This is a genomic window from Streptomyces sp. NPDC039465 (assembly GCF_055639315.1).
The window spans coordinates 53,583-99,939 of sequence record NZ_JBVKAP010000015.1; the positions used below are offsets into that span (position 1 = coordinate 53,583).

Below are 46,357 nucleotides of genomic sequence, written 5' to 3' on the forward strand. Positions count from 1 at the left end.
TCGCCTTCCTGCGGCTGCTGTACGGGACGCCGAGTCTGGTGGCCCGGCTGTACGCCTACCAGCAGCGGTCCGAGGCGGCGCTCGCCGAGGCCCTCGGGGGCGGGCTCGCCGCCCGGCTCGCCGCGGGGCAGATCGTCGCCGTCCGGCGCGTCCTCGCCGAGGAGAACGGCCGCCGGATCGCCGCGGGCGAGAGCGCCGACGCGGTCTTCCCGGACGCGGTGGGCGCCGCCGATCTGGCGTTCCGGCAGCTGGCGGAGGGCCTCGACCTTACCAAGTAAAAAACGTTACTCGGTTACGTCATTCGCTATGCTCGGTGGAATGACGTCACTCGACCATGAACTCACCAGGGAACGGGCCTACCACGACACCTGCCGCACCGCCCTCGACCGCATGGTCGACGGCGCCGCCGAGCAGGTCGTCACCGGCGAGGACGTCGCCGCGTCGGGCGCCGACGCCGAAGCCCTCGGCTACCACCTGCGCAGCCACGCCAAGGAGCTCCGCGAGCAGCGCCCCGGCCCGCTCTTCTTCGGCCGGCTCGATCTCCAGGACGGCCGGCGCCACCACATCGGCCGCCGCCGGATCAGCGAGCGCCCGGCCGATCCGCCGCTCGTCATCGACTGGCGCGCCCCGGTCGCGCGCTCCTTCTACCAGGCGAGCGCCCGCGATCCACAGGGTGTGGACATACGCCGCCGGTTCGGCTGGGCCCCCGCGAGCACCGGCGCCTCCGCCGATCTGACCGGCCTGGAGGACGAACACCTGGCGGCCGGCGACAGCGGGGTGAGCGCGATCGTCGCCGGTGAGATCGAGCGGCCGCGCGTCGGCCCCATGCGCGACATCGCCGCCACCATCCAGCCCGAACAGGACGACCTCGTCCGCGCCGACCTCACCACGACCGTCTGCGTCCAGGGCGCCCCCGGCACCGGCAAGACCGCCGTCGGGCTGCACCGGGCCGCGTACCTCCTCTACACCCACCCCCAGCGGATTCAGCGCGGCGGCCTGCTGATCCTGGGCCCCAACCGCACCTTCCTCTCCTACATCTCCGAAGTGCTGCCCTCGCTCGGCGAGACCGGGATCCGCCAGTCGACGGTCGAGGAGGAGATCGGCCGCGGCCATGAGGTCCGGGCCGTCGACCCGGAGGCCGCGGCGGTCGTCAAGCACGACGCCCGGATGGCGCGTGTGCTGCACCGGGCGCTCTACGCGCGCGTGGCGGCCCCGGTCGACTCCCTCGCGGTGCCGGACGGTTCGTACCGCTGGCGGGTGCCGTGCGACGCGCTGGCGGAGATCGTCGAGGAGGTACGGGCGGAGGCGCCGCCGTACGCGGTCGGCCGGGAGCGGATCCGTACGCGCGCCGTGCACGCCGTCCAGCTCCAGGCCGAGCGGCGGTCGGGCCCGCGCGGCGCCGCCTGGACCCGGAAGATCGCCCGAGCGCGGGCGGTCACCGCGTTCGTGGACGCCTGCTGGCCGAAGATCACCCCCGAGGAGGTCCTCGCCGGCTTCCTCACCGACCCCCGCGACCCGCTGCTCACCCCCGAGGAGCGGGCGGCGATCCGCTGGGTGGCGCCGCCGCGTTCGTACCGCTCCGCGAAGTGGTCGCCGGCCGATCTCGTCCTCCTCGACGAGCTCGCCTGCCTCATCGAACGGCCCGCGGGCTACGGCCATGTCGTCGTCGACGAGGCGCAGGACCTCTCGCCCATGCAGTGCCGGGCGATCGGCCGCCGCGCGGACTTCGGTTCGCTCACGGTCCTGGGCGACCTGGCCCAGGGCACCACCCCCTGGGCGGCCCGCAGTTGGTCCGACCACCTCGCCCACCTCGGCAAGCCGCGGGCCGCGGTGGTGCCCCTGACGACCGGCTTCCGGGTGCCGGCGGCCGTGGTCGAGCTCGCCAACCGGCTGCTGCCGTCGCTCGCGGCCGAGGTGCCCAAGGCCCGTTCCCTGCGGAGTGACGGGGAGCTGACGTTCCGTCGGGTGGACGATGTGGTCGAGGGCGCGGCCGAGGCGGTACGGGCGGCGCTGGGCCACGAGGGCTCGGTCGGAGTGATCGCGGAGGACGGGCTCGTACCGCGTCTGGCCGAGGCGCTCCCGCGGCACGCGCGCGTGACGGTCCTGCCGGCGAGCATAGCCAAGGGCCTGGAGTACGACCACGTGGTGGCGGTGGAACCGGCCGCCATCGTCGAGGCCGAACGCCGCGGACTGCACCGGCTGTACGTGGTGCTGACCCGGGCGGTCTCCCGCCTGGACGTGGTCCACGCGCGCGACCTGCCGGAGGCCCTCACGCGCGCGTGACACTGCCTCAGACGGCGTGGACGGTGGCAGGGGACTTCGCCGGTCCGGCGGCTGTGTCGTCGGCCGGGGCCTTGGGCCTGCGCAGCACGGTGAGGGCGACGGCGAACGCGGCGACGAGGAGGCCGGTGCCGACGGCGAACGCCAGGTGGTAGCCGTCGGTGAGCGCCTCGGCCGGGTCGGCACCGGCCGCGAGGCGGCTCTTGGTGGTGGAGGCCGCGAGGGTGGAGAGGACGGCCACCCCGAGCGCCATACCGATCTGCTGGGTGGTGTTGAAGAGCCCGGAGGCCAGACCCGCGTCCTCCTCCTTCGCGCCGGACATCCCGAGCGTGGTCAGCGCGGGCAGGGCGAGACCGAAGCCCGCGGCGAGCAGCATCACCGGAAGCAGGTCGGTGACGTAACTGGCGTGGACGGGGACGCGGGCGAGCAGCCCGAGGACGCCGACGAGCAGGACGAGGCCGGTGAGCAGGACGTTGCGCTCGCCGAAGCGGGCGTTGAGGCGGGCGGAGACGCCGAGCGAGACGGTGCCGATGACCGCGGCCGCGGGGAGCATCGCGAGCCCGGTCTTGGCGGCGCCGTACCCGAGGACCTTCTGCATGTAGAGCGCGACCAGGATCTGGAAGGAGAAGAGCGCGGCCACCATCAGCATCTGGACGAGGTTGGCGCCCACGACGCTGCGGGAGCGCAGGACGCGCAGTGGCATCAGCGGGCTGCGGGCCGTGGCCTGGCGGACGAAGAAGCCGGCGAGCAGGACGGCGGCCAGGGCGCCGAAGCCGAGGGTGTGCGCCGCGGTCCAGCCGTACTCCTCGACCTTGACGACGGTGTAGATGCCGGTCATCAGGCCCGCGGTGACGAGCAGCGCGCCGACCGCGTCCGCGCCCGCCCTGAGACCGAGCCCGCGGTCGGCGGGCAGGACGGGGACGGCGAGGGCGAGGGCGGCGACGCCGATCGGCAGGTTGATGAAGAAGATCCAGTGCCAGTCGAGGGCGTCGGTGAGGACCCCGCCCAGGACCTGTCCGATGGAGGCTCCGGCGGCGCCGGTGAAGCTGAAGACGGCGATGGCCTTGGCGCGTTCCTTGGGCTCGGAGAAGAGCGTCACGAGGATGCCGAGGCTGACGGCGGCGGCCATGGCGCTGCCGATGCCCTGGAGGAAGCGGGCGGCGATCAGTACGGCCGGGGTGGTGGCGATGCCCGCGAGGAGGGAGGCGACGGTGAAGACCGCCGTGCCCGCGAGGAACATCCGCTTGCGGCCGATGAGGTCGCCGAGCCGTCCGGCGAGCAGGAGCAGGCTGCCGAACGCGATCAGGTAGGCGTTGACGACCCAGCTGAGGCCGGCGGGGGTGAAGCCCAGGTCGCTCTGGATGACCGGCATCGCCACGGTCACGATCGAGCCGTCGAGGACGATCATCAGCAGGCTGGTGGCGATGACACCGAGGGCCAGCCAGCGGGAGCGGGGAGCGAGCCCGGAACCGGGGCCCGAATCGGGGCCGGAATCGGGTGTGGCGGAAGGGGCGGAGGCGGCGGACATGGCGGTCTCTCCTGTTCGCGGGGGCCCACGCCGAAGGGGCCCGACAAGAAAGACCGTAGCAGATAGTTCCGTTGCAGACTATTTGTTTGTGACCCTCTTGCGAGGGGTGGGGCGAGGGGCCAGGGGTACTACTGCTCGCGCTGGCGGGCGCGGCGGGCCGGCCGCGGGCTCTCGACGGGGGTGGCCAGATGCCCCTCGGCCAGCAGTCCGAGCGCCCTGACCAGCGCCGTCCGCTCGGCCTCGGGGAGCGAGGCGAGCGCCTGCTCGTGCACCTCGTCCACGATCTCCTGGCTCCGCCGGGCGACCCGCGCGCCTTCCTCGGTCACCGCGATGATTCGCGCCCGCCGGTCCTGCTCGGAGGGGCGGCGCTCGGCCAGCCCGGCCTTCTCCAGGGCGTCCACGGTCACCACCATCGTGGTCTTGTCCATGTCGCCGATCTCGGCGAGCTGCGCCTGTGTCCGCTCCTCGGCGAGCGCGTGTACGAGCACGCAGTGCATCCGTGCCGTCAGCCCGATCTCGGCGAGCGCCGCCGACATGCGCGTACGCAGGACATGGCTGGTGTGGTCCAGGAGGAACGACAGGTCCGGTTCGGTGCGTGCGGGAGCCATGGCGGTCATGCCGCCAGCGTAACAATTCGATCCGTCACGGATTATCCAGAACCGGACTTTCTTATGACCGGAAAAACGAAAGGGCAAGGAGGTCACTCGCTCCTTGCCACTCTCAACTTATAGCGCACAGGGGGGCTTGCGGCAAGGCCCCGGTCATGGCGCAGAATCACCGATCTCAAGCCAACTACCTGCGGAAATGGGTGCTGTAGTGATCGACGTGATCGTGGCCGGCGGCGGACCGACCGGGCTGATGCTGGCCGCCGAGTTGCGGCTGCACGGCGTGCACGTGGTCGTGCTGGAGAAGCTCACCGAGCCGACCCAGCAGTCCCGCGGGCAGGGCCTGCATGTGCGCAGCGTCGAGCTGACGGACCAGCGCGGCATGCTGGACCGGTTCCTCGCGGTCAGTGAGAAGTTCCAGGTCGGCGGCCTGTTCGGCGGCATCATGAAGCCGTGGCCGGAGCAGTTGGACACCGCTCACCCGTACGGCCTCGCCACCCCGCAGCCGGTGACCGAGCGGCTGCTCGAAGAGCGCGCCCTCGAGCTCGGTGCCGAACTCCGGCGCGGCTGCGAAGTGGTCGGGCTGAGCCAGGACGAGGACGGGGTGACCGTCGAGCTGGCGGACGGCGCGCGGCTGCGCTCGCGCTATCTCGTCGGGTGCGACGGCGGCCGCAGTGTGGTGCGCAAGCTGCTGGGTATCGGCTTCCCGGGTCAGCCCGCCACGGTCGAGACGATGCTGGGCGACATGGAGGTGACCGAGGATCCGGCGACGATCGCCGCCGTCGTGGAGGAAGTCCGCAAGACCCAGCTGCGGTTCGGCGTCACCCCCCTCGCGGACGGAGCGTGCCGCATCGTCGTGCCCGCCGACGGTGTGTCCGAGGACCGTACGACCGGGCCGACCCTTGAGGAGTTCAAGCAGCAGCTGCGGGCCTTCGCGGGGACCGACTTCGGCGTGCACTCGCCGCGCTGGCTGTCCCGGTTCGGCGACGCCACCCGGCAGGCCGAGCGCTACCGCGTCGGCCGGGCGCTGCTGGCCGGCGATGCGGCGCACATCCACCCGCCGACCGGCGGGCAGGGGCTCAACCTCGGCATCCAGGACGCCTTCAACCTCGGCTGGAAGCTGGCTGCCGCGGTGGGCGGCTGGGCGCCGGAGGGGCTCCTCGACACCTACGAAGCCGAACGGCACCCGGTGGGCGCCGCCGTGCTGGAGAACACCCGCGCGCAGATCACCCTGCTCGGAACGGATCCGGGTCCGACCGCGCTGCGGGAGCTGTTCTCGAAGCTGATGGACTTCGAGGAGGTGAACCGGTACATGACCGAGATGATCACCGCGGTCGGGGTCCGCTACGACTTCGGCGAGGGCCATGAGCTGCTGGGTCGGCGGATGCGTGACGTGAAGCTGAAGCGGGGCCGCCTCTACGAGTTGATGCACGGCGGCCGCGGACTGCTGCTCGACCAGACCGGCCGGCTCTCGGTGGCGGGCTGGGAGGACCGGGTCGACCACGTCGTCGACGTCAGCGAGGAGTTGGACGTGCCGGCGGTGCTGCTGCGGCCGGACGGACACGTGGCATGGGTCGGCGAGGACCAGCAGGACCTGCTCGACCGGCTGCCGCGGTGGTTCGGCGCTCCCGTCGACCGAGCGTAGGACTGAGCGCAGGACCGGGCGCAGGAGGCCCGGAAGAGGTCAGGACACCCCGGCGGCGACACTCCAGCTAGCGGGTTGCTTGCAATTGTTAGCGAAGCCGTGCACCATCGGGAGCATGGCATCGCTCAACGTCGGCAATCTCGGTGAGTACCTCCGCGAGCAGCGGCGCACCGCGCAGCTCTCCCTGCGGCAGCTCGCCGAAGCCGCGGGGGTGTCCAATCCGTATCTGAGCCAGATCGAGCGCGGGCTGCGCAAGCCCAGTGCCGAGGTGCTCCAGCAGGTCGCCAAGGCCCTGCGGATCTCGGCCGAGACGCTGTACGTACGCGCCGGGATTCTGGACGAGCGGGAGCGGGAGGAGCTGGAGACGCGCGCCGTCATCCTGGCCGATCCCTCGATCAACGAGCGGCAGAAGCAGGTGCTGCTCCAGATCTACGACTCCTTCCGCAAGGAGAACGGGCTCGACACCGGCGATGCCGCAGCCGCCACACCCCCCTCCGAAGACTGACCTCGCAGCACCCATCCGCATCCGGGAGGAACCCCAGCATGGCCATCATCGAAGAGCTGCGCACGCCCCTCTACTTCGCCGCCGGTACGGCCGACCTCGCCGTCCAGCAGGCCCGCAAGGTGCCCGGCCTGATCGAGCAGCTGGCCGCCGAGGCGCCCGCGCGGATCGAGGCCGTGCGCAGCGCGGACCCGAAGGCCGTCCAGGAGAAGGTCACCGCCCAGGCCAAGGAGGCCGGGGCCACCGTGCAGGCGAAGGTCACCGAGGTGCTCGGCAGCATCGACACCGACCTCAAGAAGTTCGGTGAGACCGCCCAGGACCTGGCGCTCCGCGGGGTCGGTGTGGCCGCCGAGTACGCCGTGAAGGCGCGCGAGAAGTACGAGGAGGTCGCCGCCCACGGTGAGGAGGCCGTGAAGGCCTGGCGCGGCGATGCGGCCGAGGAGATCGTCGAGATCGCCGTCGCCGTCGAACCGAAGGCGGACCAGGCGCAGGGCTCCCAGGCGAAGAGCGACGCCAAGGGATCCGAGCCCAAGGGCGCCGAGACCCAGAGCGCCACGGCGCAGGACGTCCCCGCGCAGGGCGCCTCGGCCAAGAAGACCCCCGCGCGCAAGGCCACGGCCCGCAAGGCTCCCGCGACCGAGAAGTGACCGACAAGGCCATCCGGGAACGCCGTGGGCACCATCGGGGTGCCCACGGCGTTCTACGGGTACCTTGGCCGCGAGGCGCTTTTTCCACTCTCTAGGCGGTGCTCAGCATGTTGCTCACGGGATTCGGCACATTCCTCTCCCTGCTCTACCTCGCCATGCTCGTCCTCGCCGTGGTGGCCTTCGTCTTCGCGGCCGTGGCCCGCGAGGACGCCTACCGCGCGGCCGACAAGAAGACCAAGCCCTTCTGGCTGGTGATCCTCGGCATCGTGGTCGCCGTGAACCTCTTCGTTCCGATGCTGTTCCTGCAGATCGCCGGGCTCATCGCCACCATCGTCTTCATGGTCGACGTCCGGCCCGCGCTCCAGCAGGTCTCCGGGGGCGGCCGTGGCGGCCGGCGTGGTGGATCCAGCAGCGACGGCCCGTACGGTCCCTACAACGGCAACCGCTGACGTAAGCCTGGGCCAGGACCGTCTGGTCTAGGAACGGCCGCCGGGCCGGTCGAGCAGCAGCACCGCCACGTCGTCGGTCAGCTCGCCGCCGTTCAGCTCCCGCACCTGCGCCACCGCCGCCTCCAGCAGGTCCTCGCCGCCGAGGCCCTCGGCCAGCTGCCGGTTGATCATGTCGACCATGCCTTCCTGGCCCAGCCGCGGCGTCCCCGGCCCCGCCGAGCGGCCCTCGATCAGACCGTCGGTGTACATCATCAGGCTCCACGTGCCGCCCAGCTCCACCTGGCGGCGCGGCCAGCGGGCGTTCGGCAGCAGGCCGAGCGCCGGGCCGCTGTCCTCGTACGGCAACAGCTGCGCGGCCCAGCCGTGCCGGGCGATCAGCGGGGACGGGTGGCCGGCCAGGCAGAGACCGGCCCGGCGTCCGTCCGGCGCTATGTCGACCGTGCAGATGGTCGCGAAGATCTCCTCGCTCTCCCGCTCGTGCTCCAGCACCTGCTGGAGCGTGGAGAGCAGCTCGTCGCCGCACAGGCCCGCGAAGGTCAGCGCCCGCCAGGCGATCCGCAGCTCCACGCCGAGCGCGGCCTCGTCCGGGCCGTGCCCGCAGACGTCGCCGATCATCGCGTGGACCGTGCCGTCCGGGGTGCGGACGGTGTCGTAGAAGTCGCCGCCGAGCAGCGCCCGGGACCGGCCCGGACGGTAGCGGGCCGCGAACCTCAGGTCCGAGCCCTCCAGCAACGGGGTGGGCAGCAGGCCCCGCTCCAGGCGGGCGTTCTCCTGCGCCCTGAGCCGGGACTCGGCCAGCTTCACCTGCACCGAGTCGGCGCGCTTGCGCTCCACGGCGTAGCGGATGGCCCGGCTCAGCAGCCGGCCGTCCAGCTCCTCGCGGAAGAGATGGTCCTGCGCTCCGACGCGTACTGCCTCAGCTGCCAGCTCGGCGTCCGCGGACGCGGCGAGCGCGAGCACGGCGTGGCGCGGCGCGAGCCGCAGGACCTGCCGCAGCGGGGCCAGGGCGTCGTCCGGACGGCCGGGCAGGGCGAGGTCGACCAGGACGCAGTGCACGTCGTCGGTGAGCAGCCGCTCGGCCTCGGTGAGGTTGCGCGCGGTGCGGATCTTGACGCGGGTACCGGCCGCGTCGAGCAGTTCGGGGACGGTGAAGGTGCCCGCCGGGTCGTCCTCGATCACCAGCAGGGTGAGATCGCTGCCGCTGACGCCGCCGGGGGTGCACTGGGTGCTCGGCAGGGTCGCCTGGGCGGCGGCCCCATGGGCGGTCTCCGCGACGACGGTCTCCGCGGAGGCGGTGGTCCGCTGTCGCGGTACGGGTACGGGCATCGGTCCGGTTTCCTTCCCTCCCCCCGAGGGCGCGGCAGGACGCCGATCGACATCCCGCCAGACGGGGACCATAGCGGTACGCGGCGGCCCAGCGGAATGGTGATCGACGAAGTGTGGATGGCATATGCCGCGCATGGGGAGGTAGTTGACCGCCGGGCCATGACGAACATCACGCGGGGGCCGCTTCAGTACGTCATGTCGTAGGTCACACCGGGCACATGGCGTGGGTCACACATGAACCCACACATATGGGCCGCACACGGGCCCACATGCAGGGGCCCCGTCGGCCGCTACGACGCCGGGCGGACGACCCCGAGGATCTCCATCGAGCCCGCGCCGGCCATCGTCACGTTCCGGCCGGGCCGTGGCGCGTGCACCATCGCTCCGCCGCCCACGTACATCCCGACGTGGCTGGCGTCCTTGTAGTAGATGATCAGGTCGCCGGGCCGCATGTCCTTGATGTCCACCCGGGGCAGCAGCCGCCACTGCTCCTGCGAGGTGCGCGGAATGCCGCGCCCCGCAGCCGCCCAGGCCGACTGGGTCAGCCCGGAGCAGTCGTACGAGCCCGGGCCCTCGGCGCCCCACACGTACGGCTTCCCGATCTGCTTGGTGGCGAACGCGACCGCCGCCCTGCCCTGTTCGGTCGTGGCGCCCTTGAGCCCCTTCAGCACGCCGGAGTTCAGCCAGGCGGTCTGCTTCTTGTGCTGCTCCTGCTCCTCCAGCTTGAGCAGACGGGCCAGCTCCGCCGCCTCCAGCTGGGATTCCAGCTTCTTCGCGGCGGCGATCTTGTCGTTGATGTCCTTCTTGGCCTTGGCCTGCTTGACGCGGTTGGCCTCCAGCTTGGTCCACTCGGTGCTGGCGTCCTTGGTGTACGTCCGCAACTCGCCCTGGGTCCGCGTCAGTTCGGCGATCAGGTCCTTGGTGGCCTTCTGGCCCTGCCGGAGCCGGCCCGCGCCGTCCAGGAAGAGCTGCGGGTCGTCGGTGAGTACGAGCTGCGCCTCGGGGGGCAGGCCGCCGCCGCGGTACTGGGCGCGGGCGGCCGCGCCCGCGCGGGCCTTCAGGTCGTCGATCCGGGCCTGGCCCGCGACGATCGCCTTGGCGAGCCGCACGATCTCGGCCGACTGCTGCTCGGCCCGCTCCTCGGCGAGGTTGTGCGCGTCGGTGGCGACGGCCGCCTTGCGGTACAGCTCGTCGATCTCCTTGCGGACCTCTTCGAGGCTCTTCTTCGGCGGGGGCGGCAGCGGGGCGGCGTACGCCGTCTGCATGGACGTTCCCAGCACCGTCAGGGCGCAGGCCACGGTGAGCGCGGCGGTGGCGTAACGGCGTCGGTTCACAAGCTTCCCCCTCCGGATGCACACCAGTACACACGAAACCTGATTTACCGTCAGTAACTTTCGACGACATCGGCGATGGTGCCATGTGCCACGCCAAAGCAACAGAGGTACCGGCGGCCCGGCGGGCCACATCCACCCGTCTGAGACGAAAGATCGCCCGAGTGCGTTCCCTCGCCCGGCGGTGTCGTGCGCCTCGTCCGCCAAGAGCCCCGGGGGAGGCGGCTCAGGGCGAGTTGGGCGCCAGGGCGTCCCAGGTGACGGTGATCTCGCCCTGCCGCCAGCGGCCCCGCGGGTCCACCAGCGGCCAGTCGGCGGCCAGATCCCGCGCCGTACGGATCCAGCGCTGCCGGGCGCCCAGGGAGGCGTACGGCGCGGCCGCCGCCCAGGCCCGGTCGAAGTCACGCAGGAAGGCGTGCACCGGCTCGCCCGGCACATTGCGGTGGATCAGCGCCTTCGGCAGCCGCTCGGCCAGGTCGGAGGGGCGCTCCAGCGACCCGAGGCGGGTGGCGAAGGTGACCGTCCGCGGCCCCTCGGGCCCCAGCGCCACCCACACGTGCCGGCGGCCGATCTCGTCGCAGGTCCCCTCCACCAGCAGCCCGCCCGGCGCCAGCCGGCCGCACAGCCGCCGCCACACCTCGGCGACCTCCCCCTCGTCGTACTGGCGGAGCACGTTCGCCGCGCGGATGAGATCGACCTGTCCGGGTACCGGCACCTCGAAGCCGCCGTGGACGAAGGTCAGCCCCTCGCGCTCGTACGGCTTCGCCGCGGCCACCCGGGCCGGTTCGATCTCGATCCCGACGACCCGGGTGCGCGGATCGGCGGTACGCAGGCGGGTCTGGAGCTCCACAGCGGTCCAGGGCGCCGCCCCGTACCCCAGGTCGACGGCGACCGGGGCCTCGGCGCAGCGGCGCAGGGCCGGGCCGTGGACGGCGGCGATCCAGCGGTCCATACGGCGCAGCCGGTTGGGATTGGTGGTCCCGCGGGTCGTCGTGCCGACGGGGCGGGTGGTGCGCGGGGCCATGGAACGAGCGTAAGCGGTCAGGACGCGCCGACCGGCACGGCAATGAATTGGCAAAACGGAAATGAAAGACCTCATTCCGGTGTTGTGGCGCGTGGAGGACGCCGCGCGCCCTCTGGTTGTCATGCCCGACCGCCGGCCCCCGGCGCCGGGCGCGATCTGCCGAGTGACCCAGTGACCTGCCCCAGCGGAAGGACCGTCGCCGTGAGCCAGTACGTGTCCCGGTTCGCCGGCTCCCTGGCCGGGCCGTCCAGGCTCCGGCTCCCCGGCCGGCCCCGGCCCCCTCGCCGGGTCGCCATGCTCAGCGTCCACACCTCCCCGCTGCACCAGCCGGGCACCGGCGACGCGGGCGGCATGAACGTCTACATCGTGGAGCTCGCCAAGCGCCTCGCCGCGATCAACATCGAGGTCGAGATCTTCACGCGCGCGACCACGGGCGGGCTGCGGCCGGTCGTCGAACTCGCCCCCGGTGTGCTCGTACGGCACGTCGACGCGGGTCCGTACGAGGGCCTGCCCAAGGAGGACCTGCCCGCCCAGCTCTGCGCCTTCACCCACGGGGTGATGCAGGCCTGGGCCGGCCACCGGCCGGGCCACTACGACCTGGTCCACTCCCACTACTGGCTCTCCGGCCATGTCGGCTGGCTCGCCGCCGAACGCTGGGGCGTCCCCCTCGTCCACGCCATGCACACGATGGCCAAGGTCAAGAACGCCGCCCTCGCCGAGGGCGACACCCCCGAGCCCGCGGCGCGGGTCATCGGCGAGACCCAGATCGTGGCCGCCGCCGACCGGCTCATCGCCAACACCGCCGAAGAGGCCGATGAGCTGGCGCGCTTCTACCACGCCGACCCGGCGAAGGTCGCCGTCGTCCACCCCGGTGTGAACCTCGACCGCTTCCGCCCGCTGGACGGGCGGGCCGCCGCCCGGGCCCGGCTCGGACTGCCCGCGGACGCGTTCATCCCCGTCTTCGCGGGCCGTATCCAGCCCCTGAAGGCCCCCGACATCCTGCTGCGGGCGGCCGCCCGGCTCCTGGACGAGGATCCGTCGCTGCGGTCCCGGATGGTCGTCCCGGTCGTCGGCGGCCCCAGCGGCAGCGGGCTCGCCAAGCCGGAGGGCCTGCAGAAGCTCGCCGCGCGTCTCGGCATCGCCGATGTCGTCCGCTTCCACCCGCCGGTCGGGCAGGACCGGCTCGCCGACTGGTTCCGGGCGGCGTCCGTGCTGGTCATGCCGTCGCACAGCGAGTCCTTCGGCCTGGTCGCCATCGAGGCTCAGGCGGCGGGGACACCGGTGGTCGCGGCGGCGGTCGGCGGGCTGCCGGTGGCGGTACGGGACGGGGTGACCGGCTTCCTCGTCTCCGGCCACGACCCGGACGACTACGCGCGGGCGCTGCGGCGCTTCACCGCCGACCCCGGCCTCACCCCGCGCATGGGCGCGGCGGCGGCCCGCCACGCGAGCTCCTTCGGCTGGGACACGGCCGCGTCCGGCACGGCGGACGTCTACTTGGCGGCGATGCAGGAACACCGGCGTCGCGTACGCTCGCACCATGGCTGACGTGCGACAGGTCGTCGAAGACACCCTCAAGGACGCGGAACTGGACTGGGAGTCCCCCGAGCCGGGCACGTACGTCGTCAAACTCCCCGGCACGCGCAAGCTGTCCACGACCGTGTCCCTGCGGGTCGGCCGCCACTCCCTCTCCCTGAACGCCTTCGTGATCCGCCACCCGGACGAGAACACCGACGGCGTCCACCGCTGGCTGCTGGAGCGGAACCTGCGGCTGTACGGCGTGAGTTACGCGATCGACCCCCTCGGCGACATCTACCTCACCGGAAAACTCCCCCTCGCGGCGGTCACGCCGGAGGAACTGGACCGCCTCCTGGGCTCGGTCCTGGAGGCGTCGGACGGCGCGTTCAACACCCTGCTGGAGCTGGGCTTCGCAAGCGCGATCCGCAAGGAGTACGCCTGGCGGGTGTCGCGTGGCGAGTCGACGCGGAACCTGGACGCGTTCAAGAACCTGACCCGGGGGTCGGGGGACTGACGGGAGGGCCGCTCCGGGAGCCCCGTTCCGGGGCGCCGCCCCCGCGGCTCACGCGCCGACCTTCGCCGCCCCCGTCTCGTCCTCCGCCGGCTCGTCCGCCGTCACCTTCTCCGTCGACGGTGTCTCCTCGCGCGGCAGACCCCGCATCAGCAGCCAGTACCCGAGCCCGGCGACCATGCCGAGCACCGCGCACGCCCCCCACAGCCACTCCGCGCCGTAGTGGTCGATGACATAGCCGGACATCAGCGGCGCGACGAGCGCCGCCCCCGACCAGGACATCGTGAAGACGCCCTGGTAGCGCCCGCGGCCGTGGACCGGGGACAGCTGGACCACCAGACCGCTCTGCACCGGTGAGTTGACGATTTCGGCGAGGGTCCACACGCACACGGTCAGGGCGTAGACGGCGATCGAGTCGGCGAAGGCGGTGAGCCCGAAGCCGTAGCCCGCGACCACAGCGGAGACGATCAGCAGCTTGCGCGGGTCGCCGTGCTGGATGAAGCGGGTGACGGGGATCTGGAGGGCGACGATCAGCACGCCGTTGACGGCGATGGCGATGCCGTAGTCCGAGCTGGAGAAGCCGTCGGCGCCCATGGCCACCGGCAGCCCCACGTACCCCTGCTGGAAGATCAGCGCGACGAGGAAGCAGAGCCCGACGACTCCCATGAACCGTCCGTCGCGCAGCACGTCCCCGAGGCCGATCTCCTCCTCCGGCTTCCGCGTGGAGAGCGGGCCGGCCGCCCCCGCCGGGCGGGACTCGGGGATCTTGAGGAAGACGACGATCGCGCAGACCAGCGTCAGCGCGGCCTCGCCGAGGAAGCCGGCGAGATAGCTGTACTCGGCGATGAACCCGGCGCCCGCCGACGAGATGGCGAAACCGAGGTTGATGGCCCAGTAGTTGAGGGAGAAGGCGCGGACCCGGTCCTCGGGCGGGACGATGTCGGCCATCATCGCCTGCACGGCGGGCCGGGAGGCGTTGGACGCGGCGCCGACGACGAAGGCCATGGCGGCGATGGCGGCCGGATGGTGCATCAGGCCGAGGACGGCGACGGAGACCGCGGTCGACAGCTGGGCGATCAGCAGCGTGGGGCGCCGGCCGAGGCGGTCGGTCATCACACCCCCGCCGAGGGCGGAGATCACCCCGCCGAGTCCGTGCAGGGCGGCCACCAGACCCGCGTACGAGGCGGAGTGGCCCTGCTCCAGGGTCAGGTAGAGCGCCATGAAGGTGGCGACGAAGCCACCGAGGCGGTTGACCAGGGTGCTCGTCCACAGCCACCAGAACGCCGGGGGCATCCCCGAGACGGTCTCCTTGGCGGCGCGTCTGAGCGTGGCGATGGACATACGACGTTTCCCCCAGAGCGGCAGCAGTCGGCAGGCAGGCCGTGTAAGCGGCTGACCCGGAAGCCGCGACTTACAACCGCAACCTACTGGTCGGGGCCTTACGGCGGCCATTCATTTGACGGGAGGCGTCAACCGTCGGTGCCGTCCGCCACGGTTCCGTCTCCGTCCCGGCCGTCCATTACGCTCGTACGCATGGCCGACGCACCGTACAAGCTGATCCTCCTCCGCCACGGCGAGAGCGACTGGAACGCGAAGAACCTGTTCACCGGCTGGGTGGACGTCAACCTCACCGAGAAGGGCGAGAAGGAGGCGGTCCGCGGCGGTGAGCTGCTCAAGGACGCCGGTCTGCTCCCCGACGTGCTGCACACCTCCCTCCAGAAGCGCGCCATCCGCACGGCGCAGCTCGCCCTGGAGGCCGCCGACCGCCACTGGATCCCGGTCCACCGCTCCTGGCGCCTGAACGAGCGCCACTACGGCGCGCTGCAGGGCAAGGACAAGGCGCAGACGCTCGCGGAGTTCGGCGAGGAGCAGTTCATGCTCTGGCGTCGTTCGTACGACACCCCGCCGCCGGTCCTCGCCGACGACAACGAGTTCTCGCAGGCGAACGACGCCCGCTACGCGACGATCCCCTCGGAGCTGCGGCCGCGCACCGAGTGCCTGAAGGACGTCGTCGAGCGCATGCTGCCGTACTGGTACGACGGCATCGTCCCGGACCTGCTGGCCGGCCGCACGGTCCTGATCGCCGCCCACGGCAACAGCCTGCGCGCCCTGGTCAAGCACCTGGACGGCATCTCCGACGCCGACATCGCGGGCCTCAACATCCCCACCGGCATCCCGCTCGCCTACGAGCTCGACGCCGACTTCAAGCCGCTCAACCCGGGCGGCACGTACCTCGACCCGACCGCGGCGGCCGCGGCGATCGAGGCCGTGAAGAACCAGGGCAAGAAGTAGCCCCCTGGCGCGACGCGACCGAGCCCCCTGCCCGCGGGTCCTCCGCAGGCAGGGGGCTCTGCCGTAGGGGGCCGAAATCCAGGGGTGCGATCATGATCGTTTCGTTTACGGTGCGCGGATGACCCTTCGACTCGAGAAGATCACCCCCGACAACGTCTACGACGCCTTCGAACTCAAGGTCCGCCCTGAGCAGGACAAGAACGTCGCGCCCGTCATGCACTCGCTCGCCGAGGCCTACGCGCACGGCGAGACCGCCTGGCCGCGGCTCATCTTCGACGGGGACCAGCCGGTCGGGTTCCTGATGGCGTTCCTCGGCATCCAGTGGGACGCGAAGAAGGACCCCGACGAACGCCGCAGCGGCCTGTGGCGGCTCAACATCTCCGCCGACGCGCAGGGGAAGGGGTACGGGACCTTCGCCGTGGCGGCCGTGGCCGAGGAGGTGCGGCGGCGCGGGGAGACGCGGATGTACGTGTCCTGGGAGCCGGGGGAGCACGGCCCGGGCGAGTTCTACCGCAAGCTCGGCTTCCTGCCGACCGGCGAGACCACGGGCCGTCAGACGGTCGGCGTCCTCGACCTCGCCGGCGACGGCCCGCTCGCGCCTCTCGCGTCGCCGGGCGCGTGACACCGAAGGGCCCCGCCCTTCCACAGGCGGAGCCCTTCGGCCTCGATGGCCCTCGCTAGCCGCAGCAGCCACCGCACTGGCACGGCGCGCCCGACTGGCAGCCGCAGCCACAGCCCGAACCGCAGCCGCAGGCGCCGAGGACGGGCAGGAACACAACGTCCACCGGAGCATCGTGCTGCTGGGTGTCGGTCGTGGGGGATTCGGCCATGGGGTCCCTCCTCAAAGGGCGTACGTCCAAGGCGTACGTCGCCTCTCCCCATTGCATGCCCACACAACCGGGCGCATCAACGGCGCACAGGGTTAAACGAACGCCTACGCGCCCTCGACCGGCGCCTCGGACTGCTGGAGCTCGTCCGCGTACTCGCCGGTGACCAGGTAGACGACCCGCTTGGCGACCGAGACCGCGTGGTCCGCGAACCGCTCGTAGTAGCGGCCCAGCAGCGTCACGTCGACGGCCGTCTCGATGCCGTGCTTCCAGCGGTCGTCCATCAGGTGCTGGAACAGCGTCCGGTGCAGCAGGTCCATCTCGTCGTCGTCGTGCTCAAGCTGGAGCGCCAGGTCGACGTCCTTCGTGATGATGACCTCCGCCGCCTTCGCCATCAGGCGCTGCGCCAGCTGTCCCATCTGCAGGATCGTGGCGTGCAGGTCCCGCGGCACGGCCGTGTCCGGGAAGCGCAGCCGGGCGAGCTTGGCCACGTGCTGGGCCAGGTCGCCGGAGCGCTCCAGGTCCGCGCTCATCCGCAGCGACGTGACGACGATCCGCAGATCGGTGGCGACCGGCTGCTGGCGCGCGAGCAGCGCTATCGCCCGGGCCTCCAGGTCGTGCTGGAGGTCGTCCACCTTCTGGTCCGCCGCGATGACGCTCTCGGCGAGCTTCAGGTCGGCGTCGAGCATGGCCGTCGTGGCGCGCCCGATCGCCGACCCGACAAGGCGGGCCATCTCGACCAGGCCCTCGCCGATCGAGTCAAGTTCCTCGTGGTACGCGTCACGCATGGATGTCCCTCTCTACACAGTGACCGGGGTCCGGGTGAGGCTTCGGACCCTCACGCTCCCACGGTCGGACCCGTACGCGTCCGGCTTCTCCATGACAAGTGAACCGGCTCTTTCCCCTCGGTGAACTCTGGGCGACGTACCCAGTGATCTCTTTCCGCCCAAATGAACCAGCCCCGTCCCCACGGTGAACTCTGGGCGACGACTGTTCGAGCAGCCACTCCGACGGCTGGGAGAGTGTCTACGGCCACGCATAACCTGGATGCATGGACGTGAACGCGGCGGTCGCCGCATTGGCCGCGATCGCCGGGGTGTGCACCGGCGTGATCGCCATGCTGGCGTTCCGCTGGAGCGAGCGCGACCAGGCGCGCCCCACCCGTACGTCACTGCACACCGACGCCGTGCTCCCGCCCGGTGTCGACACGGTGCTGTCCGTGCTCCGCTCCTCCGCGGTCGTCCTCGACGAGAGCGACTCCGTGGTCAAGGCGAGCTCGGCGGCGTACGCCCTCGGCCTGGTCCGGGGCGGCAAGCTGGCCGTGGAGCCGATGCTCCACATGGCCCGCGACACCCGCCGCGACGGCGAGATACGACAGGTCGAACTCGACCTTCCCCGGCGCGGCACTGGACGCGGCGAGGCCCTCGCCGTCTCCGCCAGAGTGGCCCCCCTCGGCTCCCGCCTGGTCCTCCTGCTCGTCGAGGACCTCACCGAAGCCCGCCGTATAGAAGCGGTACGCCGCGACTTCGTCGCCAATGTGAGCCACGAGCTCAAGACCCCGGTCGGCGCGCTCTCCCTGCTCTCGGAGGCCGTCATGGACGCCTCCGACGACCCGGAGGCGGTCACCCGCTTCGCCGGCCGTATGCAGATCGAGGCGACCCGGCTCACCAACCTCGTCCAGGAGCTCATCGACCTCTCCCGGGTCCAGAACGACGACCCCCTGGAGGACGCCGAGCCCGTACGGGTCGACGAACTGGTCGCCGAGGCCATCGACCGCTCCCGGCACGCCGCCTCCACCAAGCAGATCACCATGGCCGCCGGAGGCACCGCCGAGCTGCGGCTGTGGGGCCACCGCGGCCAGCTCGCCGCCGCCCTCGGCAACCTCGTCGAGAACGCCGTCAACTACTCACCGGCCCGCACCCGCGTCGGCATCGCCGCGCGCCGCGTCGCCGCACCCGGCGGGGACCTCATCGAGATCGCCGTCACCGACCAGGGCCTCGGCATCCCCGACAAGGACAAGGAGCGCATCTTCGAGCGCTTCTACCGCGTCGACCCCGCCCGCTCCCGCGCCACCGGCGGTACGGGCCTGGGCCTGGCCATCGTCAAGCACGTGGCCGCCTCGCACGGCGGGGAGGTCACCGTCTGGAGCACCGAAGGACAGGGCTCCACCTTCACCCTGCGGCTGCCCGAGGCCGGAGCGGGCCGCGCCCGCTCGTCCCGCGCGGACACCGCCGACCCCGACACCGACACCGTGAACACCACCGAACCGCTCCCCGCCCCGGAGGTCCTTCCGTGACCCGAGTGCTTGTCGTCGAGGATGAGGAATCCTTCAGCGACGCCCTGTCCTACATGCTCCGTAAGGAGGGCTTCGAGGTCGCCGTGGCGGCCACCGGGCCCGACGGCCTCGACGAGTTCGAGCGCAACGGTGCCGACCTCGTCCTGCTCGACCTGATGCTGCCCGGGCTGCCCGGTACGGAGGTCTGCCGGCAGCTGCGCGGCCGCTCCAACGTCCCGGTCATCATGGTGACCGCCAAGGACAGCGAGATCGACAAGGTCGTGGGCCTGGAGATAGGAGCCGACGACTACGTCACCAAGCCCTTCTCCTCGCGGGAGCTGGTCGCCCGTATCCGCGCCGTCCTGCGCCGCCGCGGCGAGCCGGAGGAGGTCACCCCGGCCGCCCTGGAGGCGGGCCCGGTCCGGATGGACGTGGACCGCCACGTCGTCACCGTCTCGGGCGGCAAGGTCGACCTCCCGCTGAAGGAGTTCGACCTGCTGGAGATGCTGCTGCGCAACGCGGGCCGCGTACTGACCCGTATGCAGCTCATCGACCGGGTATGGGGCGCGGACTACGTCGGCGACACCAAGACCCTCGACGTCCACGTCAAGCGCCTGCGCGCCAAGATCGAGCCGGACCCGGGCGCCCCGCGCTACCTGGTCACGGTCCGCGGCCTCGGCTACAAGTTCGAGCCGTAAACCCGTAGGCCTTACGGCTCAGCCTCTTCATACGGGTGCGCCCCGCCGGATTCCACCGGCGGGGCGCACCCGTATGTGTCCGTACGTGCGCTCAGTGACCGGCGCCGTGCGAGGCCGACGACGACGCCGAGGCGGCGTCCGAGGGGGCCGTGGAGGCGCCCTGCGCCGGGTCGTCGCCCGGCTTACCCGGCTTGGCCGGCTTGCTCGCGCCGGTGGCCGGCGAGCCCGACGCGCCCGGCTGCGGCGAGGCCGGCGGCTTCGGGACCTCGGTCGGGCCGAACTCCGTGAAGTAACTCTTGGCGGGGACCACGAGCGCCTCCAGCTTGACGTCGCCGGTCTCGCTCAGCTTGAAGACGATCTCCTGCGCGTCGCCGACCCTGCCCGCCTCGCTGCCGTTCTCGACGACCGCGGAGGCGTTGTCCTTGCCGCCGAGGATGACCGAACCGCCGGCCGGGACCGTGACGGCGCCCGCGCCCGTGGCCGGCGTGAGCTTCACGGTGGCCTTGGTGCCGGGCAGGGTGATCGAGTCGAGCGTCTGCTCCTCGCGGCCGTTGTTGAAGATCGTCGCGGACACGACGGCGGGGCCCTCCCCGGCCTTCGGCTGGGTGATCACCAGGGCGTTCTGGATCTTGACATCGTCCACGGAGACGTAGTCGGTGTCCGGCTTGACGCCGAGCGTCTGGGCGTCGTTGCCGGCGCCGCAGGCGGAGAGCGAGGCGATCGAGAAGACGATGGCGGTGGCGGCGAGGGCGCCGCGTCGAAGGCTGCGGCTCACGGCGGCGGCATCTCCTAGGACGTACGGGACGGACTGGGGACAGGCTGTGCTTGTGTCAGCGCGCTCAGGTTACCGAGCCGTCCTTCCCCCGCCGCACCCGACCCGCCCCATGCCGGCACCGGCGGCCGCTCCGTACGCCCCTCCCCGGCGTTTGTGCCGCTGTTCACATAATCGCCTTGATCAATTCAGGAACCGTCCCGCATTCCGTCCGCGTCGTTACCCGAATACCCATCCCTGATCACTCACCGATCGCCAGGTGATCAATTTCCAAGATTCGGCGAGGATGCATCCGTACGGGTGACCGACGTCCGAACGGAGTACGGGAAGATCACCTGTAGGAACCGGCAAACCGGGACGTTCGACCCCCCTGGAGGCCCGCCAAGTGTGTGTAACGTGCGGGTTTCTGCCCCCCTGTGCAGCGGCTCCGACCTGCGAATACCCCCTTCCGCAAGCCCTCCGCAGCACGTTCCGGTTGCTGTTGTCAAGCCCTGAGATATGCCCTGACCTGCGAAAACGCCATTCAGAAGAAGCCGTATCCGTGTTACCCTGGATAGCCACGGAAGGGGTACCTGTCACATGACGTTCAAGGTTGGCGACACCGTGGTCTATCCCCATCACGGGGCCGCGCTGATCGAGGCCATCGAAACTCGCCAGATCAAAGGCGTGGACAAGACCTACTTGGTGCTCAAGGTCGCCCAGGGCGACTTGACGGTACGTGTGCCTGCGGACAATGCGGAGTTCGTCGGTGTGCGCGATGTGGTCGGTCAGGACGGGCTGGACCGGGTCTTCGAGGTGCTGCGCGCGCCGTACGCCGAAGAGCCGACGAACTGGTCCCGTCGCTACAAGGCAAATCTCGAGAAGCTCGCCTCCGGCGATGTCATCAAGGTCGCCGAAGTGGTGCGCGACCTGTGGCGCCGGGAGCGCGAGCGCGGACTTTCCGCAGGTGAGAAGCGAATGCTCGCCAAGGCTCGGCAGATTCTGGTGAGCGAGCTGGCCCTCGCGGAGAACACGAACGAGGACAAGGCCGAGGCCCTGCTCGACGAGGTCCTCGCGTCCTGACGCAGGTCAATAGGCCAATGCCGCGGTGCCCGCTGACAAGCTGTGAAAGCAGCCCTGTCGCCGGGCGCTGCGGCATGTCTGCACCGGTCTGCGTATCACTCCCCTGAAACCACCCCTCGCGTGCCGGGCGGGCCGTTGGCGCAGCTGGTCTCAACCAGTGTCACGGAAGGGTCCGGTCAAGGGCGCCGTGCCCGGCACTCCCCAACCTTCGGCCGGGGGTTGCCCCCAAGGCCATACCCACGTCGGCCGAGCGAACAAACCTGCCGGAGAGCAACCGATGTCAGACGAAACGCGCCCTGCCCGCACTGCCGCGGTGATCCCCGCGGCCGGCCGGGGCGTACGCCTGGGCCCGGGCGCCCCCAAGGCGCTCCGCGCGCTGAACGGCACGCCCATGCTCATTCACGCCGTGCGTGCGATGGCGGCGTCCCGCGCCGTCTCGCTCGTGGTCGTGGTCGCCCCGCCCGACGGGGCCGGCGAGGTCAAGAACCTCCTCGACACCCACGCCCTGCCCGAGCGCACGGACTACCTCGTCGTCCCGGGCGGGGAGACCCGCCAGGACTCCGTCCGCCTCGGCCTCGAAGCGCTCCCCGAGTCCATCACGACCGTCCTCGTCCATGACGCCGCCCGGCCCCTCGTCCCCGTCGACACCGTCGACGCGGTCATCGAGGCCGTACGGGACGGCGCCCTCGCCGTCGTCCCCGCGCTGCCGCTCGCGGACACCGTCAAGCAGGTCGAGCCGGGCGTGAAGGGCGAGCCGGAGCCGGTCGTCGCCACGCCCGAGCGGTCCCTGCTGCGGGCGGTGCAGACCCCCCAGGGCTTCGAGCGCGACACGCTCATGCGCGCCCACGCGACCGTCACCGACAACGTCACCGACGACGCGAGCATGGTGGAGCAGCTCGGCCTCCAGGTCGTCGTCGTCCCCGGCCACGAAGAGGCCTTCAAGGTCACGCGGCCGCTGGATCTCGTACTCGCCGAGGCGGTTCTCGCCCGCAGGAGGGCCAACGATGGCTTCTAGCAGCCTGCCCCTGGTGGGTATCGGTACGGACGTGCACGCCTTCGAGCAGGGCCGCGAGCTGTGGTGCGCGGGACTGCTCTGGGACGGCCCGGAGAACGACGGGTTCGGGCTCGCCGGGCACTCCGACGGTGACGTCGCCGCCCACGCCGCCTGCGACGCGCTCTTCTCCGCCGCCGGAATCGGCGACCTCGGCGCCCACTTCGGCACCTCCCGCCCCGAATGGTCCGGCGCCTCCGGCGTGACCCTCCTCGCGGAGGCCGCCCGGATCGTCCGCGCCGAGGGATTCGAGATCGGCAACGTCGCCGTCCAGGTCATCGGCGTACGGCCGAAGGTGGGCAAGCGGCGCGACGAGGCGCAGAAGGTGCTGAGCGCCGCCGTCGGCGCGCCGGTCTCCGTCTCCGGCACGACCACCGACGGGCTCGGTCTCACCGGCCGCGCCGAGGGTCTCGCCGCCATCGCCACGGCACTCGTGGTGCGTACGTCCTGAGCCCCTGGGGCCCGTGCGCCACGCCCCAGGCGTCCCGGAGGTCCGAAAAAAGCGCCCCGTGACCGCGGAAGGGTCGCGGGGCACTGCTATGGGCCCACTACCCTGGAGTGGTGACTATTCGCCTGTACGACACCAGCGCCCGGCAGATCCGTGATTTCATCCCGCTCACGCCGGGCTGCGTCTCGATCTACCTCTGTGGCGCCACCGTGCAGGCGGCCCCGCACATCGGGCACATCCGCTCCGGACTGAACTTCGACATCATGCGCCGCTGGTTCGAGTACCGCGGCTACGACGTCACCTTCGTCCGCAACGTCACCGACATCGACGACAAGATCATCGCGAAGTCCGGTGACCAGGGCCGCCCCTGGTGGTCCATCGGCTACGAGAACGAGCGCGCCTTCAACTCCGGCTACGACGTGCTCGGTTGCCTGCCGCCCACGTACGAGCCCCGCGCGACCGGTCATGTCACCGAGATGGTCGAGATGATGCGCGGCCTCATCGAGCGCGGCCACGCCTACGAGGCGGACGGCAGCGTCTACTTCGACGTGCGGTCCTTCCCCGGCTATCTGGCGCTGTCCAACCAGGACATCGACGACCTGCGCCAGCCCGCCGAGGAGGGCATCACCGGCAAGCGCGACCCGCGCGACTTCGCGATGTGGAAGGCGACCAAGCCGGGCGAGCCCGACTGGGAGACGCCGTGGGGCAGGGGCCGGCCGGGCTGGCACCTGGAGTGCTCCGCCATGGCCCACAAGTACCTCGGCTCCGCCTTCGACATCCACGGCGGCGGCCTCGACCTGATCTTCCCCCACCACGAGAACGAGATCGCCCAGGCCAAGGCCTACGGCGACGACTTCGCCTCGTACTGGGTGCACAACGCCTGGGTCACGATGAGCGGCGAGAAGATGTCCAAGTCGCTCGGCAACTCGGTGCTCGTCTCCGAGATGGTCAAGCACTGGCGCCCGATCGTGCTCCGCTACTACCTGGGCACCCCGCACTACCGGTCGATGATCGAGTACAGCGAGGAGGCCCTGCGTGAGGCCGAGTCCGCGTTCGCGCGGATCGAGGGCTTCATCCAGCGCGTCGTCGAGAAGGCGGGGGGACCCGTCGAGCCGTCCGCGGAGGTCCCGCCAGCCTTCGCCGAGGCCATGGACGACGACCTGGGCGTCCCGCAGGCGCTCGCCGTCATCCACACCACCGTCCGCCAGGGCAACAGCGCCCTGGCCGCCGACGACAAGGACGAGGCCATCGCCCGCCTCTCCGAGGTACGGGCCATGCTCGGCGTCCTCGGCCTGGACCCGCTCGACCCCCAGTGGGCCGGCGAGGCCGACCGCGGCGAGGATCTGCACGGCGTCGTCGACAGCCTCGTACGCCTGGTGCTCCAGCAGCGCGAGGCGGCCCGGGAGCGCAAGGACTGGGCGACGGCGGACGCCATCCGCGACCAGCTCAACCAGTCCGGCCTGGTCATCGAGGACAGCCCCGACGGGCCCCGGTGGACGCTGGGCGGCCGCTGAGCCGCCGCTGATGTGCCGCTCGGCGGGCCGGGCGGCACATCTCTCATATACGTACGATCTACATATACGTGTAGATGGAGATTCACAGGAAACAGGTAGTCATGGCCGGGAACAGCCAGCGCAGGAACCGCCGCACGTCCAACAAGAAGGGCGCGACGGTCGGCAGCGGTGGCCAGCGGCGCAAGGGCCTCGAGGGTAAGGGACCCACGCCGCCCGCCTCCGCCCGTAAGGGACACAAGAAGAACCGCATCGCCAACGCCCAGGCCAAGCAGGCCGCCCACCGCCGCCCGGCCCCCCGCCGCGGCGGCCCCAAGGGCACCTCCGAGATGGTCGTCGGCCGCAACCCCGTCTTCGAGGCCCTGCGCGACGGCGTCCCGGCGACCACGCTGTACGTCCAGCAGTTCATCGACAACGACGAGCGCGTCCGTGACGTCCTCAAGCTCGCCGGCGAGCGCGGCAACATCCACCTGATGGAGGCCCCCCGCCCCGAGCTCGACCGGATGACCAACGGCCTCAACCACCAGGGCCTCGTCCTCCAGGTCCCGCCGTACGAGTACGCGCACCCCGAGGACCTGACCGCCGCGGCCTACGACGCCCATGAGGACCCGCTGATCGTCGCCCTCGACGGCGTCACCGACCCGCGCAACCTCGGCGCCATCGTCCGCTCCGTCTCCGCCTTCGGCGGTCACGGCGTCGTCGTCCCCGAGCGCCGCGCGGCCGGCATGACCGCCGGTGCCTGGAAGTCCTCGGCCGGTACCGCCGCCCGGACCCCGGTCTCCCGCGTCACCAACCTCACGCGCGCGCTTGAGGGCTTCCAGAAGGAAGGCCTCACCGTCGTCGGCCTCGCCGCCGACGGCGAGCACACCGTCGAGGACCTGGAGGCGCTCGACGGCCCGGTCGTCATCGTCATCGGCAGCGAGGGCAAGGGCCTCGGCCGCCTCGTCGGCGAGACGTGCGACTACCGCGTCCGTATCGCCATGCCCGGTGGCGCCGAGTCGCTGAACGCCGGCGTCGCCGCCGGCATCGTCCTCTACGAGGTCGCCCGGCGCCGTAAGCACTGACCTTCCAGCCCTCCAGCGGGCCCCGGAACAGGGCCCTGATCGGCGCGGACACCGCTCTGATCAGGGCCCTTTCCCATACCCGGCGATCTTGACGGGTCTCGGACATTTACCGGCCGTCAAGGCAGTGTCCTAAACCCGCGTCACTCGGTTAGATGAGTGTGGACACCAGAACGCCCCGGCCGGGGTTCGACGATCAGCCTGCGCTGAGCATGGTCAAGGTGCATTGCGATCCCGCGCAGGTCATCGTGAACCACGCCAGTTTCCGCGTCCAGCTCGCCCCGGCGCACAAGCCGAAGATCCCCGCGGGCGCCCGCGCCACCGAGCTCACCGGAGCCGGTGCCGGGCGACGCAGAGCCCCCGTCGTATGGAGCGGCCGCTCCGCCCCCGGAGACCCCGGCGCCACCGGGCTGCTCCAGGCCGTCCGGGAGAACACCGCGGTCGGCACACTCGACACGGGCGCCACGCAGGTCATCCCGCGCATCGGCCTCACCACCGAGACCATGGAGAACCCCGTGGTCCCCGCCGGCCGGCGCGCACCGACCACCGCCACACCCCTGCTGCCGCCCATGCGGCGCGCCGAGAGCGCCTACGACGAATACGCCGCGTACGAGTCGTACCAGCAGGAGCCCGACGAGGACGAGGGCTTCGAAGTACGCCGCCAGCGCCACGGCAACGACCCCGTCCGGCACGCCTACTACCCCGGGCGCCGCATGAACCTCGGCGTCGTCCTGCTCCCCCTGCGCGTCTTCCTCGGCTTCATCTCCATCTACGCCGGCATGGGCAAGCTCTGCGACCCCGTCTACTTCGACGGCGGCGAACGCGGCTCCATGGTCAAGTGGCTCAACTCGCTCCACCCCTGGGCCCTCGCCGAACCGCTGCGGGACTTCGCCCTCCAGCACCCCGTCGGCGCCGGACTGACCGTCGCCTTCCTCCAGGTCGTCGTCGGCGTCCTCACCGTCCTCGGCCTGTGGCAGCGGGTCGCCGCCGTCATCGGCGCCCTGCTCTCCGCCGCGCTGATCCTCACCGTCAGCTGGAAGACCGTCCCGGTCTACGACGCGCCCGACATCATCTACCTCGCCGCCTGGTCGCCGCTGATCATCGCGGGCGCGCCCGTCTACTCCATCGACGGCCGCCTCGCCGGGGAGGCCTGGCGCCGCCTCGGCCCCCGCTCCCCGCTGTGGGCCCTGCGCCGGCGCGTCCTGCGCCGCGGCTCGCTCGTCGCCGCCGTGGTCGTCGGACTGACCCTGCTCGTCGGTTCCGTGCTCGGCGGGGCCGTCCGGTCCACGGAGATGGTGACCGTCCCCGGACCCAACGACGACCCGGTCAACCACCTGCCCGGACAGCCGCTGCCGCAGGAGCCGGGCCGGAGCGGCCCGACCTCCGAGGCCCCCTCCAAGCGGCCCAAGCCCTCCGCCTCGGAAACCGCCGAGCGCCCCAAGACGGAGAAGCCCTCCCCGGAGGACACGGTCCGCGAGAGCGGCCGCATCGAGGGCGGTACGCGCCCCAGCGCCACCCAGGGCGCCAGCTCGCCCCAGCAGTCCCAGCCGGCGCCCCCGCGGGCGACCAGCGCCGGCCCGTCCTCCTCGGGCAGCACGGGCGGCGGCTCGGGCGGCGGCGGCAGCACGGGCGGCGGCTCCGGCGACGGCGGCTCGACGGGCGGCGACAACCGCAACCCGATCGGCGGCCTGCTGGGCTGACGGAACGGCCGACGTACGGGCCGACGTACGGACGCCGAAGGGCGGCCACCGCGTGATGCGGTGGCCGCCCTTCTCGTGTGCCGGGGCGACCCGACTGGGGGCGTCTCTCAGGGCGTCTGGAGGGCCAGTTCCTTCGCGGCCTCCGTCAGGTCCTTCGCGGTGTCGATGGCCCGCCAGTACGCCCCCTGCGGCAGCGGGAAGCCCGCCAGCCGCCGTTCCCGGGCCAGCCGCGGGAAGGTGGTGCGCTCGTGGTCGCCCTTCTCGGGCAGCAGCGCCGTGAACGCCGCGGAGAACACGTACACCCCGGCGTTGATCAGATACGGCGAGGGCGGGGACTCGATGAAGTCGGTGATGTGGCCGAACGTGTCGGTCTCCACGGCGCCCCACGGAATGCGCGGCCGGGCCAGCGCCAGGGTCGCCGTCGCATCGCGCTCCTCGTGGAACGCGGCCATCTCGCGCAGCGAGAAACGGGTCCAGATGTCACCGTTGGTGGCGTACCAGGGCTGCTCGGGGTCGGGCAGATGCGCCGCCGCGTACCGCAGGCCGCCGCCGCGCCCCAGCGGCTCCGTCTCCACGACCGTCTTGACCCGCAGCGGCAGCTCGGCGGTGGCAAGCCACTCCTGGAGCACCTCGGCGAGATGGCCGCAGGAGACCACGGCGTCCGTGACGCCCTCGGACGCGAGCCAGGAAAGCTGATGGCCGATGATCGGGGTCCCGGTGCCCGGGATCTCGACCATCGGCTTGGGGCGGTCGTCGGTGTACGGGCGCAGTCGCGAGCCCTGGCCGCCCGCCAGGATCACGGCCTGCGTCGGTGAGGTATGCATACCGCGCACGATATGCGTACCGGCTGAGAGGCAGTGAAGGCTCAGCTCTGGTACATGACGCCCGAGGCGTATGCGGTGTCGCAGACGGGGCGGGAGAACGAGTGGGCGCGCGTGGGGCCGTACTGCTTGACGGCGGCCCGGCCGAGGGCGCGGGCGATGGCGACACAGTGCTTGGCGAGCGACGGGGTGTGCTCGACCTCGCGCTGGAGGCTCGTCAACGCGACGCCGGGGTCCTTCTCCTGAAGCTCTGCGAGAAGGCGGTCGCGGAGAATATCCTGCGGAGCACGCGACTTGGCGCGCGCGGAGACGTCTTTCGAGGATGCGGTGAGCATCTGGTTCCCCGAGCCCTGGTTCGCCCACGGAACGGCGGTGACCGCAAGCGTTCCGGAGAGCACCAGGACGACGGGCAGGACGAGGGCGAGAGAGCGGCCGATTCGGCGGGCTGAGTGGGTCACGGGGCGAGCGTAGCGGCCAGTGATGATTAGGAGACATTTAGTCACCCTCGCGGGGGATGGTTCGAGGTTTCTTTTCGAATCGGATGTTGACGCGAGAGTCCGAATTGGGCGGTCTGCCGGGGTATTTGTCGACATAAGTGCGGGGTGCGCGAAAGGCCCCACGCGGCGCGTGGGGCCTTTCGGTGGTACGGGGGCCGCGGATCGCCCGCGGAACGCCGGGATCAGTCGCTGAGGCGCTCACCCGTGGAGGTGGAGAACACGTGGATCTCACCCGGGCGGGGGACCACGTGCAGTTCGGAACCCTTCGCCGGGACCGAGCGCCCGCCGACCCGCACGACCAGGTCCTTGTCCTCGCCGCCGACCCGGGTGGAGCCGTAGACGAAGCCGTCCGAGCCGAGCTCCTCGACGACGTTGACCGTGACGGCCAGGCCCTCGTCGCTCTCGGCGCCGGAGACGTCGAAGTGCTCGGGGCGGATGCCGACGGTGACGGTGGTGTCGCCCTTGTCGGCGGCGGCGGAGAGCGCCTCGCGGGAGACCGGGACGACGCTGTTGCCGAACTTCACGCCGCCGTCGGTGATCGGGACCTCGATGAGGTTCATGGCCGGGGAGCCGATGAAGCCGGCGACGAAGAGGTTGGCCGGGCGGTCGTACATCGTGCGCGGGGTGTCGACCTGCTGGAGCAGGCCGTCCTTCAGCACGGCGACCCGGTCGCCCATGGTGAGGGCCTCGGTCTGGTCGTGGGTGACGTACACCGTGGTGATGCCGAGCCGGCGCTGGAGCGAGGCGATCTGCGTACGGGTGGAGACCCGGAGCTTGGCGTCGAGGTTGGACAGCGGCTCGTCCATGAGGAACACCTGCGGCTCCCGCACGATGGCCCGCCCCATCGCGACGCGCTGCCGCTGACCGCCGGAGAGCGCCTTGGGCTTGCGGTCGAGGTACTCGGTAAGGTCGAGGATCTTCGCGGCCTCTTCGACCTTGGTGCGGATCTCGCTCTTGTTGACGCCGGCGATCTTGAGGGCGAAGCCCATGTTGTCGGCGACGGTCATGTGCGGGTAGAGCGCGTAGTTCTGGAACACCATGGCGATGTCCCGGTCCTTGGGCGGCAGGTGCGTGACGTCGCGGTCCCCGATGCGGATGGCACCGCCGTTGACGTCCTCGAGCCCGGCGAGCATGCGCAGGGAGGTGGACTTGCCGCAGCCGGAGGGGCCGACGAGAACGAGGAATTCGCCGTCCGCGATCTCGATCTCGAGCTGGTCGACGGCGGGCTTGGTGGAACCCGGGTACAGCCGGGTCGCCTTGTCGAACGTGACAGAGGCCATGGTGATGTGTCCCTTCACCGGCAGGAACGTGCCGGACGATCCGAGTAAAGGAAGGATTGAGGTCTAGTCCACCTGGGTGAACTCCCGGAGACGCTACCTTCCGCTGTCCGATCTGTCAGCACTCGCGGCCGCCGAAATTCTCGACCGGGGTGAGGCCTCCTCCGGTTACACTCATGCCCAGCGCCTCCTTAGCTCAGCTGGCCAGAGCACCGCTCTTGTAAAGCGGGGGTCGTCGGTTCGAACCCGACAGGGGGCTCCACTGGCTCCGCCAATCTTGTGTCCCGGATCACACTGATCCGGGACACTTGTGTTTTGGGCGTTAGTGGCGGCCCGAGATGCGGTTGGCGGCCTTCGCGAGGGGGGCCGTGGTTGCCGTGGGGGCGGTGGATTCGTGGCGGTCGGCGGTGCGGTAGGCCGCGTAGAGGGTGTGGACGCCGAGCCAGCGGAAGGGCTCCGGTTCCCAGCGGCGGACCTTGTGGTTGACCCAGGGGAGGGCGGTGAGGTCCGTGGGGCCGGACTGGCCCGAGTCCTGTTGGATCAGATCGCGCAGGGTGCGGGCGGCGAGGTTGGTGGTGGCGACGCCGGAGCCGACGTAGCCGCCGGCCCAGCCGAGGCCGGTGGAGCGGTCCAGGGTGACGGTGGCGCACCAGTCGCGGGGGACGCCGAGGACGCCGGACCAGGCGTGGGCGATGCCGGCGCCGGCGAGCTGGGGGAAGAAGCGGACGAGGATCTCGCGCAGGGCGTCGATCGTGGCGGGCCGGGTGCGGCCGTCGTTGTCGGTGCGGGAGCCGAAGCGGTACGGGATGCCGCGGCCGCCGAGCGCGATGCGGTTGTCGGCGGTGCGCTGGGCGTACATGTAGGCGTGGGCCATGTCGCCGAGGGTTTCCCGGCCCTCCCAGCCGATCTCGGCCCAGGTCTCCTCGGGGAGCGGCTCGGTGGCGATCATGGAGGAGTTCATCGGGAGCCAGGTGCGCTTGTGGCCCTTGAGATTCGGGGTGAAGCCTTCGGTGCAGCGCAGGATGTAGGGCGCGCGGACCGTGCCGTACGGCGTGACGGCGTGCTTGGGGCGGATCTCCGAGACCGGGGTGGATTCGTGGACGGTGACGCCGAGGGCTTCGACGGCCGCCGCGAGGCCGGTGACCAGTTTGACGGGGTGCAGGCGGGCGCCGTGCGGGGTCCAGCTGGAGCCGACGGCGCCGGCGACGCGGATGCGGGCGGCGGTCTCACGGGCGCCGAGGAGTTCGCGGTCCTTCTCGCCGTAGCTCAGCTCGGTGGCGTGGAACTCCTTGAGGCGGGCCAACTGGGCGGGGTTGTGGGCGACTTCGAGGACGCCGCCGCGGTGGATGTCCGCGTCGATCCCTTCGGCGGCGCAGACGTCGACGACCTCGCCGACGGTGTCGTTCATCGCCTGCTGGAGCCGGACGGCGGCGTCGTGGCCGTGGAGCTTGGCGTAGCGGTCGCGGCCGGCGATGCCGTTGTAGAGCCAGCCGCCGTTGCGGCCGGAGGCGCCGTAGCCGCAGAACTTGGCTTCCAGGACGACGATGTTGAGGAAGGGAACGGCCTTCTTGAGGTAGTACGCCGTCCAGAGCCCGGTGTAGCCGCCGCCGACGATGCAGACGTCGGCCTGGGTGTCGCCGGGGAGCGGTTCGCGGGGGGCGGGGACGCCTTCCTGCGCGTACCAGAACGATATGCCGCCGTTGACCGTCATGCTGTCTTCCTCTGTCCCTGCCGGTGGGAGTGGTGGTGGGACGCTACTGGATATCCCCGCGATCTTCCCCCGCCCGGGTCGTAGCCTCGGCTGTGTGATCGAGATTCCTGAAGAGCTGGTGCTGAGTCAGGCTCAGTTCAATGGTGACGCGGGCCGTGCCTTCATCGCGGAGCTGCCCGCGCGGGCCGAGCGGTTCCTCGACGAGTGGGGGCTGCGGCTGACCGGCCCGTCGATGTACGGATGGGCGTCGCTGGTGCTGCCGGTGGTACGGGCCGACGACGGGGTGCCGGCCGCGCTGAAGCTGCAACTCCTCGACGAGGAGAGCGCCGGTGAGGGGCTCGCGCTGCGGACCTGGGGCGGCGAGGGGGCCGTGCGGCTGCTGGCGGAGGACCCGGTGACCGGGACGCTGCTGCTGGAGCGGCTGGACGAGACGCGCCATCTGTCGACGATGGAGGACGACCGGGCCGCCGTCCAGATCCTGGCGGAGCTGCTGGCGCGGCTGGTGGCGGTGGAGGCGCCGGCGGGGCTGCGGGGGCTCGGCGAGGTGGCGGGCACGATGCTCGCCGAGGTGCCGGACGCGGTGAAGCTCCTCGGGGACGAGGACGACCGGCGGGTGCTGCTGGACTGCGCGGCGGCGGTACGGGAAGTGGTGGGCGAGCCGGGGGACCGGCTGCTGCACTGGGACCTGCACTACGACAACATCCTGGCCGCGCACCCGGACGATCCGCGCGAGCCGTGGCTGGCGATCGACCCGAAGCCGCTGGCGGGCGATCCCGGCTTCGATCTGCTGCCGGCGCTGACGGACAACTTCGATCCGGCGCAGACGCTGCGGCGGTTCGATCTGATGACGGAGGTGCTGGACCTGGACCGGGAGCGGGCGCGGGCCTGGTCGCTGGGGCGGGTGCTGCAGAACGGTCTGTGGGACATCGAGGACGCGGTGGAGGAGGGCGAGGAGCCCGAACTGGACGAGGAGCAGGTGCTCATTGCTCGGAATCTGCTGGCACGGTGACCCGGCGGCGTGCAGGCTGACCGCATGATTCGTAATGCGACACCTGACGATGTCCCTGTCATCCACCAGATGGTCCGTGAGCTGGCCGAGTACGAGCGGGCGCTGGACGAGGCGAAGGCGACCGAGGAGCAGCTGCGCGAGGCGCTGTTCGGTGAGCGTCCGGCCGCGTTCGCGCACATCGCGGAGACGGCCGAGGGGGACGTGGCCGGGTTCTCCCTGTGGTTCTTGAACTTCTCCACGTGGCGTGGGGTGCACGGCATTTATCTGGAGGACCTGTACGTCCGTCCGGAGAAGCGGGGCGGCGGGCACGGGAAGGCGCTGCTGACGGAGCTGGCGCGGATCTGTGTGGCGCGCGGCTACGAGCGGCTGGAGTGGTCGGTCCTGGACTGGAATTTGCCTGCCCGCGAGTTCTACAAGTCGCTCGGAGCTGTGTCAATGGAGGAGTGGACCGTGAACCGGCTGACGGATGACGCTCTCCACAGGCTGGGGACGGGCGGGTAGGGCTCACGGGGTCGCACTATGCCCCGACGGACGCCCGCCTGGGGCAACCAGGACGGGCAAGGTGGTACTAGGGAAGGGCCCCGGCCATCCGCCACGGGGGAAGCGGACCACCGGGGCCGGTCATGAGGTGGTCAGCCGGTGTTCGGGAGCGGCCGGTCCGGCGTGTCCAGCCAGACCCACTCACGGGTACCGGGGGCGGTGCTCAGTCCGAACCGTTCGGGTCCGGGTTGGCCGGCGTGGGTCCACCAGGCGTGGGCTGCCTCCACCTCGTTCCAGAGACGCCGGGTGCCGTACTGCCACACGGTGAACTGGTCGTCCGACTTCCCGTCCCAGTCCACGGCCGCCCAGGACGTGGCGTCGGTCGTCGCGACCCACAGCCTGGAGTCCACCCCGTCCACGTCGGGGTTGTCGTGCCAGGTCCACCACACGTCACGGAGCTGGAGGCCCATGGCGAACTGGGCCGCCAAGTCATCGCCCGTGACGGTCCACGGGGACAACGTGGTCCGCGACTCGTCCGGTTGGTGGTCATCGCGCACCACGTCCCGGTAGATCCGCAGATCCGTGCGCTGGTTCCGCATGAGCATGAACGCGGAGTGGGGAGAAAACCGTCCCGACGCGTCGCCTTGTACGCCCACCTTCAGGCGCAACAGGCCGTAGCACAGCCAGGGCGTCTCCCACGGTGTGAGGATGACCCCGCCCGGCCGCGTCTGTTCCACCCAGGCCCGGGGGACGGACCGCACGGAACAGGTGGCCTCCACCCGGTCGTACGGGCCGGCCGCGGAGTGGCCCCGCGCGCCGTCCCCGGAGATGACCTCCGGCTCCAGGCCCAGCTTCCGCAGACGCGCGTCCGCGTCCGTCGCCAGGACCGGGTCCACCTCCACCGTGGTGACGTTCTCCGAACCCACACGGTGGGCCAGGAGACCCGCGTTCCATCCGGTCCCGGTACCGATCTCCAGGACGTTGTGACCGTCGGCCACGTCCAACATGTCGAGCATCCGGAACACGATGGACGGGTCCGACGCGGACGACGACGCCCACCGCTCCCCGTCGCCAGGGTCGTGGCCGTCGTTGACCTGGGTCACCACGGAGTCGGCCGCGTACGCGGCCCGTAGCCACGTCTCGGGTGCCTTGGTGCGGGTGCAGGGCGTCAGGTCCTCCCCCAGATAGATGCGCTCCGGGAGAAAGTGGTGGCGGGGTACCGCCCAGGCCGCCCGCTCCCATTCGGGAGCCAACGGCGTCTCCAGTGCGGTGTTCACCGCGCCGAGCAGATCGCGGATGGCGATCTGCTCAGACGCCGACAGGTCGGGTGTCGTCACCGGTGCTAGTCCTTCTTGTGCTTCGGCGGGTCCTTCGGCTTGGCCGTGTCCGACGACGGCTTGGACGTGCCCGGGTCCTTCCCCCCGGAGTGCTGGCCGTTGCCACCGCTGCCACCCTTACCCGTTCCCCAACCCATGTTGGGCTCCTCTCGGATACGAAATGCCCTGCCCGAGCCTCGTCGGCTCGGGATGTGCCCGCCCCGGGCCGACCCGGGTGGGGCCGTCCCACCTGGGGCGGATGTTCCCTCCGGCGGTTCCCGTGCGGAGGGGTCTGGCCCGCTTCCCCGGCTCGGGACGGTCCCCGCAGAAAAGGGCCTGACCGAGGAAGCGGAGTTCGTGAGCGGGCCCGGCCACGGCCAACGGGATGGAAGTCCGATGATTGGGCCCGTGTTGTGCAGTCCCCCACCGTCGGCGTTGGAGGGCGCCGACGGCACCGTTGTGGAGGCTCGGGGGCGCCTGTGTGGACATCTCCGCGCGGGGGAGTTTGTCACCGCCCGATCCGGATCGGGCGGCTAGTCGCTCGCAGGACTGCACGGCCCCGCCGTGTCGGCGGCGGGGAGCCTAGGGGTAGAACGGCGTCCGCAGAGGGGCGCTGGGGTGGCCGTAGCGGGCATGGAGGGCGGCCACTTCGATGATTTCCCTGAAACCGACGCCCTGTGCGATGGTCTCGCGCAGTTCCCCACACTGCCCACAACGGGCTGGATCAGCCGGGCCGGCGCGGGGCGTGATCAGAAGGTGGTACTGCACCTGCATCTCCGGCGCCAGGGCGGCCACCTGATCGGCAGGGAACGGGCCATCGTTCACGGCTCCCACTTCCTGACTCCGTCTGTGCAGACCATCTGCATCTCCTCCGGAGCGGCCGGGATGTGGACCGGGTCGTCCACGTGGACCCGGTCCGCCCCGTGATTGAGCGTGCGTGCCGGTACCGGTCCGGCCCAGTCGACGACCACCCAGGTTCGCGCGCCCCGAGTTCGGCGGGTCACGTCCAGCGCCATGCGCCAGGTGGAGCCAACCCGCACTCGGTTCCCGGGCCGGATGTCGATGGCCAGACGCCGCCGATCGATGCCCATTTCAACGGGTAACCCCAGCGGGTCCCCTACCCAGACCAGGCGGTCCGGTTGGCGACGAATCACCATGAGTGCACTCGCTTCCGTGGTGTCCGCTCTCCCAGTCCGGCCCGACTCACGGACCGGGAGAGCGGGGTGTCCTCCGCTCGCTCCCTGGTCCGCCGTCCGGCGGGAGCGTGCGGAAATCTCAGTGGGCGGTCAGGAAGAACGCGACGGCCGCCCAGACGATGAAGGCGGCGGTGGACCACCCGAGCCGCGACCAGGTCACCGCGTGGAGACCGCCACGGCCAGGGCCACGACACTCACGGCGCTGGCGACGGTGACCGCCAGGGCCGGGAGCCACCTCACGCCGTGCCCTCCAGCCGCTCCACCAGGGCCACGTCCTCAAAGGTCCGAGCGAACATCGTGTGGTCCCTGTGCAGGCCGGTGTGCTCCATGCACTGGTCGTCCACCTCGTTCACTTTGGTGCTGGGCTTGGCCTCCCAGTCGCACTCGCCGTGCAGGCACCTGGCCGACGCCGTGGCCTCCGAGTCGGGGTGCCGTTTGATCCGGTGCGTCACGAACCGGAGAACCATCCGGACCGTCACGACTCCACCGCCAACACCGGAGTGGTGAAGACGCGGACCTGGTCCAACTCCTCCGGGGTCGGCCCCCGCAGCTCCTCCGGCGGGACCGCCCACTCCCGGCCGCCTCCCGGCGGACGCAGGTACACGCTTCCCTCGTACCGGCGGTCCACCCGACCCAGCGTCCCTTTCGCGTCCACTGCGTACCGACTGACGGTCGGTCTCCACTCCTCGGTCATGCCTCACCGTCCCCTCCAGCGCTCCGAATGCCTCGGCCCATGGGGACGCTAGGAGCGCGGAGCCCTATCGGGCGGCGCTGATTCGCCTTGATTCGAGCGATGCCGGGTCGTCTTCGGCGTGATTCTCAGGTGAGGTCGAGGGCCCGGCGGGCGCGGGTGATCACGCGGTGGGCGTCGGGCCCGTAGACAGCGGAGTCGGCAAGGGTCTGCCAGACCCGCTGGTACACCCCGACGGTCGGGGCATCGTCCAGCCAGAGTTCCGCGTGCCAGTCCTCGGCGATGGCCAAGCGGTCGTCGTACAGCCAGAACGCATTGGCCGGCGGAAGCCTGAGAGGGGCGCCGAGGGGAACGATTCCCAAGGTGACGGTGTCGAGACCGAGAACACCCATGAGCCGGTCGAGTTGGGCGGCCAGCACCAGCGGTGGGCAGACCAGGGCGTGAAGGGCGGCCTCCCACATGACGATGTGGAAGCTCGTCCCCGGCTCGTACAGCATCTCCTGGCGTCGCACGCGTGCCCGTACAGCTTCCTCCACGTCCCGGACGGACTGGTGGAGGTCGACGTACTGGGAGAACACGTGGCGGGCGTAGTCGGGTGTCTGAAGCATCCCGACGACCATGGAGCCCTGCCAGGCCCGGAGTGTTCTGGACCGCTCGTACTCTGCACTGAGAGTGTCTTGGACGGGCTTGTGCCCGGCGGCGAGCTGGCGCCGCCAGGAGCGTGATCGGGACTCCAGGGTCCGTAGCCGGGTGATCAGTTCATCGGCGGAGTCCGGGTGCCCGGTGGCCTGTGCCCATGCCTGGAGATCGTCAGTCGTGGCCGTCTGGCGCCCGGTCTCCAGTTTGCTGACCTTGGACTGGGGCCAATGCAGCACCGACGCCAGTTCCCGCCCTGTATAGCCCCGAGCGGCGCGCAGCTCACGGAGCCGCGCGCCGAGGGCCACCCGGGCCTGTTGGAAGTCGGTGCTCACTCGGTGGAAGGTACCTGTCCCGCGAACTGGTCGGACGGGATGGCGTGATGCCAAGCAGCGTCGCGGGCCTGGCAGGCGCGCAGGACCTCCACGGGGTCCGTGACGAGTTCGACGCCGGTCATGTCGTCGTCCTCGTCGAAGTGAAGCCGTGCGATGACGCGCGAGTCGAACAGCCAGAAGTCCTCGTCGGGGAGCTTCAGCCGTTCGGCGTCGCTCCGCCACAGGTTGCGGATGTCCTCTCCCACGGCGCTGTTGCGCCGGGCGTTGTCCAAGAGGTACCGCTGGCCGAGGGTCGGCGGGTTGTCCACGATGCGTACGCGCTCGAACCGCTTGCCGAGGGCGGACTGTTCGCGCCGGGACGCGCACCACGGGTCATTCAGGTCCCATCCGGCATCCTCGCCCCGGGCGAACCGGATGTACGTCTCCGTCTCCTCGTCCGACGCGTACCGGCGGCGGGTCTCCAGCCGCCAGGCGGTGTGCTCGAAGGTGGGGAACATCCCGCCGAACTCTTCGAAGCTGATCATCGTCGGCACCCGGTCTACATCCCTCGGGGCGAAGTCGGCCAGGAGCACACGGGGCACCATCACGAACCCCTCGCCGGGCTTTACGTTGCGGAGCTGAGCCACGTCTTCGGGGTCGGTCACAGCGTCTCCCTGGACCAAGACCTCCCCCGTGTCCTGGTCTTCGTAGAGCGTCGGACAGCCGTCGTTGCCGGAGTTGGTGCCGATGAAGCGAAGTCGCCTTGCCAACGTCGTTCCCCTCTCGCCCAGATGACCCGGTCGGGCCGTGCCCAGGATGGAGCCACCAGTGGCGTTCTGTCCGCCGTGATTCTCGAATATTCGCGAATCACGGCCTGGCGTCCTTCTTCGGCGCCGGGCGGTGGTCCCGAAACCCCCGTTACGGTCCCTTCACCAGTTCGGCTGAAGTGGAGTTCTCGCATGTCAGCGGTCATGCGGAGTAGCAGCAGAATGCCCTGGCGGACCCTGGAACCCGTACAGAGACCGAGCCGCTATCACTCTTCGATGTCCCAGCCGCTCCGGAAGGGGGTACACCCCAGGTCGAAACGGACGCAAGGGACGCACAGGACAGCCGCGGAACGGTCACTCAGCGTCAGGCCAGCTCTCCAGGATGCGGAGCCGTCGGCCGTCTGTCGTCAGCCGTCACCTAGAGGCGCTGGGCCCCCGGGCTGCCGCCCCTGATATGCGTCGTCCGACTCCTTGAGGTCGCTGGGCGCGAAGCCGCAGGACGAGTGGACGGTGTACCGGCTGACGGACGAGGCGCTGGCCGAGCTGGGGTCGTGAGCGGGCTCGTGTCGTGAGCGCGGGCGGCGGCCGGGTGGCCGCCGCCGTGTTTTCTATGGCCGCCTCCTGCGGCCGGTTTCTACGGCTCCAGGACCACCTTGCCCATCGTGCCGCGGGTCTCCAGTGCGCGGTGGGCGGCGGCTGCCTCCCGTAGGGGGAAGCGCTGGACGGCGGGGCGGAGGATGCCTTCGGCGGCCAGGGCGAGGGACTGGGTCTCCAGGGTGCGGACGTTTCCGCCGGCCTTCTGGATCATGACGGGGCCGAGGACGCTCTGCGAGGTGATGCCGCGTGCGGCGAGTTCCTCGTCGGTGAAGGTGAGGGGTTCGCCGTCGTGCGAGCCCTTGGCCGACCAGCCGAAGACGAGGTGCCGGCCGCCCTTGCCGAGGAGGTCGACGGCGGCGCGGCCGGTGGCGCCGCCCACGGAGTCGAAGACGACGGTGGCGTGCCGGTCGCCGAGGAACTCCCGTACGCGCTCGGGCCAGTCGGGGAGGGTGTAGTCGACGGCGAGGTGGGCGCGGTTCTGCTCGACCTGGGCGACCTTGGCCGGGCCGCCGGCGAGGCCGATGACGGTGGCGCCGGTGTGCCTGGCGTACTGGACGAGCAGGGTGCCGATGCCGCCGGCGGCGGCCGGGACGACGGCGACGGAGTCGGGTCCGAGGTCGGCGAACTGGAGGATGCCGAGCGTGGTGCGGCCGGTACCGATCATGGCGACGGCCTCGGCCTCGTCGAGGCCGTCGGGGACGGGGTGGAGCCGGGCCGCGTCGGCGACGGCGACTTCGGCGTACCCGCCGGGGGCGAGGCCGAGGTGGGTGACGACCTTCTGGCCGAGCCAGGAGGGGTCGGTGCCTTCGCCGAGCCGGTCGACGGTGCCGGCGACTTCGCGGCCGGGGATCGTGGGCAGCTCGGCGGGGGCGGGGAAGGGCCCCCTCTGCCCGCGGCGCAGGGCGGTGTCGAGGAGGTGCACCCCGGCCGCGGCGACGGCGATCCGTACCTGCCCGGGGCCGGGCTCGGGGGCGTCGGTCTCCTCGTACGTGAGGTTCTCGGCGGGGCCGAAGGCGTGGAGGCGGATGGCGTGCATGGCGGGCATGGTGGGCTCCCCTGTGGTGTACGCGGGTGTACGTCGGTCTGTGCGGTGACAGCGGCAAGCCTCTGACCTCAACCATGGTTGAGGTCAAGAGGTGGCGGGGTGGGGTGGTTCAGACGCCCGCCGGCTGCGCGCCACGGTGACTGCGGCTGCGCGGCTGCGCGGCTGCGCGGCTGCGGGCGGGGCGCCTCAGACGCCCGCCGGCCGTACGCCACGGCGGCCGATGCCCGCGCCCGCCCCCGTGCGCAGTGCCAGCGAGACCGCCTCCACGGCGCTGTTGAAGGACACCTCCGAGAGGACGCCCGGCGCCGCGACCTGGTCGCCGATCAGGTAGACGCCGTCGCCGCGGTCGATCGCCGGCCGGTCCCGCCAGGTGGTGCCGGGGCGGTCGACGGCTCCGGTGCGGCCCGTGGCGACGGCCTCGCGCCGCCACTGCGTACGCTCCCGCCAGCCGGGGAAGCCGAGGTCGAGCAGGCGCTCGGCGTGGGCGAGGCCGTCGGCCCGGGCGGCGTCCGGCGCGATGGGCAGCTGGCCCTGGACGAGCTGCTGCCCGGCGGGGGCGAGGGAGCGGTCCTGGGCGGTGAAGCGTTCCAGCCAGCCGGGCGCGTCGAGGTCGGAGACGATGAACGGGTCGCCCTTGCGGGTGCGCAGCGCGAGGTCGATCAGGACCGTACGTCCGCTGTCCCAGCGCAGGGTGTCGTCGCCGAGGAGGTGGCGGGCGGCGTCCAGGGACGTGGCGACGATCACCGGGCCGTCGCCGGTGGGCAGGGACCCGACGCGGGCGCCGGTCTCGATCCGTACGCCCATCTCGCGGGCGCGCGCGGCCATCCGGTCGATGAGCCGCCCCCAGCCGCCGCGGATGTAGTGGGCCTCGGGCGGCAGCGCGGCGGCCCGGTGCAGGCGCTCCTGGACGAAGCGGGCGGAGAGCGCGCCGGGGTCGTGGTGGAAGAGGGCGACGCCCGCGTAGTGGCCGGCGGCCCGGGCCGCTTCGGAGCCGGCGACGGAGGTGGCCCACGTGCGGTGGTCGACGTCGACGGGGGCCCGCTCGGGGGCGAGGCGGGCGACCTTCAGCAGGCCGAGCGGTGGGGTACGGCGCAGGGCGCCGCCCTGGTGGAAGCGGAAGCGGAGGCCTTCGAGCGGCGGCAGGGGCGCGAGCGGGCCGAGCAGGCCGCGCTGCTTGAGCCAGGCCCAGTGCGGGCCGCCGTTGTAGAGGGCGTGGGGGCCTTCGTTGGTGCGGTACGGGCCTTCGGCGGTACGGGCGCGGCCGCCGAGCGTGCGGTGCGACTCGTACAGGCTCACCTGTGCGCCGGACTCGGCGGCGGTGAGGGCCGCGGTGAGGCCGGCGAATCCGCCGCCGATGACGCTGATCCGCTGCATGAGGTCACTCCTTGCTGGGCTGGGCACGGGGGTCGTGCCGGGCTGTCGCAAGGGGGACGGATGGAGGGCGCGGTTCTGTGACATCCGCCCGACATCCGCCCGTGAATTTCTTCGGCGGTTACGGGGTGCGGGGGAAGCGGGCCTGGAGGTCCCAGATCACGGGGTTGTCGGCGAGGCCTTCGTGCATGTCGGCGAGGTCGGCGATCAGGTCGTGCAGGAAGTCGCGGGCCTCGCGGCGCAGTTCGGCGTGGTTGAAGGTGAGCGGGGGCTCGTCGCCGGGCATCCAGTCGGCCTCGACGTCGACCCAGCCGAAGCGGCGCTCGAAGAGCATCCGGTCGGTGGACTCGGTGAAGTCCAGCTCGGCGTACTGCGGCTGGGCGGCGCGGCTGCCGCGTGGGTCGCGGTCGAGCTGCTCGACGATGTCGCACAGCGCCCACGCGAAGTCGAGCACCGGCACCCATCCCCAGGCTGTGGACACCTCGCGGTCCGCCTTGGTGTCCGCGAGGTAGACGTCACCGCAGAAGAGGTCGTGACGCAGGGCCTGGACGTCCGCGCGGCGGTAGTCGGTCTGCGGAGGGTCGGGAAAGCGGCGGGAGAGGGAGTAGCCGATGTCGAGCACGGTCCGATGGTGTCACGGATGGGGAGATCGCCCACACTTTCGGGTGAGCGGAGTCGGATTGCGGCGTCGTGGTTCCCGTCGTTCCGCGAGGCTCACGCGCGGTGGTGCCGGGCGTACGCCCAGGTCGCGTAGGCGAGGAGGGGGCCCGTGGCCAGCAGGGGGGCGAGGCAGAGGTTCAGGACCGTGTGGCCGGTGGGGGACATGTTCGGGTCGGGCTCGACGAGGAAGCTGAGGACGAGCTGGCTCAGGCAGAAGAGCGTCACCAGGGCCGATATGGCCCAGCCCGCGGCCACGGCGGTACGGGGGCGGGGGACGCGGAGCCGGCCGGTGACCACGAGGAGCGGGAGCAGCGCGGCGGCCTCCTGGAGGACGGTCAGACCGACGACGTAGGCGATGCCCCAGCCGGGGATCCCGTAGACGTCCCGCAGGACCTCGTCGCTGTAGCCGACGGGCAGACCCGCCGCCATCACCAGCCGCCACAGACCCATCGGGACGGTGCAGAGCGCGAGCAGGTGCGCGGCGCGGCGGGCGGTGCGGGCGGGGGACTGGGGGCGGTGAGCGGTCGCTGTCGTCATGCCGTACAGCCTGGCCGGGGAGGAGGGTCCCCGGCTTCGTCCCGTACGGCGGACCGCCTCCGCCGTACGGGGGAGGGCGGGTCCTCCCTCTCGCCGCAGACTTGAGGCCGCCGCTTCGGCAGCCGCCGCACCTCCGCCCGAGGCACGCGCTACGGCAGCCGGCAGCCGGCACCTCCGCCCGTCACCGCCGCTACGGCAGCAGCCGCCGCTCCTTCGCCACCGCCACCGCGCCCGCCCGCGTGTCCACGCCGAGCTTCGCGTAGATCCGGCCCAGGTGCGTCTTCACCGTCGCCTCGCTGATGAACAGCGCCCGGGCGATCTCGCGGTTGCCGAGGCCCTGCGCGAGCTGCGTCAGGATGTCGCGTTCGCGGTCCGTGAGGGACGGCGGCGCCGCGCCGCGCATGCGGTCCATGACGCGGCCCGCGACCGGTGCCGACAGGGTCGTGCGGCCCTCGGCCGCCGCGTGGATCGCCGCGAACAGCTCCTCGGGGCGCTCCGCCTTCAGCAGATAGCCCGTGGCGCCCGCCTCGATGGCGCGGGTGATGTCGGCGTCCGTGTCGTACGTGGTCAGGACCAGCACATGGACGTCGGGCGTGGCGATCCGGCGGGTGGCCTCCACCCCGTCGATGCCCGGCCCGAGCTGAAGGTCCATCAGGACGACGTCGGGGGTGAGCTTCGCCGCCATCGCGACGGCCTCCTCGCCGCTGCCCGCCTCGCCGACGACCTCGATGCCGTCCGCGCTGCCGAGCAGGGCGAGCAGTCCGGCGCGTACGACGGCGTGGTCGTCGCAGAGCAGGATCCGTACGGTCATGAAGTCTCCAGGGGGATCGCCACGGACAGGACCGTGCCCTCGCCGGGGGCGGACTCGATGGTGAGGGTGCCGCCGAGCTGCCGCGTACGCGCCCGCATGGCGGGCAGGCCATGGCCGCGTTCGCCCCGCTCGGCTGCCGCCTTCGGCGGGACGAAGCCGCGGCCGTCGTCGGCGATGTCCAGCACGACCTGGTCGTCGAGGTAGGTGAGGGTCACCGCGGCGGTGGTGGCGTGCGCGTGTTCGCGTACGTTCGCCAGCGCGCCCTGGGCGATCCGCAGCAGCGCCGACTGCACCCGGTCCGGCAGCTCCACGGGCGTCCCGTCGACCCGGAACCCGGCGGCTTCGCGGGCGGCGAGCAGCCGCAGGGCCTCCTCAAGGCCGCCGCCTTCGGCGAGGTCGGCGGGGGCGAGGTCGTGGACGAAGCGGCGGGCCTCGGCGAGGTTGTGCTCGGCGATGGACTCGGCCGTACGGACATGGCGGCGCGCGGTCGCCGGGTCGCTGTCCCAGGTGCGCTCCGCGGCCTGGAGCAGCATCTGCTGACTGGACAGGCCCTGCGCGAGGGTGTCGTGGATCTCCATGGACAGCCGCTGGCGTTCGGCGAGGGTGCCCTCGCGGCGTTCGGTGGCGGCCAGTTCGCGGCGGGTGCGGATCAGGTCGTCGATGAGCGCGCGCTGCCGCTGGGCCTGCCGCTCGGCGTGGACGAAGACGGCGGTCGCGATCGCGGCCACGGCGGGCGGGGCGACCAGCAGGTTCGGATCGAAGCCGCCTTCCGACAGCTTGATCTGCGCGGCCACCACGAAGGCCGTGAGCAGGGCGACGAGGACGAGCGCGGCGCGCGGCGGGAGGGTGCGCAGGCCGGTGTAGAAGAGGGGCACCGCGCACCACGCGAAGCTGGGCGCGAGGACGACGAGGACCATCCACACGGCGACGACAGTGAAGAGCCAGGCGATCCGGCGGGGGGTGGCGCGGGTGCCCAGGACGGGCCCGAGGACGTACAGGGAGGCCAGCGCGCCGGAGAGGGCGACGATCCAGGGGCTGCGGTCCTCCCAGGGGTGCCGCAGCAGGAACCGGACCAGGGACGCGCCGAGGAGGAGGAAGAAGGCGATGTGCATGACCCTCGCCAGCCAGCGGGCATCCGGGTCGTGCGTGTCCGTCACCGCTCGCTCCTCCACTGCCTGGCTGGTCCTCGGCCGGCCTGGGCTGACCTGGGCCGATTCCTCCATGGTGACCCGGCGGGACCAGGTCGGCATCAACCGATCGGCTGACCCGGCCGTCGGCCGACCCGCGCGGCGGAGGCAGCCGCTCCGTCGACCGTACGGCCCCGGAAGCGGCCGGAGGATCGATGCAGAGCGCGAAACCGCCCGATCCCCGTGCCAACTCCCCGGTCCCAAGGAGTCCCCATGAAGAAGATCCTCATCGGCGCCACCGCCGCTGCCGCCCTCGCCGCCGGCACCTTCGGCGCCGTCTCCGCGAACGCCTCCGCCCCGGCTGCCGAGACCAAGACGACGGTCACCGCCGACGTCTCCCAGCGCAACCTCCAGCAGTCCACGCACCTGACGGTGGACGCCGCCACCAAGGCCGCGCAGGCCGTCCTGGACGCCGCCCAGCAGGAGAACCAGCGGGTCTCCGTCGCCGTCGTCGACCGCAACGGCAACACCATCGTGACGCTGCGCGGCGACGGCGCGGGCCCGCAGTCCCCCGAGTCCGCCGAGCGCAAGGCGTTCACCGCCGTCTCCTGGAACGCCCCCACCTCCGAGCTGGTCAAGCGGCTCGCCCAGGCCCCGAACCTGAAGGACATCCCGGGCACCCTCTTCCTCGGCGGCGGCGTGCCCGTCACGGTCAAGGGCGCCCCGGTCGCCGGTATCGGTGTCGCGGGCGCGCCCAGCGGCGACCTGGACGAGAAGTTCGCCCGCGCGGGCGTCGAGGCGCTCGACAAGTAACGGCCCGGGCCTCAAGCGCCTCAAGCCCCTGTGGCGGCCCCCGTCTCCGTACCCGGGCCGCCACCGGCTCCGCGCATAGGATCACCGCGTGGAGTCCCGTCAGTCCCGTAGCCGTCTGCTCGCCCTGACCGCCGCCCTGGCCCTGCTCGCCGGCGGGTGCAGCGGCGGGGACGTGGACGGCTCCCCGGGCGCCGCCGGCCTGCGCGACCCGTACTTCCCCAAGCTCGGCAACGGCGGCTACGACGTCCAGCACTACGCGCTCACCCTCGCCTACGACCCCGCTACGCGCCGCCTGGACGCCACCGCCGAGATCACCGCCCGCGCCACCCAGCACCTGAGCGCCTTCAACCTGGACCTCACCGGGCTGACGGTCTCCGGCGCCCGCGTCGACGGCGCCCCCGCCGCCGTCAACCGGGCCGGCAAGGAGCTGACGCTGCGTCCGCGCGCGGACATCGACAAGGGCCGGGTCTTCCGTACCGTCGTCACCTACTCCGGCGTCCCCGAGACCGTCACCGACCCGGGCGGCTCCGAGGAGGGCTGGCTGACGACCGAGGACGGTGCCCTGGCGCTCGGCGAACCGACCGGCTCCATGGCCTGGTTCCCCGGCAACCACCACCCCTCCGACAAGGCGACGTACGACATCACGGTCACCGTCCCCCAGGGGCTGCGGGCGATGTCCAACGGCCGGCTGACGAGCGAGCGCGGCGACGGCCGCACCACCACCTCCGTCTGGCACTCCGCGGAGCCGATGGCGAGCTATCTCGCCACCGTGGCGATCGGCCGGTACGAGACGACGACCGCGAAGACCGCCTCCGGCGTCCCCGTCCTCACCGCCGCCGACCCGTCCGTGGCCAAGCGCGCGGCGCCGCTGCTGGCCCGTATCCCGGAACTGCTGGCGTGGCAGGAGGAGAACTTCGGCCCGTACCCCTTCAGCGCCGCCGGGGCGATCGTCGAGCGCACGGAGGACGTCGGCTACGCGCTGGAGACCCAGACCCGGCCCGTCTTCCCCGAGTCCGCCTTCGACACGGAGACCCTCGTCCACGAGCTGGCCCACCAGTGGTACGGCGACTCGGTCTCGCCCGCGTCCTGGCGGGACATGTGGCTCAACGAAGGCTTCGCGACCTACGCGGAGTGGCTGTACGCGGAGGACTTCGAGGACACCCCGGCGGAGGAGAGCTTCCAGGAGGCCTACGACGAGGAGGAGAACTGGGCGTTCGCGCCGGGCGAGCCGCCGAGCGCCGAGGTGATCTCCGACCCGCCGGTGTACGGGCGGGGTGCGATGGTCCTGCACCGGATCCGGGAGGAGGTCGGTGACGACACCTTCTTCGAGATCCTGCGCGGCTGGCCGCGGATGTACCGCCACGCCAACGCCTCCACCGACGACTTCACCGCCTATGTGGAGGACGTGGCCGGGGAGGACCTCGACGAGCTGTGGGACGCCTGGCTCTACGGGGACGGCAGGCCGCGGTGGCAGCCGTAGCCGCTGTGGCTCCCGCAGGAGGACGCGTCAGGGCCCCGGCGGAGCGTGGCGGTTTCTAGGGGTCGTTGCAACACGTGGTCGTGTTGATCAGGCCGCGAGCAGTTTATGCAGGCGCTCGGCTGGGGTTTCCCAGCCGAGCGT

The 46,357-nt window shown here is 71.5% G+C and carries 48 protein-coding genes, 1 tRNA gene and 1 pseudogene (1 of these 50 running past the window's edge); 24 read left to right on the forward strand and 26 right to left on the reverse strand.

Annotated features, from left to right (window positions below; genetic code table 11):
- Positions 1 to 278: the 3' end of a TetR family transcriptional regulator gene (locus ACZ7LT_RS32880; protein ID WP_471239760.1), read on the forward strand. Its footprint begins 337 nt before the window's first position; the window shows 278 of its 615 coding nt (coding positions 338-615); the start codon falls outside the window, past its left edge; it ends in the stop codon at positions 276 to 278.
- 40 nt (positions 279 to 318) lie between these two features.
- Positions 319 to 2,283, forward strand: a complete 1,965-nt coding sequence (locus tag ACZ7LT_RS32885; protein WP_471239761.1) for a HelD family protein — start codon at positions 319 to 321, stop codon at positions 2,281 to 2,283.
- A gap of 7 nt (positions 2,284 to 2,290) precedes the next feature.
- Here the strand turns inward: ACZ7LT_RS32885 and ACZ7LT_RS32890 are convergent, their stop codons facing one another.
- A complete protein-coding gene (locus ACZ7LT_RS32890; protein WP_471239762.1) occupies positions 2,291 to 3,808 on the reverse strand; it encodes an MFS transporter in 1,518 nt (505 codons plus the stop codon).
- A gap of 128 nt (positions 3,809 to 3,936) precedes the next feature.
- Complete coding sequence (locus tag ACZ7LT_RS32895; RefSeq protein WP_471239763.1) at positions 3,937 to 4,425, reverse strand: MarR family winged helix-turn-helix transcriptional regulator; 489 nt, start codon at positions 4,423 to 4,425, stop codon at positions 3,937 to 3,939.
- 199 nt (positions 4,426 to 4,624) lie between these two features.
- Between ACZ7LT_RS32895 and rox the strand changes: the two genes are divergently transcribed.
- From rox to ACZ7LT_RS32915, 4 genes are all read left to right on the forward strand, one after another.
- Positions 4,625 to 6,058 (forward strand): rifampin monooxygenase, encoded by a 1,434-nt coding sequence (gene rox, locus ACZ7LT_RS32900; RefSeq protein WP_471239801.1) that lies wholly within the window; start codon positions 4,625 to 4,627, stop codon positions 6,056 to 6,058.
- A 115-nt stretch (positions 6,059 to 6,173) separates the two neighbouring features.
- A complete protein-coding gene (locus tag ACZ7LT_RS32905) occupies positions 6,174 to 6,563 on the forward strand; it encodes a helix-turn-helix domain-containing protein (protein ID WP_471239764.1) in 390 nt (129 codons plus the stop codon).
- A 38-nt stretch (positions 6,564 to 6,601) separates the two neighbouring features.
- On the forward strand, positions 6,602 to 7,207 hold the full coding sequence (locus ACZ7LT_RS32910; protein ID WP_471239765.1) for a hypothetical protein: 606 nt from the start codon (positions 6,602 to 6,604) through the stop codon (positions 7,205 to 7,207).
- 107 nt (positions 7,208 to 7,314) lie between these two features.
- The gene (locus ACZ7LT_RS32915; RefSeq protein ID WP_019887478.1) at positions 7,315 to 7,656 is read left to right on the forward strand and encodes a DUF2516 family protein; all 342 of its coding nucleotides are present in this window, start codon (positions 7,315 to 7,317) and stop codon (positions 7,654 to 7,656) included.
- 27 nt (positions 7,657 to 7,683) lie between these two features.
- Here ACZ7LT_RS32915 and ACZ7LT_RS32920 read toward each other — a convergent pair whose 3' ends face one another.
- The 3 genes from ACZ7LT_RS32920 to ACZ7LT_RS32930 all read right to left on the reverse strand — a co-directional run bounded on the left by ACZ7LT_RS32920 (position 7,684) and on the right by ACZ7LT_RS32930 (position 11,337).
- A complete protein-coding gene (locus ACZ7LT_RS32920; protein WP_471239766.1) occupies positions 7,684 to 8,982 on the reverse strand; it encodes a PP2C family protein-serine/threonine phosphatase in 1,299 nt (432 codons plus the stop codon).
- Between the two features lie 290 nt (positions 8,983 to 9,272).
- Complete coding sequence (locus tag ACZ7LT_RS32925; protein ID WP_471239767.1) at positions 9,273 to 10,316, reverse strand: C40 family peptidase; 1,044 nt, start codon at positions 10,314 to 10,316, stop codon at positions 9,273 to 9,275.
- Positions 10,317 to 10,539: 223 nt separating this feature from the next.
- Positions 10,540 to 11,337 carry a class I SAM-dependent methyltransferase gene (locus ACZ7LT_RS32930; protein ID WP_471239768.1) on the reverse strand — a complete coding sequence of 266 codons (798 nt, stop codon included), beginning with the start codon at positions 11,335 to 11,337 and terminating at the stop codon, positions 10,540 to 10,542.
- 201 nt (positions 11,338 to 11,538) lie between these two features.
- Between ACZ7LT_RS32930 and mshA the strand changes: the two genes are divergently transcribed.
- Together mshA and ACZ7LT_RS32940 are read left to right on the forward strand one after the other, a co-directional pair.
- Positions 11,539 to 12,882: a D-inositol-3-phosphate glycosyltransferase gene (gene mshA, locus ACZ7LT_RS32935; RefSeq protein WP_471239769.1), complete on the forward strand. Its 1,344-nt coding sequence runs from the start codon at positions 11,539 to 11,541 to the stop codon at positions 12,880 to 12,882.
- The gene (locus tag ACZ7LT_RS32940) at positions 12,875 to 13,366 is read left to right on the forward strand and encodes a type III secretion system chaperone family protein (protein ID WP_471239770.1); all 492 of its coding nucleotides are present in this window, start codon (positions 12,875 to 12,877) and stop codon (positions 13,364 to 13,366) included. Before mshA ends, ACZ7LT_RS32940 begins: the two co-directional genes overlap by 8 nt.
- Positions 13,367 to 13,414: 48 nt before the next feature.
- Here ACZ7LT_RS32940 and ACZ7LT_RS32945 read toward each other — a convergent pair whose 3' ends face one another.
- Positions 13,415 to 14,704 (reverse strand): MDR family MFS transporter, encoded by a 1,290-nt coding sequence (locus tag ACZ7LT_RS32945; RefSeq protein ID WP_471239771.1) that lies wholly within the window; start codon positions 14,702 to 14,704, stop codon positions 13,415 to 13,417.
- Positions 14,705 to 14,896: 192 nt separating this feature from the next.
- Between ACZ7LT_RS32945 and ACZ7LT_RS32950 the strand changes: the two genes are divergently transcribed.
- Together ACZ7LT_RS32950 and ACZ7LT_RS32955 are read left to right on the forward strand one after the other, a co-directional pair.
- The gene (locus ACZ7LT_RS32950; RefSeq protein WP_471239772.1) at positions 14,897 to 15,655 is read left to right on the forward strand and encodes a phosphoglyceromutase; all 759 of its coding nucleotides are present in this window, start codon (positions 14,897 to 14,899) and stop codon (positions 15,653 to 15,655) included.
- A 118-nt stretch (positions 15,656 to 15,773) separates the two neighbouring features.
- Entirely contained in the window at positions 15,774 to 16,277 is a 504-nt protein-coding gene (locus tag ACZ7LT_RS32955) for a GNAT family N-acetyltransferase (RefSeq protein WP_471239773.1), read from the forward strand.
- Between the two features lie 55 nt (positions 16,278 to 16,332).
- Here ACZ7LT_RS32955 and ACZ7LT_RS32960 read toward each other — a convergent pair whose 3' ends face one another.
- Positions 16,333 to 16,485: a hypothetical protein gene (locus ACZ7LT_RS32960; protein WP_471239774.1), complete on the reverse strand. Its 153-nt coding sequence runs from the start codon at positions 16,483 to 16,485 to the stop codon at positions 16,333 to 16,335.
- A gap of 104 nt (positions 16,486 to 16,589) precedes the next feature.
- On the reverse strand, positions 16,590 to 17,270 hold the full coding sequence (gene phoU, locus ACZ7LT_RS32965; protein ID WP_019887467.1) for a phosphate signaling complex protein PhoU: 681 nt from the start codon (positions 17,268 to 17,270) through the stop codon (positions 16,590 to 16,592).
- A gap of 263 nt (positions 17,271 to 17,533) precedes the next feature.
- Here phoU and phoR point away from each other — a divergent pair, with 263 nt between their 5' ends.
- Positions 17,534 to 18,778 carry a two-component system sensor histidine kinase PhoR gene (phoR, locus tag ACZ7LT_RS32970; protein ID WP_471239775.1) on the forward strand — a complete coding sequence of 415 codons (1,245 nt, stop codon included), beginning with the start codon at positions 17,534 to 17,536 and terminating at the stop codon, positions 18,776 to 18,778.
- Positions 18,779 to 18,783: 5 nt separating this feature from the next.
- Positions 18,784 to 19,455: a response regulator transcription factor gene (gene phoP, locus ACZ7LT_RS32975; protein ID WP_465270246.1), complete on the forward strand. Its 672-nt coding sequence runs from the start codon at positions 18,784 to 18,786 to the stop codon at positions 19,453 to 19,455.
- Positions 19,456 to 19,546: 91 nt separating this feature from the next.
- Here phoP and ACZ7LT_RS32980 read toward each other — a convergent pair whose 3' ends face one another.
- Positions 19,547 to 20,230, reverse strand: coding sequence for a DUF461 domain-containing protein (locus tag ACZ7LT_RS32980; protein ID WP_471239776.1), 684 nt, complete (start codon positions 20,228 to 20,230; stop codon positions 19,547 to 19,549).
- 576 nt (positions 20,231 to 20,806) lie between these two features.
- Here ACZ7LT_RS32980 and ACZ7LT_RS32985 point away from each other — a divergent pair.
- From ACZ7LT_RS32985 to ACZ7LT_RS33010, 6 genes are all read left to right on the forward strand, one after another.
- Positions 20,807 to 21,289: a CarD family transcriptional regulator gene (locus ACZ7LT_RS32985; RefSeq protein ID WP_003953493.1), complete on the forward strand. Its 483-nt coding sequence runs from the start codon at positions 20,807 to 20,809 to the stop codon at positions 21,287 to 21,289.
- Positions 21,290 to 21,566: 277 nt separating this feature from the next.
- Complete coding sequence (ispD, locus tag ACZ7LT_RS32990; protein WP_471239777.1) at positions 21,567 to 22,304, forward strand: 2-C-methyl-D-erythritol 4-phosphate cytidylyltransferase; 738 nt, start codon at positions 21,567 to 21,569, stop codon at positions 22,302 to 22,304.
- Positions 22,294 to 22,791 carry a 2-C-methyl-D-erythritol 2,4-cyclodiphosphate synthase gene (gene ispF / locus ACZ7LT_RS32995; protein WP_471239778.1) on the forward strand — a complete coding sequence of 166 codons (498 nt, stop codon included), beginning with the start codon at positions 22,294 to 22,296 and terminating at the stop codon, positions 22,789 to 22,791. The genes ispD and ispF overlap by 11 nt, the downstream gene beginning before the upstream one ends.
- A gap of 110 nt (positions 22,792 to 22,901) precedes the next feature.
- Complete coding sequence (gene cysS, locus ACZ7LT_RS33000; RefSeq protein ID WP_471239779.1) at positions 22,902 to 24,302, forward strand: cysteine--tRNA ligase; 1,401 nt, start codon at positions 22,902 to 22,904, stop codon at positions 24,300 to 24,302.
- A gap of 101 nt (positions 24,303 to 24,403) precedes the next feature.
- Positions 24,404 to 25,363 carry a 23S rRNA (guanosine(2251)-2'-O)-methyltransferase RlmB gene (gene rlmB, locus ACZ7LT_RS33005; RefSeq protein WP_471239780.1) on the forward strand — a complete coding sequence of 320 codons (960 nt, stop codon included), beginning with the start codon at positions 24,404 to 24,406 and terminating at the stop codon, positions 25,361 to 25,363.
- A gap of 152 nt (positions 25,364 to 25,515) precedes the next feature.
- Entirely contained in the window at positions 25,516 to 27,060 is a 1,545-nt protein-coding gene (locus tag ACZ7LT_RS33010) for a DoxX family membrane protein (protein WP_471239781.1), read from the forward strand.
- 107 nt (positions 27,061 to 27,167) lie between these two features.
- Here the strand turns inward: ACZ7LT_RS33010 and ACZ7LT_RS33015 are convergent, their stop codons facing one another.
- From ACZ7LT_RS33015 to ACZ7LT_RS33025, 3 genes are all read right to left on the reverse strand, one after another.
- A complete protein-coding gene (locus ACZ7LT_RS33015; protein WP_471239782.1) occupies positions 27,168 to 27,884 on the reverse strand; it encodes a nucleotidyltransferase family protein in 717 nt (238 codons plus the stop codon).
- A 41-nt stretch (positions 27,885 to 27,925) separates the two neighbouring features.
- On the reverse strand, positions 27,926 to 28,339 hold the full coding sequence (locus ACZ7LT_RS33020) for a hypothetical protein (protein ID WP_471239783.1): 414 nt from the start codon (positions 28,337 to 28,339) through the stop codon (positions 27,926 to 27,928).
- A gap of 221 nt (positions 28,340 to 28,560) precedes the next feature.
- Positions 28,561 to 29,658 carry an ABC transporter ATP-binding protein gene (locus tag ACZ7LT_RS33025; protein WP_471239784.1) on the reverse strand — a complete coding sequence of 366 codons (1,098 nt, stop codon included), beginning with the start codon at positions 29,656 to 29,658 and terminating at the stop codon, positions 28,561 to 28,563.
- Between the two features lie 182 nt (positions 29,659 to 29,840).
- On the opposite strand from ACZ7LT_RS33025, the gene ACZ7LT_RS33030 reads away from it, so the two are divergent.
- A tRNA-Thr gene (locus tag ACZ7LT_RS33030) sits at positions 29,841 to 29,917 on the forward strand.
- A 60-nt stretch (positions 29,918 to 29,977) separates the two neighbouring features.
- Here ACZ7LT_RS33030 and ACZ7LT_RS33035 read toward each other — a convergent pair.
- Positions 29,978 to 31,366, reverse strand: a complete 1,389-nt coding sequence (locus ACZ7LT_RS33035; protein ID WP_471239785.1) for an NAD(P)/FAD-dependent oxidoreductase — start codon at positions 31,364 to 31,366, stop codon at positions 29,978 to 29,980.
- Positions 31,367 to 31,427: 61 nt separating this feature from the next.
- Here ACZ7LT_RS33035 and ACZ7LT_RS33040 point away from each other — a divergent pair, with 61 nt between their 5' ends.
- Together ACZ7LT_RS33040 and ACZ7LT_RS33045 are read left to right on the forward strand one after the other, a co-directional pair.
- Complete coding sequence (locus ACZ7LT_RS33040) at positions 31,428 to 32,375, forward strand: aminoglycoside phosphotransferase family protein (RefSeq protein WP_471239802.1); 948 nt, start codon at positions 31,428 to 31,430, stop codon at positions 32,373 to 32,375.
- A 24-nt stretch (positions 32,376 to 32,399) separates the two neighbouring features.
- Entirely contained in the window at positions 32,400 to 32,876 is a 477-nt protein-coding gene (locus tag ACZ7LT_RS33045) for a GNAT family N-acetyltransferase (protein WP_471239786.1), read from the forward strand.
- 131 nt (positions 32,877 to 33,007) lie between these two features.
- Here ACZ7LT_RS33045 and ACZ7LT_RS33050 read toward each other — a convergent pair whose 3' ends face one another.
- The 7 genes from ACZ7LT_RS33050 to ACZ7LT_RS33080 form a co-directional block, all read right to left on the reverse strand.
- Positions 33,008 to 34,192 carry a methyltransferase domain-containing protein gene (locus ACZ7LT_RS33050; RefSeq protein ID WP_471239787.1) on the reverse strand — a complete coding sequence of 395 codons (1,185 nt, stop codon included), beginning with the start codon at positions 34,190 to 34,192 and terminating at the stop codon, positions 33,008 to 33,010.
- A gap of 5 nt (positions 34,193 to 34,197) precedes the next feature.
- A complete protein-coding gene (locus ACZ7LT_RS33055) occupies positions 34,198 to 34,329 on the reverse strand; it encodes a hypothetical protein (RefSeq protein WP_257135201.1) in 132 nt (43 codons plus the stop codon).
- A 424-nt stretch (positions 34,330 to 34,753) separates the two neighbouring features.
- Entirely contained in the window at positions 34,754 to 34,996 is a 243-nt protein-coding gene (locus tag ACZ7LT_RS33060; RefSeq protein WP_471239788.1) for a hypothetical protein, read from the reverse strand.
- A gap of 607 nt (positions 34,997 to 35,603) precedes the next feature.
- Positions 35,604 to 35,834 (reverse strand): DUF7848 domain-containing protein, encoded by a 231-nt coding sequence (locus ACZ7LT_RS33065; protein ID WP_471239803.1) that lies wholly within the window; start codon positions 35,832 to 35,834, stop codon positions 35,604 to 35,606.
- Positions 35,835 to 35,842: 8 nt separating this feature from the next.
- Positions 35,843 to 35,971: a hypothetical protein gene (locus ACZ7LT_RS33070; RefSeq protein ID WP_471239789.1), complete on the reverse strand. Its 129-nt coding sequence runs from the start codon at positions 35,969 to 35,971 to the stop codon at positions 35,843 to 35,845.
- A 215-nt stretch (positions 35,972 to 36,186) separates the two neighbouring features.
- On the reverse strand, positions 36,187 to 37,029 hold the full coding sequence (locus ACZ7LT_RS33075; protein WP_471239790.1) for a helix-turn-helix domain-containing protein: 843 nt from the start codon (positions 37,027 to 37,029) through the stop codon (positions 36,187 to 36,189).
- Positions 37,026 to 37,778 (reverse strand): DUF6879 family protein, encoded by a 753-nt coding sequence (locus ACZ7LT_RS33080; RefSeq protein ID WP_471239791.1) that lies wholly within the window; start codon positions 37,776 to 37,778, stop codon positions 37,026 to 37,028. The genes ACZ7LT_RS33075 and ACZ7LT_RS33080 overlap by 4 nt, the downstream gene beginning before the upstream one ends.
- Positions 37,779 to 38,252: 474 nt before the next feature.
- Here ACZ7LT_RS33080 and ACZ7LT_RS33085 point away from each other — a divergent pair.
- A pseudogene (locus tag ACZ7LT_RS33085) lies at positions 38,253 to 38,330 on the forward strand (GNAT family N-acetyltransferase); the annotation flags it as partial.
- Positions 38,331 to 38,409: 79 nt separating this feature from the next.
- On the opposite strand, the gene ACZ7LT_RS33090 reads toward ACZ7LT_RS33085, so the two are convergent.
- From ACZ7LT_RS33090 to ACZ7LT_RS33115, 6 genes are all read right to left on the reverse strand, one after another.
- Positions 38,410 to 39,408 (reverse strand): zinc-binding dehydrogenase, encoded by a 999-nt coding sequence (locus ACZ7LT_RS33090; RefSeq protein ID WP_471239804.1) that lies wholly within the window; start codon positions 39,406 to 39,408, stop codon positions 38,410 to 38,412.
- A gap of 195 nt (positions 39,409 to 39,603) precedes the next feature.
- Entirely contained in the window at positions 39,604 to 40,791 is a 1,188-nt protein-coding gene (locus ACZ7LT_RS33095) for an NAD(P)-binding protein (protein WP_471239792.1), read from the reverse strand.
- Positions 40,792 to 40,909: 118 nt separating this feature from the next.
- Complete coding sequence (locus ACZ7LT_RS33100; protein WP_471239793.1) at positions 40,910 to 41,410, reverse strand: hypothetical protein; 501 nt, start codon at positions 41,408 to 41,410, stop codon at positions 40,910 to 40,912.
- A gap of 92 nt (positions 41,411 to 41,502) precedes the next feature.
- A complete protein-coding gene (locus ACZ7LT_RS33105; protein ID WP_471239794.1) occupies positions 41,503 to 41,985 on the reverse strand; it encodes a hypothetical protein in 483 nt (160 codons plus the stop codon).
- Positions 41,986 to 42,175: 190 nt separating this feature from the next.
- Positions 42,176 to 42,796: a response regulator gene (locus tag ACZ7LT_RS33110; protein ID WP_471239795.1), complete on the reverse strand. Its 621-nt coding sequence runs from the start codon at positions 42,794 to 42,796 to the stop codon at positions 42,176 to 42,178.
- A complete protein-coding gene (locus ACZ7LT_RS33115) occupies positions 42,793 to 43,953 on the reverse strand; it encodes a sensor histidine kinase (RefSeq protein WP_471239796.1) in 1,161 nt (386 codons plus the stop codon). The genes ACZ7LT_RS33110 and ACZ7LT_RS33115 overlap by 4 nt, the downstream gene beginning before the upstream one ends.
- A gap of 243 nt (positions 43,954 to 44,196) precedes the next feature.
- Here ACZ7LT_RS33115 and ACZ7LT_RS33120 point away from each other — a divergent pair, with 243 nt between their 5' ends.
- Together ACZ7LT_RS33120 and ACZ7LT_RS33125 are read left to right on the forward strand one after the other, a co-directional pair.
- A complete protein-coding gene (locus ACZ7LT_RS33120) occupies positions 44,197 to 44,736 on the forward strand; it encodes a GlcG/HbpS family heme-binding protein (RefSeq protein WP_471239797.1) in 540 nt (179 codons plus the stop codon).
- An 88-nt stretch (positions 44,737 to 44,824) separates the two neighbouring features.
- Complete coding sequence (locus ACZ7LT_RS33125) at positions 44,825 to 46,216, forward strand: M1 family metallopeptidase (protein ID WP_471239798.1); 1,392 nt, start codon at positions 44,825 to 44,827, stop codon at positions 46,214 to 46,216.
- Positions 46,217 to 46,357 lie beyond the last annotated feature (141 nt).

What these genes read in the sequence shown, in the direction of transcription:
- ACZ7LT_RS32885 (WP_471239761.1), top strand. Translation starts at nt 319, where the DNA reads ATGACGTCACTCGACCATGAACTCACCAGGGAACGGGCCTACCACGAC.
- ACZ7LT_RS32890 (WP_471239762.1), bottom strand. Translation starts at nt 3,808, where the DNA reads ATGTCCGCCGCCTCCGCCCCTTCCGCCACACCCGATTCCGGCCCCGAT.
- ACZ7LT_RS32895 (WP_471239763.1), bottom strand. Translation starts at nt 4,425, where the DNA reads ATGACCGCCATGGCTCCCGCACGCACCGAACCGGACCTGTCGTTCCTC.
- ACZ7LT_RS32905 (WP_471239764.1), top strand. Translation starts at nt 6,174, where the DNA reads ATGGCATCGCTCAACGTCGGCAATCTCGGTGAGTACCTCCGCGAGCAG.
- ACZ7LT_RS32910 (WP_471239765.1), top strand. Translation starts at nt 6,602, where the DNA reads ATGGCCATCATCGAAGAGCTGCGCACGCCCCTCTACTTCGCCGCCGGT.
- ACZ7LT_RS32915 (WP_019887478.1), top strand. Translation starts at nt 7,315, where the DNA reads ATGTTGCTCACGGGATTCGGCACATTCCTCTCCCTGCTCTACCTCGCC.
- ACZ7LT_RS32920 (WP_471239766.1), bottom strand. Translation starts at nt 8,982, where the DNA reads ATGCCCGTACCCGTACCGCGACAGCGGACCACCGCCTCCGCGGAGACC.
- ACZ7LT_RS32930 (WP_471239768.1), bottom strand. Translation starts at nt 11,337, where the DNA reads ATGGCCCCGCGCACCACCCGCCCCGTCGGCACGACGACCCGCGGGACC.
- ACZ7LT_RS32940 (WP_471239770.1), top strand. Translation starts at nt 12,875, where the DNA reads ATGGCTGACGTGCGACAGGTCGTCGAAGACACCCTCAAGGACGCGGAA.
- ACZ7LT_RS32945 (WP_471239771.1), bottom strand. Translation starts at nt 14,704, where the DNA reads ATGTCCATCGCCACGCTCAGACGCGCCGCCAAGGAGACCGTCTCGGGG.
- ACZ7LT_RS32950 (WP_471239772.1), top strand. Translation starts at nt 14,897, where the DNA reads ATGGCCGACGCACCGTACAAGCTGATCCTCCTCCGCCACGGCGAGAGC.
- ACZ7LT_RS32955 (WP_471239773.1), top strand. Translation starts at nt 15,774, where the DNA reads ATGACCCTTCGACTCGAGAAGATCACCCCCGACAACGTCTACGACGCC.
- ACZ7LT_RS32960 (WP_471239774.1), bottom strand. Translation starts at nt 16,485, where the DNA reads ATGGCCGAATCCCCCACGACCGACACCCAGCAGCACGATGCTCCGGTG.
- phoU (WP_019887467.1), bottom strand. Translation starts at nt 17,270, where the DNA reads ATGCGTGACGCGTACCACGAGGAACTTGACTCGATCGGCGAGGGCCTG.
- phoR (WP_471239775.1), top strand. Translation starts at nt 17,534, where the DNA reads ATGGACGTGAACGCGGCGGTCGCCGCATTGGCCGCGATCGCCGGGGTG.
- ACZ7LT_RS32985 (WP_003953493.1), top strand. Translation starts at nt 20,807, where the DNA reads ATGACGTTCAAGGTTGGCGACACCGTGGTCTATCCCCATCACGGGGCC.
- ispD (WP_471239777.1), top strand. Translation starts at nt 21,567, where the DNA reads ATGTCAGACGAAACGCGCCCTGCCCGCACTGCCGCGGTGATCCCCGCG.
- ispF (WP_471239778.1), top strand. Translation starts at nt 22,294, where the DNA reads ATGGCTTCTAGCAGCCTGCCCCTGGTGGGTATCGGTACGGACGTGCAC.
- rlmB (WP_471239780.1), top strand. Translation starts at nt 24,404, where the DNA reads ATGGCCGGGAACAGCCAGCGCAGGAACCGCCGCACGTCCAACAAGAAG.
- ACZ7LT_RS33010 (WP_471239781.1), top strand. Translation starts at nt 25,516, where the DNA reads ATGAGTGTGGACACCAGAACGCCCCGGCCGGGGTTCGACGATCAGCCT.
- ACZ7LT_RS33015 (WP_471239782.1), bottom strand. Translation starts at nt 27,884, where the DNA reads ATGCATACCTCACCGACGCAGGCCGTGATCCTGGCGGGCGGCCAGGGC.
- ACZ7LT_RS33025 (WP_471239784.1), bottom strand. Translation starts at nt 29,658, where the DNA reads ATGGCCTCTGTCACGTTCGACAAGGCGACCCGGCTGTACCCGGGTTCC.
- ACZ7LT_RS33035 (WP_471239785.1), bottom strand. Translation starts at nt 31,366, where the DNA reads ATGACGGTCAACGGCGGCATATCGTTCTGGTACGCGCAGGAAGGCGTC.
- ACZ7LT_RS33045 (WP_471239786.1), top strand. Translation starts at nt 32,400, where the DNA reads ATGATTCGTAATGCGACACCTGACGATGTCCCTGTCATCCACCAGATG.
- ACZ7LT_RS33055 (WP_257135201.1), bottom strand. Translation starts at nt 34,329, where the DNA reads ATGGGTTGGGGAACGGGTAAGGGTGGCAGCGGTGGCAACGGCCAGCAC.
- ACZ7LT_RS33065 (WP_471239803.1), bottom strand. Translation starts at nt 35,834, where the DNA reads ATGGTTCTCCGGTTCGTGACGCACCGGATCAAACGGCACCCCGACTCG.
- ACZ7LT_RS33090 (WP_471239804.1), bottom strand. Translation starts at nt 39,408, where the DNA reads ATGCACGCCATCCGCCTCCACGCCTTCGGCCCCGCCGAGAACCTCACG.
- ACZ7LT_RS33095 (WP_471239792.1), bottom strand. Translation starts at nt 40,791, where the DNA reads ATGCAGCGGATCAGCGTCATCGGCGGCGGATTCGCCGGCCTCACCGCG.
- ACZ7LT_RS33105 (WP_471239794.1), bottom strand. Translation starts at nt 41,985, where the DNA reads ATGACGACAGCGACCGCTCACCGCCCCCAGTCCCCCGCCCGCACCGCC.
- ACZ7LT_RS33110 (WP_471239795.1), bottom strand. Translation starts at nt 42,796, where the DNA reads ATGACCGTACGGATCCTGCTCTGCGACGACCACGCCGTCGTACGCGCC.
- ACZ7LT_RS33120 (WP_471239797.1), top strand. Translation starts at nt 44,197, where the DNA reads ATGAAGAAGATCCTCATCGGCGCCACCGCCGCTGCCGCCCTCGCCGCC.